The organism is Caballeronia sp. LZ024 (assembly GCF_031451455.1).
GTDB classification, from domain to species: Bacteria; Pseudomonadota; Gammaproteobacteria; order Burkholderiales; family Burkholderiaceae; genus Caballeronia; species Caballeronia telluris.
Genome location: NZ_JARUXL010000001.1, coordinates 1,538,199 through 1,594,797 on the forward strand (window position 1 = coordinate 1,538,199; position 56,599 = coordinate 1,594,797).

54 protein-coding genes and 2 pseudogenes (2 of these 56 only partly in view) are annotated in these 56,599 nt (G+C 64.6%); 29 read left to right on the forward strand and 27 right to left on the reverse strand.

Annotated elements, in window-relative coordinates:
* Positions 1-30: the 3' portion of a hypothetical protein gene (locus tag QCE48_RS07035; protein WP_309785524.1), read on the forward strand. The gene continues 261 nt to the left of window position 1, outside the view; 30 of the gene's 291 nt are visible here — the last part of the coding sequence; the start codon falls outside the window, past its left edge; it ends in the stop codon at positions 28-30.
* On the opposite strand, the gene QCE48_RS07040 is transcribed toward QCE48_RS07035, so the two are convergent.
* Entirely contained in the window at positions 23-1,057 is a 1,035-nt protein-coding gene (locus QCE48_RS07040) for a methyltransferase (protein ID WP_309785523.1), read from the reverse strand. The two genes, QCE48_RS07035 and QCE48_RS07040, sit on opposite strands and share 8 nt — an antisense overlap.
* 258 nt (positions 1,058-1,315) lie before the next feature.
* Here QCE48_RS07040 and QCE48_RS07045 point away from each other — a divergent pair, with 258 nt between their 5' ends.
* Together QCE48_RS07045 and QCE48_RS07050 are read left to right on the forward strand one after the other, a co-directional pair.
* Positions 1,316-2,053 (forward strand): SDR family oxidoreductase, encoded by a 738-nt coding sequence (locus QCE48_RS07045; protein ID WP_309785522.1) that lies wholly within the window; start codon positions 1,316-1,318, stop codon positions 2,051-2,053.
* 89 nt (positions 2,054-2,142) lie between these two features.
* On the forward strand, positions 2,143-2,508 hold the full coding sequence (locus QCE48_RS07050; RefSeq protein ID WP_309785520.1) for a hypothetical protein: 366 nt from the start codon (positions 2,143-2,145) through the stop codon (positions 2,506-2,508).
* Between the two features lie 15 nt (positions 2,509-2,523).
* Here the strand turns inward: QCE48_RS07050 and QCE48_RS07055 are convergent, their stop codons facing one another.
* Complete coding sequence (locus QCE48_RS07055) at positions 2,524-3,966, reverse strand: MFS transporter (protein ID WP_309785519.1); 1,443 nt, start codon at positions 3,964-3,966, stop codon at positions 2,524-2,526.
* Positions 3,967-4,145: 179 nt separating this feature from the next.
* On the opposite strand from QCE48_RS07055, the gene QCE48_RS07060 reads away from it, so the two are divergent.
* The 3 genes from QCE48_RS07060 to gnd all read left to right on the forward strand — a co-directional run bounded on the left by QCE48_RS07060 (position 4,146) and on the right by gnd (position 8,518).
* On the forward strand, positions 4,146-5,198 hold the full coding sequence (locus tag QCE48_RS07060) for an NADP(H)-dependent aldo-keto reductase (RefSeq protein WP_309785518.1): 1,053 nt from the start codon (positions 4,146-4,148) through the stop codon (positions 5,196-5,198).
* 230 nt (positions 5,199-5,428) lie between these two features.
* The gene (gene tkt, locus QCE48_RS07065; RefSeq protein WP_309785517.1) at positions 5,429-7,531 is read left to right on the forward strand and encodes a transketolase; all 2,103 of its coding nucleotides are present in this window, start codon (positions 5,429-5,431) and stop codon (positions 7,529-7,531) included.
* A gap of 6 nt (positions 7,532-7,537) precedes the next feature.
* Entirely contained in the window at positions 7,538-8,518 is a 981-nt protein-coding gene (gnd, locus tag QCE48_RS07070; RefSeq protein ID WP_309785516.1) for a phosphogluconate dehydrogenase (NAD(+)-dependent, decarboxylating), read from the forward strand.
* Positions 8,519-8,579: 61 nt separating this feature from the next.
* Here the strand turns inward: gnd and QCE48_RS07075 are convergent, their stop codons facing one another.
* A complete protein-coding gene (locus QCE48_RS07075; RefSeq protein WP_404982649.1) occupies positions 8,580-9,425 on the reverse strand; it encodes an ABC transporter permease in 846 nt (281 codons plus the stop codon).
* A gap of 20 nt (positions 9,426-9,445) precedes the next feature.
* On the reverse strand, positions 9,446-10,357 hold the full coding sequence (gene nodI / locus QCE48_RS07080) for a nodulation factor ABC transporter ATP-binding protein NodI (protein WP_309785515.1): 912 nt from the start codon (positions 10,355-10,357) through the stop codon (positions 9,446-9,448).
* A gap of 439 nt (positions 10,358-10,796) precedes the next feature.
* On the opposite strand from nodI, the gene QCE48_RS07085 reads away from it, so the two are divergent.
* On the forward strand, positions 10,797-11,306 hold the full coding sequence (locus tag QCE48_RS07085; protein ID WP_309785514.1) for a universal stress protein: 510 nt from the start codon (positions 10,797-10,799) through the stop codon (positions 11,304-11,306).
* A 22-nt stretch (positions 11,307-11,328) separates the two neighbouring features.
* Here the strand turns inward: QCE48_RS07085 and QCE48_RS07090 are convergent, their stop codons facing one another.
* The 3 genes and pseudogenes from QCE48_RS07090 to lexA all read right to left on the reverse strand — a co-directional run bounded on the left by QCE48_RS07090 (position 11,329) and on the right by lexA (position 13,198).
* A complete protein-coding gene (locus QCE48_RS07090; protein ID WP_309785513.1) occupies positions 11,329-11,925 on the reverse strand; it encodes a DUF2939 domain-containing protein in 597 nt (198 codons plus the stop codon).
* Between the two features lie 105 nt (positions 11,926-12,030).
* Entirely contained in the window at positions 12,031-12,357 is a 327-nt protein-coding gene (locus QCE48_RS07095; RefSeq protein ID WP_309785512.1) for a hypothetical protein, read from the reverse strand.
* A 135-nt stretch (positions 12,358-12,492) separates the two neighbouring features.
* A pseudogene (gene lexA / locus QCE48_RS07100) lies at positions 12,493-13,198 on the reverse strand (transcriptional repressor LexA).
* A gap of 213 nt (positions 13,199-13,411) precedes the next feature.
* Between lexA and QCE48_RS07105 the strand changes: the two are divergent.
* From QCE48_RS07105 to QCE48_RS07130, 6 genes are all read left to right on the forward strand, one after another.
* Positions 13,412-14,449, forward strand: coding sequence for a sulfate ABC transporter substrate-binding protein (locus tag QCE48_RS07105; RefSeq protein WP_309785510.1), 1,038 nt, complete (start codon positions 13,412-13,414; stop codon positions 14,447-14,449).
* Between the two features lie 143 nt (positions 14,450-14,592).
* The gene (gene cysT, locus QCE48_RS07110) at positions 14,593-15,483 is read left to right on the forward strand and encodes a sulfate ABC transporter permease subunit CysT (protein WP_309785508.1); all 891 of its coding nucleotides are present in this window, start codon (positions 14,593-14,595) and stop codon (positions 15,481-15,483) included.
* Positions 15,480-16,412: a sulfate ABC transporter permease subunit CysW gene (gene cysW, locus QCE48_RS07115; RefSeq protein ID WP_309785507.1), complete on the forward strand. Its 933-nt coding sequence runs from the start codon at positions 15,480-15,482 to the stop codon at positions 16,410-16,412. The genes cysT and cysW overlap by 4 nt, the downstream gene beginning before the upstream one ends.
* 16 nt (positions 16,413-16,428) lie before the next feature.
* Positions 16,429-17,487 (forward strand): sulfate ABC transporter ATP-binding protein, encoded by a 1,059-nt coding sequence (locus QCE48_RS07120; protein WP_309785506.1) that lies wholly within the window; start codon positions 16,429-16,431, stop codon positions 17,485-17,487.
* Positions 17,488-17,508: 21 nt separating this feature from the next.
* The gene (locus QCE48_RS07125; RefSeq protein WP_309785505.1) at positions 17,509-18,435 is read left to right on the forward strand and encodes a CysB family HTH-type transcriptional regulator; all 927 of its coding nucleotides are present in this window, start codon (positions 17,509-17,511) and stop codon (positions 18,433-18,435) included.
* Positions 18,436-18,465: 30 nt separating this feature from the next.
* Positions 18,466-19,473 carry an asparaginase gene (locus QCE48_RS07130; protein WP_309785504.1) on the forward strand — a complete coding sequence of 336 codons (1,008 nt, stop codon included), beginning with the start codon at positions 18,466-18,468 and terminating at the stop codon, positions 19,471-19,473.
* A gap of 59 nt (positions 19,474-19,532) precedes the next feature.
* Here QCE48_RS07130 and lysM read toward each other — a convergent pair whose 3' ends face one another.
* The 4 genes from lysM to gcl form a co-directional block, all read right to left on the reverse strand.
* A complete protein-coding gene (gene lysM, locus QCE48_RS07135; RefSeq protein WP_087630355.1) occupies positions 19,533-20,027 on the reverse strand; it encodes a peptidoglycan-binding protein LysM in 495 nt (164 codons plus the stop codon).
* A 361-nt stretch (positions 20,028-20,388) separates the two neighbouring features.
* Positions 20,389-21,297, reverse strand: coding sequence for a 2-hydroxy-3-oxopropionate reductase (locus QCE48_RS07140; RefSeq protein WP_309785503.1), 909 nt, complete (start codon positions 21,295-21,297; stop codon positions 20,389-20,391).
* Positions 21,298-21,319: 22 nt separating this feature from the next.
* Positions 21,320-22,132, reverse strand: a complete 813-nt coding sequence (hyi, locus tag QCE48_RS07145; RefSeq protein ID WP_309785502.1) for a hydroxypyruvate isomerase — start codon at positions 22,130-22,132, stop codon at positions 21,320-21,322.
* Positions 22,133-22,208: 76 nt separating this feature from the next.
* A complete protein-coding gene (gene gcl, locus QCE48_RS07150) occupies positions 22,209-23,984 on the reverse strand; it encodes a glyoxylate carboligase (RefSeq protein WP_309785501.1) in 1,776 nt (591 codons plus the stop codon).
* Between the two features lie 164 nt (positions 23,985-24,148).
* On the opposite strand from gcl, the gene QCE48_RS07155 reads away from it, so the two are divergent.
* From QCE48_RS07155 to QCE48_RS07190, 8 genes are all read left to right on the forward strand, one after another.
* The gene (locus QCE48_RS07155) at positions 24,149-25,060 is read left to right on the forward strand and encodes a LysR substrate-binding domain-containing protein (RefSeq protein ID WP_309785500.1); all 912 of its coding nucleotides are present in this window, start codon (positions 24,149-24,151) and stop codon (positions 25,058-25,060) included.
* A gap of 182 nt (positions 25,061-25,242) precedes the next feature.
* Complete coding sequence (rpsF, locus tag QCE48_RS07160) at positions 25,243-25,614, forward strand: 30S ribosomal protein S6 (protein ID WP_014191231.1); 372 nt, start codon at positions 25,243-25,245, stop codon at positions 25,612-25,614.
* Between the two features lie 34 nt (positions 25,615-25,648).
* Entirely contained in the window at positions 25,649-25,948 is a 300-nt protein-coding gene (gene priB / locus QCE48_RS07165; protein WP_309785499.1) for a primosomal replication protein N, read from the forward strand.
* Positions 25,949-25,950: 2 nt separating this feature from the next.
* Complete coding sequence (gene rpsR, locus QCE48_RS07170; protein WP_309785497.1) at positions 25,951-26,226, forward strand: 30S ribosomal protein S18; 276 nt, start codon at positions 25,951-25,953, stop codon at positions 26,224-26,226.
* A gap of 28 nt (positions 26,227-26,254) precedes the next feature.
* Positions 26,255-26,710 (forward strand): 50S ribosomal protein L9, encoded by a 456-nt coding sequence (gene rplI / locus QCE48_RS07175; RefSeq protein WP_087630348.1) that lies wholly within the window; start codon positions 26,255-26,257, stop codon positions 26,708-26,710.
* A gap of 122 nt (positions 26,711-26,832) precedes the next feature.
* Positions 26,833-28,224 carry a replicative DNA helicase gene (locus QCE48_RS07180; protein WP_309785496.1) on the forward strand — a complete coding sequence of 464 codons (1,392 nt, stop codon included), beginning with the start codon at positions 26,833-26,835 and terminating at the stop codon, positions 28,222-28,224.
* A 149-nt stretch (positions 28,225-28,373) separates the two neighbouring features.
* Complete coding sequence (locus QCE48_RS07185; protein WP_087630346.1) at positions 28,374-29,000, forward strand: DUF47 domain-containing protein; 627 nt, start codon at positions 28,374-28,376, stop codon at positions 28,998-29,000.
* 93 nt (positions 29,001-29,093) lie between these two features.
* On the forward strand, positions 29,094-30,104 hold the full coding sequence (locus QCE48_RS07190) for an anion permease (RefSeq protein ID WP_309785495.1): 1,011 nt from the start codon (positions 29,094-29,096) through the stop codon (positions 30,102-30,104).
* Between the two features lie 18 nt (positions 30,105-30,122).
* Here QCE48_RS07190 and QCE48_RS07195 read toward each other — a convergent pair whose 3' ends face one another.
* From QCE48_RS07195 to QCE48_RS07255, 13 genes are all read right to left on the reverse strand, one after another.
* Complete coding sequence (locus QCE48_RS07195) at positions 30,123-30,929, reverse strand: SDR family oxidoreductase (RefSeq protein WP_309785494.1); 807 nt, start codon at positions 30,927-30,929, stop codon at positions 30,123-30,125.
* A gap of 62 nt (positions 30,930-30,991) precedes the next feature.
* A complete protein-coding gene (locus QCE48_RS07200) occupies positions 30,992-32,065 on the reverse strand; it encodes a C40 family peptidase (RefSeq protein WP_309785493.1) in 1,074 nt (357 codons plus the stop codon).
* Positions 32,066-32,242: 177 nt separating this feature from the next.
* On the reverse strand, positions 32,243-34,087 hold the full coding sequence (locus QCE48_RS07205; RefSeq protein WP_309785492.1) for a PhoH family protein: 1,845 nt from the start codon (positions 34,085-34,087) through the stop codon (positions 32,243-32,245).
* Between the two features lie 126 nt (positions 34,088-34,213).
* A complete protein-coding gene (locus QCE48_RS07210; protein WP_309785491.1) occupies positions 34,214-34,393 on the reverse strand; it encodes a hypothetical protein in 180 nt (59 codons plus the stop codon).
* Positions 34,394-34,483: 90 nt separating this feature from the next.
* Positions 34,484-34,945 (reverse strand): peroxiredoxin, encoded by a 462-nt coding sequence (locus tag QCE48_RS07215; protein ID WP_309785489.1) that lies wholly within the window; start codon positions 34,943-34,945, stop codon positions 34,484-34,486.
* 105 nt (positions 34,946-35,050) lie between these two features.
* A complete protein-coding gene (locus tag QCE48_RS07220; RefSeq protein WP_309785488.1) occupies positions 35,051-35,947 on the reverse strand; it encodes a polysaccharide deacetylase family protein in 897 nt (298 codons plus the stop codon).
* 10 nt (positions 35,948-35,957) lie between these two features.
* Positions 35,958-37,001, reverse strand: a complete 1,044-nt coding sequence (locus QCE48_RS07225) for a bifunctional UDP-4-keto-pentose/UDP-xylose synthase (RefSeq protein ID WP_309785487.1) — start codon at positions 36,999-37,001, stop codon at positions 35,958-35,960.
* Positions 36,998-37,984 (reverse strand): formyltransferase, encoded by a 987-nt coding sequence (locus tag QCE48_RS07230; RefSeq protein ID WP_309785486.1) that lies wholly within the window; start codon positions 37,982-37,984, stop codon positions 36,998-37,000. The genes QCE48_RS07225 and QCE48_RS07230 overlap by 4 nt, the downstream gene beginning before the upstream one ends.
* The gene (locus QCE48_RS07235) at positions 37,981-39,018 is read right to left on the reverse strand and encodes a glycosyltransferase (RefSeq protein WP_309785485.1); all 1,038 of its coding nucleotides are present in this window, start codon (positions 39,016-39,018) and stop codon (positions 37,981-37,983) included. Before QCE48_RS07235 ends, QCE48_RS07230 begins: the two co-directional genes overlap by 4 nt.
* Before the next feature lie 30 nt (positions 39,019-39,048).
* Positions 39,049-40,209 carry a DegT/DnrJ/EryC1/StrS aminotransferase family protein gene (locus QCE48_RS07240; protein ID WP_309785484.1) on the reverse strand — a complete coding sequence of 387 codons (1,161 nt, stop codon included), beginning with the start codon at positions 40,207-40,209 and terminating at the stop codon, positions 39,049-39,051.
* Between the two features lie 27 nt (positions 40,210-40,236).
* On the reverse strand, positions 40,237-40,608 hold the full coding sequence (locus tag QCE48_RS07245) for an SMR family transporter (RefSeq protein ID WP_087630334.1): 372 nt from the start codon (positions 40,606-40,608) through the stop codon (positions 40,237-40,239).
* Positions 40,609-40,675: 67 nt separating this feature from the next.
* On the reverse strand, positions 40,676-42,355 hold the full coding sequence (locus QCE48_RS07250; protein ID WP_309785483.1) for a glycosyltransferase family 39 protein: 1,680 nt from the start codon (positions 42,353-42,355) through the stop codon (positions 40,676-40,678).
* 306 nt (positions 42,356-42,661) lie between these two features.
* Complete coding sequence (locus QCE48_RS07255; RefSeq protein ID WP_309785482.1) at positions 42,662-43,036, reverse strand: Mth938-like domain-containing protein; 375 nt, start codon at positions 43,034-43,036, stop codon at positions 42,662-42,664.
* Between the two features lie 537 nt (positions 43,037-43,573).
* On the opposite strand from QCE48_RS07255, the gene QCE48_RS07260 reads away from it, so the two are divergent.
* The 6 genes and pseudogenes from QCE48_RS07260 to QCE48_RS07285 all read left to right on the forward strand — a co-directional run bounded on the left by QCE48_RS07260 (position 43,574) and on the right by QCE48_RS07285 (position 51,550).
* Complete coding sequence (locus QCE48_RS07260) at positions 43,574-44,812, forward strand: pyridoxal phosphate-dependent aminotransferase (protein WP_309785481.1); 1,239 nt, start codon at positions 43,574-43,576, stop codon at positions 44,810-44,812.
* A gap of 23 nt (positions 44,813-44,835) precedes the next feature.
* Positions 44,836-46,158, forward strand: a complete 1,323-nt coding sequence (locus QCE48_RS07265) for a homoserine dehydrogenase (RefSeq protein WP_309785480.1) — start codon at positions 44,836-44,838, stop codon at positions 46,156-46,158.
* A 10-nt stretch (positions 46,159-46,168) separates the two neighbouring features.
* A complete protein-coding gene (gene thrC / locus QCE48_RS07270) occupies positions 46,169-47,617 on the forward strand; it encodes a threonine synthase (protein WP_309785479.1) in 1,449 nt (482 codons plus the stop codon).
* 177 nt (positions 47,618-47,794) lie between these two features.
* A complete protein-coding gene (locus tag QCE48_RS07275) occupies positions 47,795-49,387 on the forward strand; it encodes an ABC-F family ATPase (protein ID WP_309785478.1) in 1,593 nt (530 codons plus the stop codon).
* 91 nt (positions 49,388-49,478) lie between these two features.
* A pseudogene (locus QCE48_RS07280) lies at positions 49,479-50,267 on the forward strand (aldehyde dehydrogenase family protein); the annotation flags it as partial.
* Positions 50,268-50,395: 128 nt separating this feature from the next.
* Positions 50,396-51,550 carry a nitronate monooxygenase family protein gene (locus QCE48_RS07285; RefSeq protein ID WP_309785477.1) on the forward strand — a complete coding sequence of 385 codons (1,155 nt, stop codon included), beginning with the start codon at positions 50,396-50,398 and terminating at the stop codon, positions 51,548-51,550.
* Here QCE48_RS07285 and QCE48_RS07290 read toward each other — a convergent pair whose 3' ends face one another.
* From QCE48_RS07290 to QCE48_RS07300, 3 genes are all read right to left on the reverse strand, one after another.
* Positions 51,551-51,754: a DUF1289 domain-containing protein gene (locus QCE48_RS07290; protein WP_309785476.1), complete on the reverse strand. Its 204-nt coding sequence runs from the start codon at positions 51,752-51,754 to the stop codon at positions 51,551-51,553. It lies immediately after the preceding gene.
* A 53-nt stretch (positions 51,755-51,807) separates the two neighbouring features.
* Entirely contained in the window at positions 51,808-53,076 is a 1,269-nt protein-coding gene (locus tag QCE48_RS07295) for a phospholipase A (RefSeq protein WP_309785475.1), read from the reverse strand.
* A 238-nt stretch (positions 53,077-53,314) separates the two neighbouring features.
* Positions 53,315-54,640: an Nramp family divalent metal transporter gene (locus QCE48_RS07300; RefSeq protein ID WP_309785474.1), complete on the reverse strand. Its 1,326-nt coding sequence runs from the start codon at positions 54,638-54,640 to the stop codon at positions 53,315-53,317.
* A 583-nt stretch (positions 54,641-55,223) separates the two neighbouring features.
* Here QCE48_RS07300 and QCE48_RS07305 point away from each other — a divergent pair.
* On the forward strand, positions 55,224-56,327 hold the full coding sequence (locus QCE48_RS07305) for a polyamine ABC transporter substrate-binding protein (protein ID WP_309785473.1): 1,104 nt from the start codon (positions 55,224-55,226) through the stop codon (positions 56,325-56,327).
* A gap of 155 nt (positions 56,328-56,482) precedes the next feature.
* Positions 56,483-56,599: the 5' portion of a polyamine ABC transporter ATP-binding protein gene (locus tag QCE48_RS07310; RefSeq protein ID WP_309785471.1), read on the forward strand. 1,050 nt of this gene lie beyond the right edge of the window; 117 of the gene's 1,167 nt are visible here — the first part of the coding sequence; it begins with the start codon at positions 56,483-56,485; the stop codon falls past the right edge of the window.

The following is a 56,599-nucleotide window of genomic DNA, read 5'->3' on the forward strand; positions in this document are numbered from 1 at the left end:
CGTCTGAGCGTGCACACCGCGTCTACTTAATGCCGATCACCATCGAATCCGCCCCGACGAGCGGCTCGATGCGCACTTTCGAAAAGCCCGTTTCCTGCATCCATTCGCGGCATTGCGCGCCCGTGTAGTCAAAGCCGCCGGGCGTTTCGATCAGCATGTTCAGGCTCATGAGCAGGCCGAAGGCATTCTGGCGGCGCTCGTCGTCGATGATCGCGTCGTAGACCACGAGGCAGCCGCCCGGCGGCAGCGCCGCGTGACATTTCTTGAGCAGCTCGAGCTTTTGCGGCAGCGCCCAGTCGTGCAGGATGTGCCCCATCACGAGGACGTCGGCGCTCGGGCAGGGATCGTGGAAGAAGTCGCCCGGATGAAAGCGCAGGCGATCCTGCAACCCGTGCGCCGCGACGTATTCGTCGAACACCGGACCGACGGCCGGCAGGTCGAAGCCGCCGCCGGTGAGATGCGGATGCGCGAGCGCGACCTGCACGGGCAGCGCGCCCTGCGCCGCGCCGACGTCGATGAACGTGCGATAGTCGCCCCACGCAAACTTCCGCGCGATCTCGCGCGCGGCACCAAGGCTCACGCCGCTCATCGCCTGAAGAAAGCCGCGCAGCGACGCATCGTCGCGATAGATCGCCTCGAAGAGATTGCCGCCGTGCTTCGATTCGTTTTGCGGCAGGCCTGTCTTCAGCGCTTCGGTGAGCGATCCCCAGAACGGATAGAGCCGCGAGTTCGCCATTTCCAGCAGGCCGCCGACATAGCACGGCTTGGCCTTATCGAGGAAAAGACCGGTGTCGGGCAGGTTGCTGTAGGTCGAACCTTCGCGCGCGAGCAGATTCAGCGCGACGAGCGCATCGAGAAAATCCAGCGCCGATCGCGGATGCAAACCGAGCGTGCCGCACAGTTCGGCCGCGTCGAGCGGACCTTTCGCGAGTTGCGTGAACACGCCGAGCTCGACTGCCGACAGCAAAGTCTTCGATGCCCAGAAGCCCATGCCGATCTGCAGCAGGCGGTCGGGAGAGGGTGCAGCGATATCGTCGCGTGCTTGCGCATTGTCCATAAGTCATTCCTCGCTTAAATGTGATGAAACGTAAGGCGCGAAAAAGGCCGGCGAAAGGCCGCAGCTAACTCTAGGAGGCGCATCACGCGCGTTCAAGGCACTTGTGTGCGCGGCCGCGCAGAGCGTCGCGGTCCGAGCGGAGGGAGACAAAGATGTGCGATAACGTCGAACGTGTTCATCGGAAGCGTTGCACGGCAATGCGTTGCGGGCGGCGCACACTTCTTCTCACACACTGACCCGCGTTCAAAGGAGAACGTCATGAATCGCTTTAATGGAAAAACAGTCCTCGTCACCGGCGGCAATAGCGGCATGGGCCTCGTCACCGCCCAGGCGTTCGCGGCGGAAGGCGCACGCGTCGTCATCACCGGACGCGATGCGGCCACGCTCGCATCGGCCGAGGCTACGCTCGGCGCCGGCGCGATCGCGCTACGCAACGACGCCGGTTCGGTCGCCGCGGCCCGCGAACTGGCGAAGCAGCTTGCCGAAGCCAACGTCAAGCTCGATGCGGTCTTCATCAACGCGGGAATCGCGAAGCTCGCGCCCTTCGCGGACATCACCGAAGCGCTGTGGGACGAGACCTTCGACATCAACGTGAAGGGCGCGTTTTTCCAGATCCAGTCGCTCGTGCCGCTTTTGAACGAAGGGGCGTCGATCGTTCTGAACGGGTCGATCAACGCGCATATCGGCATGCCGGCTTCGTCGGTGTATGCGGCGAGCAAGGGTGCGCTCATCACGTTCGCCAAGACGCTGTCGGCCGAACTGCTGCCGCGCGGCGTGCGCGTGAACGTGGTCAGCCCCGGCCCCGTTCGCACGCCGCTGCACGAAAAGCTCGGCCTCTCCGACGACACCGCCGCGCAACTGCAGGCGCAGATTCCCCTCGGACGCTTCGGGCACAGCAGCGAAGTCGCGGCGACCGTACTGCATCTCGCCGCGCCCGAGTCGGGGTTCATCGTCGGGACGGAGATCATCATCGACGGCGGCATGAGCCAGCTTTGATCGCAGGCACGCGGTAAGCGCTGGCCCGCCGCATCTTCCGGCATGTGACAATCGTCCGGTTGCCTTTCGGTATCCGCGAGCGAGGACACATGGACGAAGACGGCAAGCCGGCCGCCGCGAGCGAACGCCAAGCGCGTTTCAGGCGTTACGAGTCGACGGGCGAGGCCTCGATACGCGCGGAACTCGAAGCGTCGTCGCCCGCGGACGACGAGATCTTCGCCAAGCGCGCGTGGCTCTTTCAGAAGGAGGAAGGGCGCCAGACCGAGCAGCGCCGGGCGATGGTGGCGTCGGCCGAGGCGGCGCACGACGCCGCCCGCGATGCGCGCGATTCCGCGCAGGCGGCGCGCCGGTCCGCGTTCTGGACCATGATCGCGGCGCTCGCCGCGACGGCGGGCGTGCTGCTCAACGCGGCGATTGCGCTCGGCTGGCTCGATTGGCTCCAGCGCGCCGCGTAGCGAACGCGAAAGCTTTCAGCGCTTGCGTGCGCGATGTCCGCTCACGACCGCGCCGGCGTCGCGCGCGAGCCCGAAGAGATCGGCGATTCCCACGAGCCCGATCACCGCGACGATCAGGAACGCCACGCTGAAATCCGCCGGCGTGACCGACTGCGAGTCGTGTCCGTGCAGCCATTGCGCAATCCTGAGCGCAATCGCGCCGGCCGCGACGCCGATCCCCATCGTCATCTGAAAGAGCGTGCTCGACAGTGCCGAGGCGCCGCTCATCTGCGCCTTCGGCACGTCGGCGAAACTGAGCGTGTTGAGCGCGGTGAACTGCAGCGAGCGCGCAAGCCCCGAGAGAAACAGCACGACGATGATCACGCTTTTGGGCGTCGACGGCGAGAGCAGGCTCATCGCCGCGAGCGAGAGGGCGGCGAGCGTGCCGTTCACGATCAGGACCGAGCGAAAGCCGAAGCGGCGCATGACGGGCGTCGTGACGAGCTTCATCGAGAGATTGCCCGCGAATACCGCGAGCGTGAGCAGGCCTGAGGCGAACGCGTCCATCCCGAAGCCGACCTGGAACATCAGCGGCAGCAAGAACGGCACCGCGCTGATCGAGATGCGAAAGAGCGAGCCGCCGCCCATCGCGACGGCGAACGTCTTCACCTTCAGCGCCGACAGCTCGACGACCGGCTCCTTCGCGCGTCGCAGATGCAGCCACGCGGCCGCGCCCGACACGGCGCCCACCGCGACGAGCACGCTCGTCTGCGTCCACGGCGTGTCGTTGCGGCCGATCAGTTCCATCGCGTAGAGCAGCGTCGTGCACGACAGGCCGCAGAGCGCGAAGCCGGGCAGGTCGAAGCGGCGGCCCGCGTTTTCGCGCGTGTTGTCGAGATAGCGCAGCGCGACGAAGAGTCCGATCAGCCCGAGCGGCAGATTCAGATAGAAGATCCAGCGCCACGACGAATAAGTCGTGATGAAGCCGCCGAGCGGCGGACCGATCACCGGCGCGACGAGCCCCGGCCACGTGATGATCGCGATGGCGCGCATCAGGCCGTCCTTGGGCGTCGCGCGCAGGACGGCGAGGCGCCCGACCGGCACCATCATCGCGCCGCCGATGCCCTGCAACACGCGCGCCGCGGCGAACGAATGCAGCGTGCTGGTGGTCGCGCACAGCACGGAGGCGGCGGTGAACACGGCGATCGCGCTGCCGAACACGGTGCGCAAACCGAAGCGGTCGGCGGCCCAGCCGCTGATCGGGATGAAGACGGCGAGCGTCAGCAGATACGACGTGATGCCGAGGCTCATGTCGGCGGGATGCACGCCGAACGAGCGCGCCATCTGCGGCAGCGCGGTGGCGATGATCGTGCCGTCGAGGTTTTCCATGAAGAACGTCGCCGCGACGAGCGCGACGATGAGCGAACCGCTGGAACCGCGAGCGCGCGTGGCGTCGCTCGGACTTTCTGGGGCCTGCATCGGCGTGGGTCTCCATGTCATCGGCGGGCCGCCGTGCGCAAGGCAATCGCAAGAGTCATGCAAGAAACCCGCGCCGCGTGGCCGGCTGCCATTCTAGCGTCGAAGCAAAGCCGGCGTGGCTATGGTAGCGTCGGCGTTTGACCCGTCATTCCGGCAACGAACACAAGGAAAGCAAAGCAATGGAGTATCGGAAACTCGGCGCAAGCGGCATCGACGTGAGCCTGATCGGTCTCGGCACGATGACCTGGGGCGAGCAGAACACGGAAAGCGAAGCGCACGCGCAGATCGACTACGCGCTCGGCGAGGGCGTCAACCTGATCGATGCCGCCGAAATGTATCCCGTGCCGCCGCGTCCCGAGACGCAGGGCCGCACCGAGCAGTACATCGGCACCTGGCTCGGCGCCCATCGCGCCAAGCGCGACAAGATCGTGCTCGCGACGAAAATCGCGGGGCCGGCGCGCCAGCCGCACAATCCGCGTCACATTCGCGGCGCGGGCAACCAGTTCGACCGCGCGAACCTGACCGAAGCCGTCGACGGCAGCCTCAAGCGCCTGCAGACCGACTACATCGACCTGTACCAGCTGCACTGGCCGGACCGCAGCACGATGACCTTCGGGCGCCCGTCGTATCCGTACATCGACGACGAATACACGGTGCCGATCGACGAAACGCTCGCCGCGCTCGGCGATCTCGTGAAGGCCGGCAAGATCCGCCACGTGGGCGTCTCGAACGAGACGCCGTGGGGCGTCGCCCAGTTCCTCAACGCCGCCGAGAAGCACGGGCTGCCGCGCATCGTCAGCATCCAGAATCCGTACAGCCTCGTGAACCGCACGTTCGAGACCGGGCTGTCGGAGTTCACGCACAAGGAGGGTGTCGGGCTGCTCGCGTACTCACCGCTCGCCTTCGGCTGGCTGACCGGCAAGTACGAAGGCGGCGCGCGGCCCGACGGCGCGCGCATCACACTCTTCGAGCGGTTCCAGCGCTATAGCAAGCCGCAGGCGATCGCGGCCATCGACCGCTACAGCGCGCTCGCGCGGCGTCACGGACTCACGCCCGCGCAACTCGCGCTCGCGTTCGTGAACAGCCGGCCGTTCACGACGAGCACGCTGATCGGCGCGACTACGCTCGCCCAGTTGAAGGAGAACATCGACAGCGTCGGTGTGAAACTGTCCGATGAAATCCTCGCCGACATCGACGCGTTGCACGAACAGCAGCCGAATCCGGCACCTTGAGTATCATGGACCGCGCGGCGGCCGGATTGTCGATCCGACCGGCCGCGCGGTCCGCGCAACAGCGCCGCGCAAGACCCGCCTGATCCACCGCAATTCCTTATGCGGCAAGGCGTCCGACGTTTTCCGCTGCAGTGCCGTCTGCGAGGCACTACACTTGCTCGATTGTCCTGGTTGCCCGCTGTGGCGCCTGTCGTGCCTCAGCGCGCGCTCTTTCCAAGGAGTCGTCGCTCATGTCACAACCCTCCGCGAAGTCCCCCGCCGAACTGGATCAGCTTTGCATCAACACGATCCGCACCCTGTCGATGGACGCCGTGCAGAAGGCCAATTCCGGTCACCCGGGCACGCCGATGGCGCTCGCGCCCGTCGCCTACCACCTGTGGCAGAACCACCTGCGCTACGACCCGGACGATCCGACGTGGCCCAATCGCGACCGCTTCGTGCTGTCGGTCGGGCACGCATCGATGCTGCTTTATTCGCTCCTGCATCTCGCGGGCGTGAAGGCGGTCAAGGATGGCAAGCCGACCGGCGCGCCCGCCGTCTCGATCGACGACATCAAGCAGTTTCGCCAGCTCGACAGCAATACGCCGGGCCATCCCGAATACCGCATGACGACGGGCGTCGAGACGACGACCGGGCCGCTCGGCCAGGGACTCGGCAACAGCGTCGGCATGGCGATGGCCGCGCGCTGGCGCGAGGCGCATTTCAACCAGCCGGACAACGCGCTCTTCGACTATCGCGTCTACGCGCTCTGTGGCGACGGCGACATGATGGAAGGCGTGTCGCATGAGGCCGCGTCGCTCGCGGGCCACCTGCGGCTCTCGAACCTGATCTGGATCTACGACAGCAACCGCATCACGATCGAGGGTCACACGGATCTCGCGTACAGCGACGACGTCGAATCGCGTTTCAGAGGCTACAACTGGAACACGATGCACGTCGACGACGCCAACGACGAGGCCGCGCTCGAAGCCGCGATCAACAAGGCGAAGGCGACGACTGACCGGCCGACGCTGATCGTGGTGAAGAGCATCATCGGCTGGGGCGCGCCGAACAAGCAGGATACGGCGTCCGCGCACGGCGAGGCGCTTGGCGAGGAAGAGGTCAAGCTCGCGAAGCGCGCTTACGGCTGGCCGGAAGACGCGCAGTTCCTCGTGCCCGAGGGCGTGAAGGAGCGTTTCGCGGAAGTAATGGGCGCGCGCGGCAAGCAGGCGCGCGGCGAATGGGAGAAGCGCTTCAGCGAGTTCGGCAAGCAGTATCCGGATCTCGCGAAGCAGTTCAGCCTGATGCGCGAGTCGAAGCTGCCCGAAGGCTGGGACGCCGACATCCCCGTCTTCGAGCCGGACGCGAAGGGCATCGCCACGCGCGAATCGTCGGGCAAGGTGCTCAACGCGATCGCGCAGCGCATTCCGTGGATGATCGGCGGCGCGGCGGACCTGTCGCCGTCGACGAAAACCAATCTCAAGTTCGAGGGCGCCGGCAGTTTCGAACACGACAGCTACGGCGGCAGGAACCTGCACTTCGGCATCCGCGAGCACGGCATGGGCGCGGTCGCCAATGGCCTCGCACTCTCGGACATGCGGCCCTACGCCTCCACGTTCCTGATTTTCAGCGACTACATGAAGCCGCCGATCCGCCTCTCCGCGATCATGGAGGTGCCGGTCATCTACGTGTTCACGCACGATTCGATCGGCGTCGGCGAGGACGGCCCGACGCACCAGCCGATCGAGCAGCTCGCGTCGCTGCGCGGCGTGCCGGGACTCACCACGCTGCGTCCCGGCGACGCCAACGAAGTGAGCGAGGCGTGGCGCGTCGCGCTGTCGCAGTCGCATGAGCCGTCCTGCATCGTCCTGACGCGCCAGCCGCTGCCGACCTTCGACCGCAAGAAATACGGGTCGGCTGAAGGCGTGAAGCGCGGCGCCTACGTGCTCGCCGACGCGCCCGCCGGCAAGACGCCCGAAGTGCTGCTGCTCGCCACGGGCAGCGAAGTCTCGCTGTGCGTCGAGGCGTATGAAAAGCTCGCGGGTGAGGGCATCGCGGCGCGCGTGGTGTCGATGCCGTCGTGGGACATCTTCGAGAAACAGGATCAGGCGTACAAGGACTCGGTGCTGCCACCAGACGTGAACGCGCGGGTGGCGGTCGAGCAGGCGGCGACGCTCGGCTGGGATCGCTACACCGGCCGCCTCGGCTCGCAGATCGTGATGCACACGTTCGGGGCGTCGGCGCCGCTGAAGGCGCTGCAGACCAAGTTCGGCTTCACGCCGGGGCGCGTCTACGAGGAAGCGAAGAAGCAGATCGAGCGGGTCAAATCCAGCGGCAAGAACGGCAAGGAGTGAGCCATCATGCAGATCGGCATCGTGGGGCTGGGACGGATGGGCGGCAACATCGGGCGACGGCTGATGCGCGGCGGCCATCGCTGCGTCGTCTACGATCACAATCCCGCGGCGACAGAGGCGCTTGCCGCGGAAGGCGCGACGGGCGCGAGCGATCTCGGCGATCTCGTCGGGAAGCTCGCCGCGCCGCGCGTGATCTGGCTGATGCTGCCAGCGGGCAAGATCACCGAGGATACGCTCGCCGACCTGCACAAGCTGCTCGGCGCGGACGACATCGTGATCGACGGAGGCAACAGCTTCTATAAGGACGACATCCGGCGCGCGGCGCAGTTTCGCGAACTGGGCGTGCATTACGTCGACGTCGGGACGTCCGGCGGTGTGTGGGGTCTGGAGCGCGGCTACTGCATGATGATCGGCGGCGAGGAAGAGGCGGTGCGGCGCATCGATCCGATCCTGTCGGTGCTCGCGCCGCATCGCGGCGACATTCCGCTCACGCCGGGCCGCGAAGGGCGCGATCCGCGAGTCGAGCAGGGGTACATGCACACCGGTCCGGTCGGGTCGGGGCACTTCGTCAAGATGGTCCACAACGGTATCGAGTACGGGCTGATGCAGGCGTATGCCGAGGGGTTTCATATCCTCAAGCACAAGGCGTCGCCGGATTTGCCGCCCGAGCAGCGCTATGACATCGATCTCGCGGATGTCGCCGAGGTGTGGCGGCGCGGCAGCGTGGTGTCGTCTTGGCTGCTCGACCTGACAGCGGGCGCGCTCGCGCAGGACGGCTCGCTCGATCATTTCTCGACCGAGGTCGCGGACAGCGGTGAAGGGCGCTGGACGATCGAAGCGGCCATCGAGGAAGCGGTGCCCGCGCAGGTGCTATCGGCGGCTTTGTATACGCGCTTCAAGTCGCGCGACGCGGAAGCGTTCCCGGAACGCCTGCTCTCCGCGATGCGCTTCGGTTTCGGCGGGCACAAGGAGTTTCCGGTGAAGTGACGGGTTTGGGGCGGACGGAAAAGGAGGCGGGCCGCGTCGGCGTGAGCTGACGCGGCCCGTTTCACTTCATCATCCGTCGCCGAAACAGCACCGCGCACACGAAAAACGGCACGATCGCATACACGAGCAGCACGCCGACATGCAGCGCGACGTCCGTAATCGGCCGCCCGAGCATCGCCGGCCGGATCAGTTCGACCGCATGCGACAGCGGCAGCAGCAGCGTGATGTGCTGCGCGGCCGCGGGCAACTGCGTGACCGGAAAGAACACGCCGGAAAGCAGCAGCATCGGCGTGAGGGCGAGCGTCTGGTAGAACATGAAGAAGTCGTAGTTCGGCGCGAGCGCGGTCACGATCATCGTGCTGCTCGCGAACGCGAGCCCCGTCAGCACGATGATCGGCAGCGCGATCAGCATCGACGGGAAGCTTGCGTAGCCGAACACCGCCGCCACCAGCATGATCGCGACGCCCGAGAGCACCGACTTGCTCGCCGCCCAGACGATCTCGCCGAGCACGATGTCGCCGAGGGTGAGCGGCGTGTGCATGATCGCCTCCCACGTGCGCTGCACGTGCATGCGCGAAAAGCCCGAGTACATCGACTCGAAACTCGCCGACATCATCACGCTCGACGCCACCGTGCCCGCCGCAAGGAACGCGACATACGAGACGCCGTCCACGCGCCCGACCATCAGGCCGAGGCCGAGTCCGAGGCCGAACAGGTAGATCATCGGATCGGCGAGATTGCCGAACATCGACGCAATCGCGAGCTTCTTCCACACCAGATAGTTGCGCCGCCAGACGGCGATCCAGTTGGTCGCGCTGGAAGGCATCGCCTGCGGACGGGCGTTCTCGACCGGGTGTGCGGTCTGATCGCGTTTGGCCGCCGCGCGCGACGGATCGTAAGTGTTCATGTGATCTTCGTTCCAGCCGGTCAATCCACCATCTCGCGCCCGGTCAGGCGCAGGAATACGTCTTCGAGATTCGCTGGCCGGTGCAGATAGCGCACGCCCGCGCGCCCCTTGACGCGCTGATGCACGGCCTGAGGATCGTCGACGTAGCAAAAGAGCGTCTCGCCGCTCACTTCCATGCGCCGGACCAACGGCGCGAGTTCATCGCGCAGCGCAAGCGGATCCGGACCGTAGATCTCGATCACGTCGCAGCCGATCACCGATTCGACCAGTTCGTGCGGCCGGCCCTCGGCGATCTTGCGGCCTTCCTCGATCACGCAAAGCCGGTCGCACAGACGCTCGGCTTCCTCCATGAAGTGCGTCGTGAGCAAGATGGTCTTGCCGCGCGACAGGAGCGAGCGCAGCCGCTCCCAGATCATGTGGCGCGCCTGCGGATCGAGGCCCGTGGTCGGCTCGTCCATCACGAGCACGTCGGGGTCGTTGACGAGCGCGCGCGCCAGCGTCAGCCGGCGCTTCATCCCGCCCGACAGTTCGCCGACCCGCGCGTCCGCCTTGGCTTCGAGCTTGGCGAATTCGAGCAGCGACGGCACGAGCGCCGCGATCTGCGCGTGCTTCATGCCGAAATAGCGGCCGAAAACCAGCAGGTTCTCGCGGACGGTGAAGTCCGGATCGAGGTTGTCGAACTGCGGCACGACGCCCACGCGCCGACGGGCGAAGCGCGCGCGCGCGGGAATCGGTTCGCCGACGAGCTGGATCGCGCCCGCATCGGGCGAAGTGATGCCGAGCAGCATCTTGAGCGTCGTCGTCTTGCCCGCACCGTTCGGGCCGAGCAGGCCAAAGCATTCGCCCGGCTCGACATGAAACGACAGCCCGTCGATGACGGTCTTGTTTCCGTAGTGCTTCCTGACATCGTCGAAGTCGATCGCACGGGGCACCGGGTGCGCGCCGTCGCTTGATCCGTCCGTAGCGTTCGATGAAATCGTTAAGGGTTCCAAAGCTGTCATGGTCCAGAATGGCCCAAATAGGCGGGCGAATTGGCGCTTCGAATGCGTAGTCGGTCTGTGAAGCGTCCACCGGAAAGCCGAGCCGGCTAGTGTAATCCATTGCACCATGACGGCGCTCGATCCCGCGGATGCAACTTGCGCGCCCGCGTCCGGTGCGCGAACGCGGCGCCGGGCGGGCCCGATCGCCGGCCGAAAAGACCAGCGCCTTGGCCGGTGGGACTCGCGCGTTGCTGGCACGATGCGAGCTTGGAAGGCGCGTTCAGTCGCACCCATCGACGCCGCGCGTTAGCGTTTTCCATCGTTGCCGCGGGCGTAGCGACGCACCATCATGCAGACAGCACCGAACCTCATGCGGTCAGGGAGATCCATCATGGCGAGCTATCAGAAAATCCTCTTGTGCTACGACGGCACCCGCGAAGGCCGCAAGGCGTTGCGGCACGGCGCCAACCTCGCGCTCGACCTGAAGGCCGAGACGCACGTGCTCGCGGTGGTCGACATGCGTTCGTCGATCGCGCAGAGCGCGGGCCTGCTCACCGACATGGCCTGCGGCCGGTTCGAGGACGCGGCGCGCGACATCCTGCAGGAAGGCGTCGACTGGCTGACCGAGCGCGGCCTGCAGGCGCAAGGGCATTTCGCGTTCGGACATCCGATCGACGAGATCGCCAACCTCGCGGAGAAGCTGAAGGTGGATCTCGTGGTGGTCGGGCATCGCTGCCGAAGCGGACTCGCGCGCTGGTGGATGGGCGCGGGCAACACGCCGCTGCTCGACCGCGTATCGTGCAGCATCCTCGTGGCGGTGTGCCCGGCGGGTGAATCGGCCGAAGCCGAAGAGGATGCGGCCTACGCGGCCAAGCCGGTCAAGAGCGAAGTCAGCGCGTAGGTGGCGCGCGCCGTTTCTCCCCTCAACCGTTGAGATCCACCGCGACCAGTTTCCAGGTCACGAGCCCGCTGCGATGGAAGATCGCGGAATAGCGGGCATCGCCCGCGCCGTGCCGGTAGCTGACCACGAAGGTGTCGAAGCTTCGATAACCCGCCGTGGTCGCGGGCGGCGCCTTCGGTGCCGCGGGCGCGGGCCCGGAAACGGGCGCGGCCGCGCCGTCCGCACCCGCATGCGCTCCCGGGGGCGCCGGCGGACGTTCGCCCGGATTCCCGCGCGGCGGAATGCCGTTGAGAATCGCGGCGACCCCGTCCGGCGTCGCATACGAATCGACGAGCGGGCCGATCAGCGCCGCGCCGATCATCGCGCCGATGACCGCGAGCGGATTGCCGCTCTTCTGGATGTCGACACGCCGTGTGAGCAATGCCGCCACCTGCTGCTTGAGGCTGTCGCGCAAGGCCGGAAAATCGACGTATTCGTTCACAGTTTGAGCGTCGCGCGCGTCGGCTGCGCGTTTGAGCCGATCCAGCGCGATATACGGCGAGGCGTAGACGAAGCCGAGCGCAGCAACGACAACGAGCGCGACGAGCGTGACAACGACAGTCTTGGTGGTGCGGGTCATACGATTGGACACCTTGCGTAACGTTGCGTCTGTTCATGGACCGCGCGAACGCAGAATTTATCCCCGAAGCGCAATCCCGGACGCGAACGCCACACCAGTACTCGATCAGGCGAAAAGTCCGCCCGCGATGCCGGCGCGTTCTTCATCGATGCAGCGGTCGATCATCCGCGACACTTCGTCGATGTTTCCAATCATGATCACGCGCGACTCGTCGCGATAGACGCGCACCGGCGCCCGGCGCTCGGCTTCGTGATGCACCGACGCGTTCAGCGACACGCGCGCGAACGCCGGCTGGCGCGACGGCAGCGCGGGCATCTCGTCGAAGAGTCCGGGCGCGGTGTCGGCCTGCGGTGCCTTGCAGGAGATCAGCGAACGCAGATACCGCAGACGACCGAACTGGCGGAAAGGCAGCAAACGGGCAAAACGTTCCATGATGTTTCTCCAGGCGATAGGACGCACCGCGGCTCGCCGCGTATGCGACAGCCGTCAGATCGTTGATCGTTTCAAGAATGCCGTACCCGGACGCCCGGGTGGTGTTAACTAAGTAATGCGCTAACAAGCGCCCGCTCAGAATTCGCCCGAGCGGATCAGGCCCACCGCAATGCCTTCGAGCGCGAATTCCGCGCTGCCCGACTTCACGAAGATGTTCTCGTAATCCGGATTTTCGGCGATCAGTTCGACACCGTCGCGATGGCGCTTCCAGCGCTTCACGGTGACATCGTCGCCGAGACGGGCAACCACGATCTGCCCGTCCTTCGCTTCGTTTTTCTTCTGCACCGCGAGCAGGTCGCCGTCGAAGATGCCGGCGTCGCGCATCGAAAGGCCGCGCACTTTCAGCAGATAGTCGGGCTTGCTGGAAAAGAGCGCCGGGTCGAACGAATAGTGCTGGGAAATGTGCTCTTGCGCGAGAATCGGGCTGCCGGCGGCGACGCGGCCTACGAGCGGCAGCGACAATTGCATGATGCTCGGGTGCGGCAACGTAAGCTGATGTGGCGAATCTTCCAGGCCGGAGACGAGCCGGATGCCGCGCGAAGCGCCCGCCGCCAGTTCGATGACGCCCTTGCGCGCAAGCGCCCGCAGATGCTCCTCCGCCGAATTGGCGGAAGAAAAACCGAGCTCGGCGGCAATCTCGGCGCGCGTGGGCGGAAAGCCGGTACGCTCGATGGCGCGCTGGATCAGTTCAAATACCTGCTGCTGCCGCGCGGTTAGTTTGCTTGTTTTGTTCACTGGCTCGGCCCCTCGGCGGACTGTATGGATGGACAGGTGACTGTATTTTTATACAGTATTTCGCGCTTTTCAAGCTTTACTTTAAGTTCGGCCACGGATTGGCCGTTCGGCCGGCTATCGCGTGCGCGGACACGCTGCCAAACTTCGAACAATGTTCGTTAGCACTTTTGCATCTTAAAAAATGAAGAACGATTATTTTTAATAATGAAGCCCGGTCGATAGACTGCCTTCGTCAACTCAATAAGACGGAGAACGGGGAATGCATAGTCGGAATTCGGGTTTGGGCGCGCGCACGCGCGGGCTTTTTGCGGCGCTCGTGCTCGGCGCGGCGGCGGGCATCGGAGCGGTCGGCCAGGCGCACGCGGACACGGCGTTTCTCAACGTGTCCTACGATCCGACGCGCGAGCTGTATCAGGACTTCAATCAGGCGTTCGCGAAGAAGTGGAAGGCGGAGACGGGCGAATCGGTGACGTTCAAGCAGTCGCATGGCGGCTCGGGCGGCCAGGCGCGCGCCGTGCTCGACGGCCTGCAGGCGGACGTCGTCACGCTCGCGCTCGCCTATGACATCGACGCGCTCGCGGGCAAGGGTCTCATCGATCAGAACTGGCAGAAGCGCTTGCCGGACAACGCGTCGCCGTATACGTCGACGATCGTATTTCTCGTGAGGAAGGGCAATCCAAAGCAGATCAAGGACTGGAACGACCTGGCAAAACCTGGTGTTTCGATCGTGACGCCGAATCCGAAGACCTCGGGCGGCGCGCGCTGGAACTATCTCGCGGCCTGGGCCTACGCGCAGCACCAGCCGGGCGGCAACGAGCAGAGCGCGAAGGATTTCGTGACGAAGCTCTACAAAAACGCGGGCGTGCTCGATTCGGGCGCGCGCGGCGCCACGACGAGTTTCGTGCAGCGCGCCCAGGGCGACGTGCTGATCGCGTGGGAAAACGAGGCGTTCCTGTCGCTGAAGGAATTCGGCGCGGACAAGTTCGAGATCGTCGTGCCTTCGGTCAGCATTCTGGCGGAGCCGCCGGTCGCCGTGGTCGATAAGGTCGTCGACAAGCACGGCACGCGCAAGCTGGCCGAAGCTTATCTGAAGTATCTGTACAGCGACGAAGGGCAGGAAATCGCGGCGCGCAATTTCTATCGTCCGCGTTCGGCGAAGGTGCCGGCCGCGCTGACGAAGCAGTTTCCGAAGCTCAAGCTCTACACCGTCGACGATACGTTCGGCGGCTGGACCAAGGCGCAAAAGACCCATTTCGCCGATGGCGGCGTATTCGACTCGATCTATCAGCCGCAGTAAGAAGTAAAAGGGGCGTCGCATGAGCGGCGCCCTTGCCGCATCGAAGACAAGCATCGAAGACAAGCGGCGCACATGACGACCGCGTATAAACAAGCCAAGGCAATGCGCCATACCCCGGCGCGCTGGAACAGGACGATTCAAGGATGACGACTTTCACTTTCCGCAAGCCGAGCGCGCTGCCCGGCTTCGGGCTGACACTCGGCATCACGGTGGCTTATCTGAGCCTCGTGGTGCTGATTCCGCTCGCGGCCACTTTCGCCAAGACCGCCACGCTCGACTGGGCGCAGTTCGTGCGCGCGGTCACCTCGCCGCGCGTGCTGGCTTCCTACCGGCTGACATTTTCGGCGGCGCTCGGCGGTGCGCTCATCAACGCCGTGTTCGGTTTTCTCGTCGCGTGGGTGCTCGTGCGCTACACGTTCCCGTTCAAGCGCGTGGTCGATGCGGTCGTCGATCTGCCGTTCGCGCTGCCGACGTCGGTCGCGGGCATCTCGCTTGCCGCCGTCTACGCGGGCAACGGCTGGATCGGCCAGTATCTCGCGCCGCTCGGCATCAAGGTCGCGTTCACGCCGCTCGGCGTGCTGGTCGCGCTAACCTTCATCGGCCTGCCGTTCGTCGTGCGCACGGTGCAGCCGGTGCTTGAAGACTTCGAGCGCGAGCAGGAAGAGGCGGCCGCGTGTCTCGGCGCGACGCGCTGGCTCACGTTCAGGCGCGTCGTGCTGCCGTCGCTCGTTCCGGCGCTGCTCACGGGCTTCGCGCTCGCGTTCGCACGCGCGCTCGGCGAATACGGCTCGGTGATTTTTATCGCGGGCAACGTGCCGATGAAGTCCGAGATCACGTCGCTCCTCATCATCACCAAGCTCGAACAGTACGACTATGCGGGCGCGACGTCGCTTGCGGTCGTCATGCTGTGCGTCTCCTTCCTGATGCTGCTCCTCATCAACACGCTGCAGTGGTTCCTCCAGCGCCGCACCAGCAAGACGGGCACGGTGCCCGCCATCGCCGGATCGCTGCACGTAGAAGGGAGCAAGCCATGAGCACGCCGAGTCAGAAAGCGGCGCCGGCCATCGCGCCTTCGCGTGTCGTCGAACACAAGCTCGATCCCGTCACCGAATCGCGCGCAGTGCGCTACGCGCTCACGACGATCGCGCTCGTCTTCCTCGCGCTCTTTCTCGTCGTGCCGCTCGCCGCCGTGTTCGTGCAGGCGTTCAGCAAGGGCGTTGATTATTACTTCGAGTCGCTGAAGGACCCGGACGCGTGGTCCGCGATCAAGCTGACGCTCATCACCGCCGCGATCGCCGTGCCGCTGAACGTGGTGTTCGGCCTCGCGGCCTCGTGGGCGATCGCGAAGTTCGAGTTTCGCGGCAAGGCGCTGCTCACGACGCTGATCGACTTGCCGTTCTCGGTGTCGCCGGTCATCTCGGGGCTGATCTACGTGCTGATGTTCGGCGCGCAGGGCTGGTTCGGCCCGTGGCTCGCCGCGCACGACGTGCAGATTATCTTCGCCGTGCCCGGCATCGTGCTCGCGACGATCTTCGTCACGTTCCCGTTCGTCGCGCGCGAGCTGATTCCGCTGATGCAGGCGCAAGGCAACGACGAGGAAGAGGCGGCGCACGTGCTCGGCGCATCGGGCTGGCAGATCTTTCGCCGCGTGACGCTGCCGAACGTGAAGTGGGGTCTGCTCTACGGCGTGATTCTCTGCAATGCACGCGCGATGGGCGAGTTCGGCGCGGTGTCGGTGGTCTCGGGCCACATCCGCGGACAAACCGACACCATGCCGCTGCACGTCGAGATCCTTTACAACGAATACAACTTTTCGGCGGCATTCGCGGTGGCGTCGCTGCTTGCGCTGCTCGCGCTCGTCACGCTCGCGCTGAAGCTTTTGGCCGAGCGCCGCATGTCGCAATCGATCGCGAAGACGCAGGACCTCCCGCACGAGGCGCCTGTCACGTCCATCCAGAACTGAAGGCACGAGGACCATCATGAGCATCATCGTTCGGAATCTGCAAAAACGCTTCGGCGACTTCACCGCGCTCGACAACGTCTCGCTCGACTTTCCGGCGGGCGAACTGGTCGCGCTGCTCGGGCCTTCGGGCTGCGGCAAGACCACGCTCTTGCGCGTGATCGCGGGACTCGAATACGCCGATGCCGGCCAGGTCGTGCTGCACGGCGAGGACGTCGCGGAAGTGGGGGCGCGAGAGCGCCAGGTCGGCTTCGTGTTCCAGCACTACGCGCTCTTTCGTCACATGACGGTGTTCGAAAACGTCGCGTTCGGACTGCGCGTGAAGCCGCGCCGCGAACGGCCGACCGAAGCCGTGATCCGCGAGAAGGTGCATGAACTGCTCAAGCTCGTCCAACTCGACTGGCTCGCCGAGCGCTTTCCGTCCGAACTCTCGGGCGGCCAGCGACAGCGCATCGCGCTCGCGCGCGCGCTCGCGGTCGAGCCGAAAGTGCTGCTGCTCGACGAACCGTTCGGCGCGCTCGATGCCAAGGTACGCAAGGAACTGCGCAGCTGGCTGCGGCGCCTGCACGACGACCTGCACATCTCGACGATCTTCGTGACGCACGATCAGGAAGAGGCGCTCGAAGTGGCGGATCGCATCGTCGTGTTGAATCGCGGGCATGTCGAGCAGGTCGGCAGCCCGCAGGACGTCTACGATCATCCGCAGACTTCGTTCGTCTACGAGTTCCTCGGCGCGGCCAACCGGCTGAAGGGCAACGTCGATGCGAGCGGTTTCGTCGCGCAGGGCGCCGCCCAGCCGATCGCCGCCGAAGCGAACTTCGCCGGTCCCGCGCTCGCCTACGTGCGCCCGCACGACCTCACGCTCTATCCGACGCAGTCGGGCCATCGCGACGGCATCGTCGTCGACGTGCGACGGGTCGTGACGCTCGGCGGCTCGGTGCGCATCGAACTGGAAGGCAGCGAGGGCAACGTGCTCGAAGCGGAGCTCGATCGCGAGAGCTGGCGCGAACTGAACCTGAACATCGGCGATGGCGTGACGGCCGTGCCGCGCGTGCTGCGCGTGTTCCCGGCGCAGTGACATCCAAAAAGAGAGGCTGACATGAACTTCCAGCAACTGCGCTTCGTGCGCGAGGCCGTGCGTCAGAACATGAACCTGACCGAGGTCGCCAATGTGCTGTACACGTCGCAGTCGGGCGTGTCGAAGCAGATCAAGGATCTCGAGGACGAACTCGGCGTCGATATTTTTATCCGGCGCGGCAAGCGGCTGACGGGGCTCACCGAGCCGGGCAAGGCCGTGCATCAATTGATCGAGCGGATGCTGCTGGATGCGGAGAACCTGCGCCGCGTCGCGCGACAGTTCGCGGATCAGGACAACGGGCATCTCGTCGTCGCGACGACGCATACGCAGGCGCGCTACGCGTTGCCGAAGGTGATCCGCCAGTTCACCGAGGTCTTCCCGAAGGTGCATCTCGCGCTGCGCCAGGGCAGCCCGCAGCAGATAGCGCAGATGATCATCAATGGCGAAGCGGATATCGGCATCTCGACCGAGGCGCTCGACCGCTATCCCGACATCGTCACGTTCCCGTGCTATTCGTGGCATCACACGGTAGTGGTGCCGAAGGATCATCCGCTCGTCGGGCGCGAAAACATCACGCTGGAAGAGATCGCGGAATACCCGATCGTCACCTACGACAACGACTTCACGGGCCGCTCGCACGTCGACCAGGCATTCGCCAAGGCGGGCGCGATGCCCGATGTCGTACTGACCGCCATCGACGCCGACGTCATCAAGACCTATGTGGAACTCGGGATGGGCATCGGGATCGTGGCGGCGATGGCCTACGACGCGAAGCGCGATACCGAACTCGTCGCGCTCGACACGCAGCATCTATTCGAAGCCAGCACGACGCGCGTCGGATTGAGGAAGGGCGCTTTTTTGCGTGCGTATGCGTATCGGTTGATCGAGATGTTCGCGCCGCAACTCGACGAAGCCGAGATCGCGAGTCAGTTGCGGGAAGCGGCCTGAAAGCCGCTGGCGCCTGTGTAAAATCGCGCCATGAACACCCCAAACGAATCCTTACCGCGCATCGCGGTTCTTGCCACCGGCGGCACCATCGCGGGGCAGGCCGGCGATGCGTCGAAAACCGCGGGCTACAAGGCGGGCGTCGTCGGCGTCGACAAACTGCTGGAAGCCGTTCCCGCGCTCTCGCAAGTCGCGCGCATTCATGCGGAGCAGGTGGCGAGCATCGACAGCAAGGACATGAGCATCGCCCTGTGGGTGACGCTCGCGGCGCGCATCAACGAACTGCTCGCCACCGACGATTTCGACGGCGTGGTCATCACGCATGGCACCGATACGCTCGAAGAAACCGCCTACCTGCTGCATCTCACCGTCAAAAGCGACAAGCCCGTCGTGCTGACCGCGGCGATGCGCCCGTCGAGCGCGCTCTCGGCCGACGGCCCGCTGAACCTGCTCAACGCCGTGACGGTCGCCGCGCACGCGAGCGCCGCGAAGCAGGGCGTGCTCGTCGCGTTCAACAATCAGATCCATTGCGCGCGCGACGTCACGAAGACGAGCACCTACGCAGTCGATGCGTTCCGCTCGTCTGAAATCGGCGCGCTCGGCTGGGTGCAGGACGGGCGCGTCGAGTTTCAGCGGAAGGCCTTGCGCCGTCATACGTCGCACAGCCAGTTCGATGCGAATGACGCGCTGCCTGCGGTCGAGATCGTCGCGAGCTACGCGGGCGCGTCGCGTGCGGCGATCGACGCATTGGTCGCGACGGGCGTCAAGGGGCTCGTGATCGCGGGAACGGGCAACGGCTCGGTCCACGCGAGCCTGCAGCAGGCGCTCGCCGACGCGACGAAACAGGGCGTCGCGGTGGTGCGCTCGTCGCGCGTCGGCTCGGGGCATGTGATGCGCAACGGCGCGGCCTCCGACGATGCGCTCGGCTCCGTAAGCGCGGGCACGCTCAATCCGTACAAGGCGCGCGTGCTGCTGATGCTCGCGCTCGCGGCCGGCATCACCGATCCGGGCGCGATCCAGGAAGTATTCGATACCTACTGACACGCATAGACGAAAAAAACGCGAACCGAGGTTCGCGTTTTTTTCACCGGAATGCGCTTTCAGGCAGCGGCGGGAATGCGCAGTACCTGTCCCGGGTAGATCTTATCCGGGCTCTTCAGCATCGGCTTGTTCGCCTCGAAGATCAGATCGTTCTTCGCGCCGTTGCCGTAGTACTTCTCGGCGATCTTCCACAGGTTGTCGCCCGACACCACCGTATGGAACTGCGATTCGGGCGCCGGGTTCGGCACCGTCAGCTTGTCGTCGACCTTGTCGACGTGCTGCACGTTGCCCGCCGCGACCAGGATCTTCTCCTTGGTCGCCTGGTCGGCCGCTTCGCCCGACACCGTTACCGTATGCGACGCGCCGTCATATGCGACCTGCAGATTGTCGGCGTTCAAACCCTGCGAGCGGATGTAGGCGGCGATGGCGTCGCCGGCCTTCTGATTGAGCGCCGCGACATCGACGGGAGCGGCCGCAGGGGCTGCCGCAGCCGGCGTGGACACCGCCCCGAACAGCTTTTCGCCTGCATCCTTGATAAAACTGAGAATACCCATTGTTCAACTCCTTAAGTGACGACATGAACCACAGTTGGACCGCTCGCGAAGTCTAGGCAAATTAGTCGCGCGTGCCACCAGATAGTTCTGAGAATCGTCGACGGAAAGAGCGAAAACGAAAAAGGCCGGCCCGGCCGCTGCGAAAGGTGACATGCGTTTGACATGCACCTCATGCAACGTCCGGACCAGCCCGGTCAATACTGATCAGTAGAAGCAAAGAATCCGACGCGGACACCCGACGAAACCGTCTGACCGACCAAGGCTTCCCCGGCGCCGCCGGGTGCCGCTCTCGGACCCCACTTGCCGCTCTCAGCCCAGAGCGGCAGTTGTCCCGCGTGCCCATACGCGGGACGCCCCACGGTCAGGCGGCCTTCGCGGCTTCCGCCGGCTCTTCGGCCACCTTATGATTCGACATGATTTCGAGCGCACGCACCATCGCGGAGTGGTCCCATGCCTTGCCGCCATTCGAGGCGCATACGCTGAACAATTGCTGCGCGCTCGCGGTGTGCGGCAGGGCGAGGCCCATCTTCCGCGCACCATCGAGGGCGAGATTCAGGTCCTTTTGGTGCAGTTCGATCCGGAAGCCCGGGTTGAACGTGCGCTTGGTCATGCGCTCGCCGTGCACTTCGAGGATGCGCGACGACGCAAACCCGCCCATGAGCGCTTTACGCACGCGCTCCGGATCGGCGCCCGAGCGCGACGCGAAAAGCAGCGCCTCGGCGACGGCCTCGATGTTCAGCGCTACGATGATCTGGTTCGCGACCTTGCAGGTCTGGCCCGCGCCGTTGTCGCCGATCAGCGAAACATTCTTGCCCATCAGGTCGAAGAGCGGCTTGGCGATGTCGAACGAACGCTGCGGGCCGCCGACCATGATCGTGAGCGTGGCTTCGCGCGCGCCGACTTCGCCGCCCGATACGGGCGCATCCAGATAGTCGCAGCCAAGCGCGTTGATCTTCTTCGCGAACTCCTGCGTGTCGAGCGGCGAGATCGAGCTCATGTCGATCACGAGCTTGCCCTTCGAGAGACCCTTCGCGACGCCGTCCTCGTTGAAGAGGACCGCCGCGACGTCGGGCGTGTCCGGCACCATCGTGATGACGATGTCGCTCGTCAGCGCGACGGCGGTGGAATCGGGCACCACGCTCGTTTGCGCGCGGATGTCGTCCGGCACCGGGAACTTGCCGTTCACGACCAGCTTGTGCCCGCCCTTCAGAAGGTTGCGCGCCATGTGCGCGCCCATGATGCCGAGTCCGATGAATCCGATTGTTGCCATTCTTCAATATCTCCGTGATGTCTTAAGCAGCAGCGCGCGCGTTGCCCGATGCGGGCCAGCCCGCGATGTCCTGAAGCCAGCCAAGGCCTTCGGTGGTGCTCGTTCGCGGCTTGTATTCGCAGCCGATCCAGCCGTCGTAGCCGACTTCGTCGAGCAGGGCGAAGAGAAACGCGTAGTTGATCTCGCCCGTCCCCGGCTCGTTGCGGCCGGGGTTGTCGGCGAGTTGCACGTGCGCGATCGACGGCAGGTTCTTTCTGATCGTTGCGGCGAGTTCGCCTTCCATGCGCTGCATGTGATAGATGTCGTATTGCAGGAACAGATTGTCCGAACCGACCGCGCGGATCACGTCGAGTCCGTCGGCCGAGCGATTCAGCGCGAAGCCGGGGATGTCGTAGGCATTGCACGGCTCGACGAGCAGCCGGATGCCTTCCTGCTTCAGCGCCGACGCGGCGAACCCGAGGTTCTCGATGATCGTCGCGCGCGCCTGTTCGCGGCTCACGCCGGCCGTCGGAATGCCGACGAGGCAGTTCAGTTGCGGCACCTTCAGCGCCTTCGCATACTCGATCGCGCGTCCGACGCCTTCGCGAAACTCCGCGACGCGGTCCGGCAGGCACGCGATGCCGCGCTCGCCGGCTTCCCAGTTGCCCGCGGGCAGGTTGTGCAGCACGAGCTTCAGGTTGTTGTCGGCGAGACGGCTTTGCAGGTCGCCGATCGAATACGCATACGGGAACAGGAACTCGACCGCTTCGAAGCCCGCTCGCGCCGCCGCCGCGAAGCGGTCGAGGAACGGGACTTCGTTGAACAGCATGGTCAGGTTCGCAGCGAATTTCGGCATGTCTTGTCTTCCTGATGGTCGGTCAGTGGTCGATGCAGCCGGCGCGTTGGAACGGCGCCGGCGCGTGCTTCGGTCTTCAGTCGAGCGGCGTGATCGCCGTCGGTGCGTCTTCCTTCTTCTCCGCGAGTTCCTCGAACTCGTTGATTGCGTCGATCTCGGTGCCCATCGAGATATTGGTCACGCGCTCCAGGATCATCTCGACCACGACCGGCACCTGATGTTCGTTCATCAGCGCCTGCGCCTGCTTGAGCGCCGGGGCGATGTCTTCCGGCTTGAACACGCGGATCGCCTTGCAGCCGAGGCCTTCGGCCACCGCGACGTGATCGACGCCGTAGCCATCGAGTTCAGGCGCGTTGATGTTGTCGAACGCGAGCTGCACGCAGTAGTCCATCTCGAAGCCGCGCTGCGCCTGACGGATCAGCCCGAGATACGAGTTGTTCACGACCACGTGGATGTACGGCAGCTTGAACTGCGCGCCCACGGCCAGTTCCTCGATCATGAACTGGAAGTCGTAGTCGCCCGAGAGCGCGACGATCGGACGCTGCGGATCGGCGGCACGCACGCCGAGCGCCGCCGGAATCGTCCAGCCGAGCGGGCCGGCCTGGCCGCAGTTGATCCAGTTGCGCGCCTTGAACACGTGCAGGAACTGGGCGCCGGCGATCTGCGAAAGACCGATCGTCGTAACGAAGCACGTGTCGCGGCCGAACGCCTGGTTCATCTCTTCATAGACGCGCTGCGGCTTCATCGGCACGTTTTCGAAGTGCGTCTTGCGCAGCATCGTGCTCTTGCGCTGCTGGCAATCGCGCACCCACTCGCCGCGATCCTTCAGCTTGCCCGCAGCCTTCCATTCCTTCGCCACTTCGACGAAGAGTTCGAGCGCGAACTTCGCATCCGACACGATGCCGAGATCCGGGCCGAACACGCGGCCGATCTGCGTCGGTTCGATATCGACGTGCACGAACTTGCGGCCCTTCGTGTACACCTCGACGCTGCCCGTGTGACGGTTCGCCCAGCGGTTGCCGATGCCGAGCACGAAGTCGGAGGCGAGCATCGTCGCGTTGCCGTAGCGGTGCGACGTCTGCAGGCCGCACATGCCGGCCATCAGCGGGTGATCGTCGGGAATCGCGCCCCACGACATCAGCGTCGGGATCACGGGCACGCCGAGCGTTTCCGCGAATTCGACGAGCAGGTCTTCCGCGACCGCGTTCAGCACGCCGCCACCCGAGACGATCAGCGGCTTGTCGGCGTCGTTGAGCATCGTCAGCGCTTTTTCGACCTGCGCGCGCGTCGCTTTCGGCTTGTAGATCGGCAGCGGTTCGTAGGTGTCGATGTCGAATTCGATCTCGGCCATCTGCACGTCGATCGGCAAGTCGACCAGCACCGGACCCGGACGGCCCGAGCGCATCAGGTGGAACGCCTGCTGGAACACGCGCGGCACGAGCGCCGGTTCGCGCACGGTGACGGCCCACTTCGTGACCGGCTTGGCGATCGATTCGATGTCGACGGCCTGGAAGTCTTCCTTATAGAGGCGCGCGCGCGGCGCCTGGCCGGTGATCGCGAGGATCGGGATCGAGTCGGCCTGGGCGGAATAGAGGCCGGTGATCATGTCGGTGCCCGCCGGGCCCGACGTGCCGATACACACGCCGATGTTGCCCGGCGTGGCGCGCGTATAGCCCTCGGCCATGTGCGATGCGCCTTCGACGTGACGAGCCAGCACATGGCTGATGCTGCCCGCCTTGCGCAGCGCCGAGTAGAACGGGTTGATCGCAGCGCCCGGCACGCCGAACGCGGTGTCGATGCCTTCTTTCTCGAGCACGAGTACGGCTGCGTCGACGGCTCTCATCTTGGCCATGGTTGTCTCCTTCCTTAATCTCTTCCGATTGTTTCTGACTGCGGTTGGGCAGGGTTGAGATGAACTGTAGGCCTGCACGAAAGGTTTGATAAGATCAGCTCAGGTCGCTTTCTTCGAAACAAAAAGTATGGAATCGCGCTGACCGGCGTTTCAGGAGACGGACGATGGACCGCTTCAAGCAGATAGAAACCTTCGTGCGCGTCGCGGAGGCGGGCAGCCTCGCGGCGGCGGCGCTGGAGGAGGGCGTGTCGCCGGTGATTCTCGGACGGCGCATCGACGCGCTGGAAAAGCGCCTCGGCGTCAAGCTGATGTACCGCTCGACGCGACGGCTCGTCGTGAGCGAGGACGGCGCCGCGTTCCTCGATCGCTGCCGCCATCTGCTGACGGAATGGGATCAGGCGGAGAACGAACTCGCGGCGGGGCGGCGCGCGGTGAACGGGCATCTGATCGTGTCGGCGCCGGCGGCGTTCGGGCGGATGCACGTCGCGCCGCACGCGCCGGCGTTCATCGCCGACAAGCCCGAGTTGCAGATGTCGTTCAATCTGACCGACCGCGTGGTCGATCTGGTGCGCGAGGGCTACGATCTGTCGATTCGCATCGGCGGGGCGGTCGATCCGAACTTCGTCGCGGTGAAGCTGGCGAACAACCGCCGCGTGGTGTGCGGCACGCCGGCTTACTTCAGGAAGCATGGCAAGCCGAAATCGCTCGACGATTTACCGGCGCACAACTGTCTCGCGTTCAACCTGCAGGGCGGACAGAACCGCGGCTGGTATTTCCGGCGCAACGGCAAGCTCGCGACCGTGCGGGTGTCGGGCAATCTCGACTGCAACGACGGCGAATTGCTGCATCGCTGGATGTCCGAAGGACTCGGGCTCGGCTGGCGCTCGACGTGGGAAATCCAGCGCCAGCTGGCGGCCGGCGAGCTGGAAACCGTCCTCGACGAATACGCGCTGCCCGATTACGACATCCTCGCGGTTTATCCGCAGCAGCGCTACGTGCCCGCGAAAGTGCGCTACTTCATTGATTATCTTAAGGAAATCTACTCACAGCCGGATTACTGGAGCCGCGCGCCGTGAATTCCGGCCGCCTTACGCTCGCCGCCGCGCTAAATACTTGAAAAGAAAGCGGAAGTGAATCGCGAAATGGCGTTCGAGCTTGCGCGCGAGGCTACCGGCGGTTACAATCTTGGGCTTCTCACTTGCCGCACCGGTCCGACGCCCGGGTGGCTTCAATCCACAAGTCAGCACAAGGAGTGAATATGCGTCATTACGAAATCGTATTTATCGTGCACCCCGATCAGAGCGAGCAAGTGCCCGCCATGATCGAGCGCTACAAGGGCACGATCACCTCGCACGGTGGTCAGATCCACCGTATCGAAGACTGGGGCCGTCGCCAACTGGCCTACATGATCGAGAAACTCGCGAAGGCTCACTACGTCTGCATGAACATCGAGTGCGACCAGGCCACGCTCGAAGAACTCGAACACGCGTTCAAGTTCAACGACGCCGTCTTGCGCCACCTGATCGTCAAGATGAAGAAGGCCGAAACCGGCCCGTCGCCGATGATGAAGGAAGTGCAGCGCGAAGAAGCCAAGAAGGCGGCCTCGCAGCCGTCCGAAGCGCAGGCTTAAGACGAATTCAGATTCGTCAGCCACCAGGATTGAAGTGAACCAGTTGCAACTGACAGCGAGCGTCGTGGAACGCGAACCGGTGCGGTACACACCCGCCGGCGTACCGATAGCGAGCTGCACGTTGCATCACCAAACGGAAGTCGTCGAAGCGGGCATTGTCCGCCAGATCGAACTGACGATGCCGGCGGTAGCCGCCGGTGAGGTGAGCGGCAAGCTCGAAAGCTGTCAGATGGGCGTTCAAACGCGCTTCACCGGCTTTCTGGCAAAAAAGAGCCGCAACGCACGAACCCTGGTGTTTCACATCACAGAATTGCAGGACATTGGAAAGGACTGAACATGCCCCGCCCGACTGGTAAGAAATTCGACAAGCGTCGTCAGCAACAAAACCCGCTCTTCAAGCGCAAGAAGTTCTGCCGTTTCACGGCCGCCAACGTCGATTACATCGACTACAAGGACACGGAAACGCTGAAGGACTTCATCGGCGAGAACGGCAAGATCACGCCGGCACGCCTGACGGGTACGAAGGCTCACTATCAGCGTCAGCTCGACACGGCCATCAAGCGCGCGCGTTTCCTCGCGCTCCTGCCGTACACCGACCTGCACAAGGCCTAATCGGACGACGTAAAAAGGAACAAGCCAAATGCAAATCATTCTTTTGGAAAAAGTCGTCAACCTGGGCAACCTGGGCGACATCGTCAAGGTCAAGGACGGTTACGCACGTAACTTCCTGATCCCGGGCAAGAAGGCCCGCCGCGCAACGAAGGACGCCATCGCCGAATTCGAAGTGCGCCGCGCCGAGCTGGAAAAGGTCGCCGCTGAGAAGCTGGCCGCCGCGCAAACGCAAGGCGAAAAGCTGAACGGCTCGACCGTGCAGATCTCGCAAAAGGCCGGCGTCGACGGCCGTCTGTTCGGTTCGGTCACGAACGCGGACATCGCCGACGCGCTGAAGAAGCAAGGCTTCGCCGAAGTCGAAAAGGCGCAGGTTCGCATGCCGGAAGGCCCGCTGAAGCTGGTCGGCGACCACGCGGTGCAAGTCGCGCTGCACACGGACGTCGTCGTCGACGTCACGGTGTCGGTGCTGGGCGAGCACGCCTAAAGGCCGCGAGCGCCAGCACTGGCGCTCGTCGCGAATAGCAGGAAAAAGAAGGGCAGGGACCGCGCGCGGTTCCTGCCTTTTTTGTTGGCCGCAGCCGGCCATTTCACCGATAATTCCACCCCATGAACGCTCCGTCGAAAGATCCGCAACTCGATGCGCTGAAGGTCCCGCCGCATTCGATCGAAGCCGAACAATCCGTGATCGGTGGCCTGCTGCTGGACAACGCCGCCTGGGACCGCATCGCCGATGTCATGTCGCATGGCGATTTCTATCGCTATGACCATCGAATCATTTATGAGCACATCGGCCGGCTGATCGCCTCGACCCGTCCCGCCGACGTGATCACCGTGCACGAAGCGCTCGCGTCGTCCGGCAAGGCGGACGAAGTGGGCGGCCTCGCGTACCTGAACGCGCTCGCGCAGAACACGCCGAGCGCGGCGAACATCCGCCGCTACGCCGAGATCGTGCGCGACCGTGCCGTGTTGCGGCGGCTCGTGTCGGTGGCCGACGAAATTTCCGCCGACGCCTTCAATCCGCAAGGCAAGGAAGTGCGTCAGTTGCTCGACGAAGCCGAGGCGAAAGTGTTCTCGATCGCCGAGGACGGCGCGCGCGGCACACAGGGCTTCCTCGAAATCGGGCCGCTTCTGACGCAGGTCGTCGAGCGCATCGACACGCTGTATCACACGGCCAATCCGAGCGACGTCACCGGCACGCCGACCGGCTTCGTCGACCTCGACCGGATGACCTCGGGCATGCACGGCGGCGAACTCATCATCGTGGCGGGCCGGCCTTCGATGGGTAAAACCGCGTTTTCGATGAACATCGGCGAATACGTGGCCGTCGAGTACGGACTGCCGGTCGCGGTGTTCTCGATGGAAATGCCAGGCACGCAGCTCACGATGCGTATGCTCGGCTCGGTCGGGCGCCTCGACCAGCACCGCATGCGTACCGGGCGTCTCACCGACGAAGACTGGCCGAAGCTCACGCACGCGGTGCAGAAAATGAGCGAGGCGCAGCTTTTCATCGACGAAACCGGCGGCCTCAATCCGATGGAACTGCGTTCGCGCGCGCGGCGTCTTGCGCGACAATGCGGCAAGCTCGGTCTGATCATCATCGACTATTTGCAGCTGATGAGCGGCTCGGGCCACGGCGGCGAAAACCGCGCGACGGAAATCTCGGAAATCTCGCGCTCGCTTAAGAGCCTCGCGAAGGAACTCGACGTGCCCGTGATCGCGCTCTCGCAGCTGAATCGCGGTCTGGAACAGCGGCCGAACAAGCGTCCGATCATGTCGGACCTGCGCGAATCGGGCGCCATCGAGCAGGACGCGGACGTGATCCTCTTCATCTATCGCGATGAAGTCTACAATCCGGACAGCCCGGACAAGGGCACGGCGGAAATCATCATCGGCAAGCAGCGTAACGGTCCGATCGGGCCGGTGCGCCTCACGTTCCACGGCCAGTACACCAAGTTCGACAACTTCGCCGGCGCACAGAATTTCTACGGCAGCGAGTAAAACGGCCGCTCGTTGCGTCAATCGGCCGCCATCGTGCGGTCTTTATGCCATAACTGCGGCAGCCGGCGCGGATGCACCGGCTGTCTCGCAAAGGTACAATATGACGGTTTGACGTCAGCCATCGTATTGACCCATCTATCGGGATTTTCATGTTCGGTCGCTTCATGCCCACCGAGGGCAAATTCTTCGAAATCTTCAACGCGCACGCGAAGTGCATCGTCGACGCGAGCCGCGAGCTCGAACTGCTGATCGACAACCTCGACGACGCGGAGATCCACAAGCAGAACGTTCAGACGAACGAAAAACGCGCGGACAAGCTCACGCACGAAACCATCGACTTGCTGCACAAGACGTTCATCACGCCGCTCGATCGCGACGAGATCCACAAGCTGATCACGACGATGGACGACATCCTCGATCTGATGGAAGACGTCGCCACCGCCATTTTCCTGTACGACGTGCGTCAGGTGACGTCCGAGGCGAGCCAGCTCGCGCACATCTGCACGGCAACCTCGATCCGCGTGCAGAAGGCGGTCGAACTGCTCGCCGACATGAAGCAGGCGAGCGAAATTCTGAAGATCACCGAGGAAATCGACCGCCTGGAATCCGATGCCGACCGCGTGCTGCGCTCGGCGATGTCGAAGCTCTTCCGCGAGGAAGACGACGTAAAGACGCTCATCAAGCTGAAGGCGATCTACGAGCTGCTCGAGACGATCACCGACAAGTGCGAAGACGTCGCGAACATCATCGAAGGCATCGTGCTGGAAAACGCCTGAAGCCGGAATCCGCGCCCCGGCCGCCATGAGTGCGGCACGGGCCGCAAACTGCCGCAAACAGCGTCAAAAAAACGGGTTAAACAACCACCACCGATGCATTCGATTCAACTCGCAATCTGGGCAGTCGCCACGCTCGTTCTCGTCGCACTCGTGTTCGACTTCATGAACGGCTTTCACGACGCCGCCAACTCCATCGCCACGGTCGTCTCGACCGGCGTGCTCAAGCCGCAACAGGCGGTCGCATTCGCCGCCGCATTCAATGTCATCGCTTATTTCATCTTCCACCTGAAGGTGGCGGCCACGGTCGGAAAGGGCACGATCGACCCCAATATCGTCGACCATTACGTGATCTTCGGCGCGCTCGTCGGCGCGATCGGCTGGAACATCGTCACCTGGCATTACGGCATTCCGTCGAGCTCGTCGCATGCGCTGATCGGCGGTCTCGTCGGCGCCGCGCTGGCAAAATCGGGCTGGAGTTCGCTCAACGTCGACGGCCTTTTGAAAACCGTCTCGTTCATCTTTATTTCGCCGCTGCTCGGCTTCGTGCTCGGCTCGTTCTTCATGCTGCTCGTGTCGTGGATGTATTTCCGCACGCCACCGTCGCGCGTCGACCGGCGATTCCGCCGCCTGCAACTCGTCTCGGCGGGTTTGTATTCGCTCGGCCACGGCGGCAACGACGCGCAGAAAACCATCGGCATTATCTGGATGCTGCTGATCGCAACTGGCTACGCGTCGGCGAATTCCGAGGCGCCGCCCGTCTGGGTGATCGGCGGATGCTATCTGTCGATGGGCCTCGGCACGCTCTTCGGCGGCTGGCGGATCGTGCGCACGATGGGGCAAAAGATCACGAAGCTGAAACCGGTCGGCGGCTTCTGCGCGGAAACGGGCGGGGCGATCACGCTGTTCGTCGCCTCCATTCTCGGCATTCCGGTCTCGACGACGCACACGATCACCGGCGCGATCGTCGGCGTCGGCGCGACGCAGAAGTTCAGCGCGGTGCGTTGGGGCGTCGCGGGCAATATCGTGTGGGCCTGGATTCTGACAATTCCGGCTTCGGCCGCGCTCGCGGCCGCCGGCTGGTGGTTCGGCCACCACTTTCTATGATCGTCGCGTTTCCGCCGCTCAGATGAGCGGCGCGGAAACGCCGTCCATCGGGATGATCGCGCCCGACACGTAACTCGCGCGGCGGCTCGCCAGAAAAAGCGCGACGTCGGCGATTTCCTCCGGTTTCGCATAGCGCCCGAGCGGCACGTTCGCCTGACTGCGCTCGAGCGCCTCGTCGCGCGTGATTCCCCGTTGCTGCGCCTCGAGCGCGAGCGCTTCCTCGACGCGTTCGGTCAGCGTCGCACCCGGGTTGATCGCGTTGATGCGGATGCCGAGCTTCGCGTAATGGTGCGCGAGGCCGACCGTCGCGAGCATCAGCGCCGCGTTTGCCGCGCCGCCCGCGATATGGATGTCGCTTGCGATCTTGCCGCCCATCCCGATGATATTGACGATGACGCCCGGTTCCGCCTTCGGATTTGCGCGCGCGCGCTCGGCCATCTGCTTCAGCACGGCCTGCTGCGGATAGACGTAGGAGAAGTATTTGGCGTCCATGGCCGCCTTGAACGCGGCGGCGTCGAGCGTGTCGGGGTCGTAGCGTTTCGCGGCGCCCGCGCTGTTGATGAGGATGTCGATGGGACCGAGCGCGCCGGTTGCTTCCTCGACGATGTCGTCCGCGCTGTGCGCCTCGCGGAGATCGGCGCGGGCGAGATGCACGTGATGGCCCGCGTTGGCGAGTTGCTCGCGGGCGCGGGCGAGGTTGGCCGCATCGCGCGACACGATCGCGACTTTGGCGCCTTCGTTCGCGAATGCGCGCGCGCAAGCAAAACCGATTCCCCTGCTGCCGCCCGTAATCAGGACGACCTTGCCGGCGAGTCCCAGGTCCATGACGTTGCGCTCCTATCTAACCGACATAATCGAACACGATAGCAGAGACGCGCGGACAAGGGTTACTCGCTGCCCGTGGCGAAGCGGGCGATCGGATCGTCGGCGGGAGGCGCGCTCGGACGCGGCGCGGCGAGCGTGCTGGTCGATGCGGGCATCACGCGAGCGGTCGGTTCGGCAGCGGGCAACTGCTGGACCGCGCGCGCTTGCTGGGCCGCCAGACGCGCGTTGGGCGGCGGGGGTTCGAACGCGTCGGCGGCTGCGGCGATCGGGTCGGGCGCGCTCGATGCCGCCACGGCCGCGGGCGATACCGCGCCGGCGGCCCGCGCCTGTCGCTGCGCTGCCGCGAGTGCCGATGGTGGCGGCTCGAACTGATCGGCGGCGCTCGCGCTTAGCGACTGCGCGCGCGGGACGACTGTGGTGCCCGTCGTGAGGACTTGCTTTTGCACCGCGGGCGGCTCGAAGCGATCCGAAGGCGCGGCCGCAGCGCTATTCGCCACGCGCGCCTGCGTCGGCGGCTCCGCCCGATCGACAACCGTCGACGAAGGCCCGGCATTGCCCGGCGATGCGAGATAAGTCGGCGCGTCGAATGGTGTCGGCGCGGACTTCGGCGGGGCGACGCGCCGGATTCCGTCGAAACGCTTCGCCCAGTACGGATTCGTCAGGTAGTCGAGGCGCACGGTGCCGCCCGTCGACGGCGCGTTCACAAATCGCAGCTTGCCGACATAGATGCCCACATGCGAATGCGGCCGTCCGGTCGTGTTGAAGAAGATCAGGTCGCCGGGCGCGACTTCGTCTGGCTCGATCGATTCGCCGCGGCCGCTCATGTCGGCGGTCGTGCGGGGCAAGTTCACCGATGCCGCCCGGTCCACGACATAGCGCACGAGGCCGCTGCAATCGAAGCCGGCTTCCGGCGTATTGCCGCCCCAGCGATACGGCACGCCGACGAGCGACATCGCCTGAATCGAAATCTCCTCGCGCCCGACGCTGTGGTCGACGAAATTCGGGAAACCGGAGGGCGTGGGGAAAGTGCGGGCGGCGGTCGAGCTGGCGGCGGGTTTGCGCGAGACGTTCTGCGGCGCGCTGCCACAGGCGGCGAGCAATAACGTGACGAGCAACGGGAACCAGATTCGACGCATTTTGGAGGGACGAGCGCAAGGCAGTCAGCCGATACTAGCCCGCCGCGCGGGGCTCCAGCAAGTTTTCCTGATGTTTTACATGAGGAATGTGCGCTAAGTGTTGCGCGTCCCGGACGAACGCAAAGAAAACGGCCCGGCGGGAATCCGCCGGGCCGTGCGAAACGTGCGTCGCGCTGCTTACAGAATGTCGGAAGCGTAGTCCGCGAGCCGCGAGCGCTCGCCGCGCGCAAGCGTCACGTGACCGCTGTGCGTCCAGCCCTTGAAGCGGTCGACCACATACGTGAGCCCCGAACTGCCCTCGGTCAGATAGGGCGTGTCGATCTGCGCGATGTTGCCGAGACAGATGATCTTCGTGCCCGGACCGGCGCGCGTGACGAGCGTTTTCATCTGCTTGGGCGTCAGGTTCTGCGCTTCGTCGATGATCACGTATTTGTCGACGAAAGTCCGGCCGCGCATGAAGTTCATGCTCTTCACCTTCAGGCGCGAGCGGATCAGTTCCTGCGTCGCGGCGCGGCCCCATTCGCCGGCGGCGTCGTCGGTCTTTTGCAGCACTTCGAGGTTGTCGTCGAATGCGCCCATCCACGGCTGCATTTTCTCTTCCTCCGTGCCCGGCAGAAATCCGATGTCCTCGCCGACCGGAACCGTCGCGCGCGTCACGATGATCTCGTTATAGCGCTTGTCGTCGAGCACTTGCGCGAGGCCGGCGGCGAGCGCCATCAGCGTCTTGCCGGTGCCGGCCTGTCCGAGCAGCGTGACGAAATCGACTTCCGGGTTCATCAGGAGGTTCAGCGCGAAATTCTGCTCGCGATTGCGCGCCGTGATGCCCCACACGTTGTTTTTGTGATGGCCGTAGTCGCGCAGCGTCTGCAAGAGCGCCGTCTTGCCGTTGAGTTCGCGCACGACCGCATGGAACGACGGCTCGCCGTTCTGCGGCTCCAGATAAACGAATTCGTTGACGAGCATCGACGCGCAAAGCGGCCCCGTCACGCGGTAATACGTCGTGCCGGTCTTGGTGTCCTGCCAGCTTTCCATGCCCTTTGCGTGCTTGGTCCAGAAATCCTGGGGCAGCGCGCGCACGCCGGAATAGAGCAGGTCCTTGTCTTCGAGAACCTGGTCGTTGAAATAATCTTCGGCGGGCAGGCCGAGCGCATGCGCCTTGATGCGCATGTTGATGTCCTTCGACACCAGCACGACCTGGCGGTCCTCGCGCTCCTTCTGCAACGCGCGCACGACGCCGAGAATCTGGTTGTCCGCCTTGCCGACGGGCAGGCCCTCGACCGGCTCGATGTGCGTGAGCGTGGTCTGGAAGTAGAGGCGGCCGAGCGCATCGCGATTGCCCTGCGACGAAAGCGGCAGTCCCGCCGACATCTCGCCGACATGCGCGACGAGCGCATCGAGCGTGCGGCTCACCTGACGCGCGTTGCGCGCGACTTCGGACATGCCCTTCTTGTGATTGTCGAGTTCCTCGAGCGTCATCATCGGCAGATAGACGTCGTGTTCCTCGAAGCGAAAGAGCGAACTCGGATCGTGCATCAGCACGTTGGTGTCGAGCACGAAGAGCTTGCGCATCTCCACTTCCGGCTGGCCGCGCTGACGGCGCTTGTTCTGCGCGCGCGGCTCGGCGGCCGCTGCGGGCGCGGCCGGAGCGGAGGTCTCGCCGCGGGCTTCGCGCGCGACGGGCTTGACGATTTCGTCCTCATCGACGCTCGGTGCCGGTACCGGCTGCAAGAGCGCAGCGGTCTGTTTCGAGCGGCGGCTGCGCGCGGCGGGCGCAGGCGTGTCTGTTTTGGCCGCGGCGGGCGCGCCCTTGGCGCGCGCGATCGTGTCGCTCGCGACGGCGTGCAGCGCGCTCGCTGCGTTCGCTGCGGGCCGGGTGCTGCCGACAGCGGCCGAGCCGTACTCGGCGGCTTCGGGTTCATCGCCTTCCTGCTTCTTCGACTGTTTCGCAGGCCGGGCTTTGGCTTTGTATTCTTCAGACGGCAGGAGGTTGCCGAGCTTGGCGGGGGCGGTAGGCAAAGGCATGGTTTCCCTCGAAAGGAATCGGGTCGTGTATCGTGCGCCGCCTGTCGCATCCTGCTGGTAAGCCGTAGTACGGATCGTGCAGTTTGCGCCCGGAGACGCGCTTCGTTGTCGAAAACGCCGGTTCGCCTAGGTTTCGATCGGCTCCTTGGAGGTTGCTTGAGAAACTGACGTCGCAAGCCGGGCGCCCAAGGCGTGGCGTAATCGCGACGCAAACAAAAAAGCCGCCGTCCCGTTGATCGGAAACAGCGGCTCGACATCGGTCAAGAGGCGCCTCACGCTCTCCTTCGCCACGTAGCCCGGATCCATGCCGACCGCGCTGAAAGGCGCGTGATGGCGGGCGCTACGGCAGGAGGAATGGGGTGGACAGGCGCTCATTGAGAACCAATATAACCGGCCTCAAAGCGCTTGTACAGCGTCCACAATGGCTTCGACGTGCCCGGGCACTTTCACCCCGCGAAACTCGTGGCGCAAGACGCCGTCGGCGTCGATCAGGAAGGTCGAGCGTTCGATGCCGCGCACTTCCTTGCCATACATTTTCTTCATTTTGATGACGCCGAAAAGCGCGCAAATTGCTTCGTCGGTGTCGGAGACGAGCGCATAGGGCAGTTCGAGCTTTGCCTTGAAGTTGTCGTGCGACTTCAGGCTGTCGCGCGAAATGCCGACGACTTCGGCGCCTGCCGCCTGGAACTGCGGATACAGGTCGCGGAACTGCAGGCTTTCCGTCGTGCAGCCGGGCGTGTTGTCCTTCGGATAGAAAAAGAGGACCACCTTTTTGCCGCGCAGGCTGGAAAGCGTAAAGACGCCTGCCGTCGAAGGCGCGGTGAAATCGGGGGCGGGCTGGTCGACTGCAATCGGCACGAACGTTTCTCCTGTTGTTGTGGGTGCCTGAATCCGGATGGATGAGCGGATTCGAGGTCAAGCGGGGCGAGCGGCGCCCGAAAGCGCTACCGCAAAGGCCGACCTTCAGCCCGGCTGGACGATCAGTTCGCCCGCGCGGCCCGGAATCTCGCCCCACGTCACAGGGTACGTGGGCAGTGTCGAGCGGTCCAGCGTCGCGTGATAGTCGCCCATCGTCGCGAAACCGTGTCCCTGCGCGCGCCAGCCGGCGAGCAGTTGCTCGAAGACGGGCGCAAGCTTCTGCCCCTCGAGTTCCGCATGCAGCGTGAAAACCTGATCGTGCGGATTGTTCGCCGTATGACGCAGCAGATGCGCCGCGACATTGCCGACGTCGATGCCGTCGACGCCCAGCACTTCGTCGAGCGTCGGCAGCGTGGTCGGCATCTGGATGTGATGGAGCGTGCGGCCGTCGAGCACGGGGATGTACGGCGTGTGGCCGCGGCCGTCGGAAGCATACTGCATGCCCCACGCGTCGATCTGCTCGAACGCGTGGCCGTTCATCTGCCAGCCGGCCGCGCCGTGCGTGACGGGCGGCGCACCGAAGATCTCGATGAAGCGCGCGTGGCTTTGCCGCATCTGCGCGACGGTCCACGCGCGGTCGCGCTCGCGCACGTTGTCCTGCCAGTAGACGTGGTCCCAGGTATGGATGCCGCATTCGAAGCCGGCTTCGTGGATCGCGCGCATCTCGGCGACGGCGTTGCGGCCGATGTCGGGTCCGGGCAGCAGCACGCCGTACATCAGCGTTTTGAGCCCGTAATGCTCGACGACCGACGTGCGCGACACCTTCTTGAGGAACCCCGGCCGGAACACGCGCCGCAGCGCCCAGCCGGTGTGATCCGGCCCGAGGCTGAAGAGAAACGTGGCGCGGGCGCTGTACTTGTCGAGCAGGCGCGCGAGATTGGGCACGCCTTCACGCGTGCCGCGCAGCGTGTCGACGTCGATCTTCAGGACGATGCGGGCCACGCGGCGCGCCTCAGCCTTCGACCAGCTTGCGGGCGTCGCCGACGTGACCGCGATACGCCTCGAAAATCTTGCGCAGCGCGTCGTCCATCGTGGCGAGCGGCTTCCAGCCGAGTTCCTGCATCGTGTTGTCGATCTTCGGCACGCGGTTCTGCACGTCCTGATAGCCCGCGCCGTAGTACGCGCCCGACGAGGTCTCGACGAGCTGCACGTCCTTCGCGCTCTCTGCGTATTCCGGAATCTCGTTCGCGAGCTTGAGCATCTTGTGCGCGAGTTCGCGCACCGAGAAGTTGTTCGCCGGGTTGCCGATGTTGTAGATCTTGCCCGTCGCGACGCCGTCCTTGTTCTCGATGATCTTCATCAGCGCGCCGATGCCGTCGTCGATGTCGGTGAACGCGCGCTTTTGCGCGCCGCCGTCCACCAAGCTGATGTTCTCGCCGCGCACGATGTGGCCGAGGAACTGCGTGACCACGCGCGACGAACCTTCCTTCGGCGTGTAGATCGAGTCGAGGCCCGGGCCGATCCAGTTGAACGGACGGAAGAGCGTGAAGTTCAGGCCCTCCATGCCGTAGCCCCAGATCACGCGGTCCATCAGCTGCTTCGAGCACGCGTAGATCCAGCGCGGCTTGTTGATCGGGCCATACGACAAGAGCGACTCTTCCGGGTCGAACTGCTCGTCGGTGCACATGCCATAGACTTCGGACGTCGACGGAAACACGAGATGCTTGCCGTACTTCACGGCCGAACGCACGATCGGCAGGTTCGCTTCGAAGTCGAGTTCGAACACGCGCAGCGGCTGCTTCACGTAAGTGGCCGGCGTGGCGATCGCGACGAGCGGCAGGATCACGTCGCACTTCTTGACGTGATACTCGACCCACTCCTTGTTGATCGTGATGTCGCCTTCGAAGAAGTGCATCCGCTCGTGATTCGCGAGGTCGCCGAGGCGGTCGGTTTGCATGTCCATCCCGAAGACTTCCCAGTCGGTCGTTTCGAGGATGCGCTTGGACAGGTGATGGCCGATGAAGCCGTTGACACCCAGGATCAGGACTTTTTTCATGAATGACGAGTGGATTGAGTGATTCGGCCGAATTCGGCGGGACTGACGACGCGTTCGCCGTCGGCTGGGTCCGCGCTGCCGGCTCGCGGCTGTCGCCGCAATTCGCGGATGGCGATGACGCGGCGGTCGCCGCAGACGCCAAACAGCGCATTATCCGCCACGGCAAGCCCCGCGGGCAAATGCGAGAGGGTGCGCACGGTTTCGGCGCTCACGCCCGGCAAACCGCCTTCGGGCACGAGCCGCGCCCTCGCGACGATGAAGCGCTCGCCGCCGAGATCGGTGAACGCGCCGGGATAGGGTGGCGCGACCGCGCGGATCAGGTTGTACACGTTTTGCGCCGGCTGCGTCCAGTCGATGCGGCCGTCCTCGGGCTTCCTGCCGCCGAAGTAGCTGCCGGTGGCGAGGTCGTTCGGCAAATGCGGCGCCTCGCCCGCGATGAGCGCGGGCAGCACGCGCCAGAGCGTCTGCTCGGCGGCGACGGTGGTCTTGTCGAACACCTGGCTCGCGGTGTCGTCGGGGAGGATCGGCACCGGCGTCTGCGCGACGATCGCGCCGGCGTCGGGCTTCGCCGCCATTTCGTGCAGCGTCGCGCCGGTTTCCGTTTCGCCGTTGAGCACCGCCCAGTTGGTCGGCACGCGTCCGCGATATTTCGGCAGCAGCGAGCCGTGCATGTTGTACGCGCCGCGCCGGGCTGTCGCGAGCAGATCGACCGGCAGCATGTGCCGGTAATAGAACGAGAAGATGAAATCGGGCGCGAGCGCGTTCACCGCCTCAAAGACTTCGGGCGCTTTCGGATCGGCGGGCGTGATGACGTCGATGCCGTGCTCCGCCGCCACCGAAGCGACGCTGCCGAACCAGATGTGCTCGGTCGGGCTGTCCTCGTGCGTGACGACGAGCGCGACGTCCACGCCGCGCGCGAGCAGCACCTGCAGGCAGCGCACGCCGACGTTGTGATACGCGAAGACGACGGCGCGCGGTTTCATCGTCCCTGTTCCTCGCGCTGCACGACGCCGATCGTCTGCACGGCTTCCTGCAGCGGCTTGTGAACGCTCGTATGGCCGTCGCGCTGTTCGAGGATCGTTTGCACGAGATAGCGCGGACGCGCGCGCACCTGCTGATAAATGCGCCCGATGTATTCGCCGAGCAGCCCGAGCGCGAAGATGATCACGCCGAGCATGAAGAACGTGATGGCGAAGAGGGTGAACACGCCCTGGACTTCCGCGCCGAACATGAAGCGCCGAATCAACAGCAGCAGAAAGAGCGACGCCGATCCGACCGAGAGAATCACGCCGATGAACGACAGCCACTGCAGCGGCACGACCGAGAAGCCTGTGACGAGGTCGAAGTTCAGGCGGATCAGGCTGTAGAGCGAATACTTCGATTCGCCCGCAAACCGCTCCTCGTGCGCGACACCGACTTCGATCGGGTTCTGCGCGAACGTGTACGCGAGCGCGGGAATAAACGTGTTGATCTCGCCGCAACGGTTGATCGTATCGATGATGTGGCGACTGTATGCGCGCAGCATGCAGCCCTGGTCGGTCATCTTGATGTGCGTGATGCGCTCGCGCAGACGGTTCATCATCCGCGAGGCCTTCTTGCGCCACAGGCTGTCCTGGCGCTGCTGGCGAATCGTGCCGACGTAGTCGTAGCCTTCGCGCATCTTCGTGACGAGCTTGCCGATTTCCTCGGGCGGGTTCTGCAAGTCGGCGTCGAGCGTCACGACGATCTCGCCGCGCGACTGCTCGAAGCCCGCGAGAATCGCCATGTGCTGGCCGTAGTTGCCGTTGAGCAGGATCACGCGGGTCGTGTCGGGACGCACGTGGAACTGCTGCGCGAGAAGCGCCGCCGACTTGTCGCGGCTGCCGTCGTTGATGAAGATGACTTCATACGACGCATCGAGGGCATCGAGCGCGGGATAGAGGCGCTCGAACAGCGCGGCCAGGCCCGCTTCCTCGTTGTAGACCGGGATGACGACCGAAACTTCGGGCGTCGCCGGCAGAAAATCCGTATGACTCATGTTGCGCTGGTTTCCCTAGGGGTCTTGGGTTTAGGTGCCGTGCTTGCCGTACAGCTCGCAGATTTCGTCGACGGCGCGCACCACGCGCGTCACGTCGTCCTGCGTCATGAGCGTGAAGAGCGGCAGCGTGACCGTCGATGCGCCGAGTTGCTCCGCGTGCGGGAACATGCCTTCGTGAAAGCCGCGCGCCCGGTACAGCGTGAACAAATGCAGCGCCGGATAATGCACGCCCGTGCCGATGCCGCGCTCCTTCATCTGCGCCATGAACGCCGCACGCGTGAGCGAAAGGCGTTCGAGCGGCAGCGCGATCTGGAACATGTGCCAGTTGCTATCGGTGAAATTCTGCACCGGAAACTGTACGCCGAGCGCGGCCGCTGTGCTGCCCGCGAACGCATCGAAATAGGCGCGCGCAAGACGCCGGCGCTGTTCCGTGAAGCGCTCCACGTGCTTCAACTGGCCCAGACCGACGCGCGCCGCGACATCGGTCAGGTTGTATTTGCCGCCGAGCAAATCGCAGTCCATGCCGTCGATGCCGGTGCGCGTGATGCCCTGCAGCCGGTACTTCTGCGCGATGACCGCTTCGTCCTCGTTGTTCAGGACGAGCGCGCCGCCTTCGATCGACGTCACGTTCTTGTTCGCGTGGAAGCTGAACGAGACGATGTCGCCGAACGATCCGATGCGTTTGCCGCGCCAGGTCGAACCGAACGCCTGCGCGGCGTCCTCGATCACGCGCAGCTTGTGGGCGCGCGCGATCTCGTAGAGCCGGTCCATGTCGACGGGCAGGCCCGCCAGGTATACCGGCATGATCGCCTTGGTGCGCGGCGTGATGGCTTTTTCCAGCAGGCCGAGGTCCATGTTGCGCGTGAGCGGATCGATATCGACGAAGACCGGCGTCGCGCCGACTTCCAGGATCACGTTGCTGGTGGAGACCCATGTCATCGGCGTGGTGATGACTTCGTCACCCGCGCCGACGCCCGCGATCCGCAAGCCGATTTCCATCGTCGCCGTTCCGGAATTGAACGAACGCACGGGCCGCCCGCCGCAATACGCCGACAATTCGGCTTCGAACTGCTGGTTCTGCGGGCCGGTCGTGATCCAGCCGGAGCGCAGCACGTCGACGACGCCGGCGATCGTCTCCTCGTCGATTTCGGCGCGCACGAAAGGCAAAAAGGGCAGCGGTGTCTGATTCATGGACTGTCTGCTTAAAAATAAAGGTTTTCAGCCGCGCGCCAAGACGGCGACGCCGATGAGAATGATCCCGATCCCGATGAGCCGTTGCACCGACAGCACCTCGCCGAACAAATACCACGCCGCGAACGCGTTGACGACGTAGCCGAGCGAGAGCATCGGGTAGGCCACCGACACATCCACGCGCGACAGGCCGATGATCCACACGGCCACGCTGAACACGTAGCACGTGAGCCCGCCGATGATCGGCCATTGCGTCGCGATCTTGAAGCCGACGGGCACGATGTTGGCGCGGCTGAATTCGAAATGCCCGACGGCGTTGACGCCTGCTTTGAGCAGCAACTGCGCGCCGGCGTTCAACAATACGCCGATGATGATGCAAATGAAGGATATCGGGTTCATCGTGGAGGGTTGACGGCTCGGGGACTGAACTTGGATTTTCGGAACGGGCGTGCGAATTGTTGCATGACTAGGGCGCCGGGACAGGCTTTTGCACGATCACGCGCCGGTCGTCCTGCGCGATCACCTGCATCGGCACGTGCCGGGCGAGCAGTTCCTCGTAGCGTGCGGGCGGCATCAGCGCGAGCGCGTAGCGGCCGGCGTCCCAGCGTTTGACCCATTCGTCGATCGTCGGCACCCACTTCTGCGGTTCGGTGGCGACGCCAAAGCCCAGTTCGTCGGCTTCCTGCACCATGATCATCGTGTGGCCGAGGTAGAACGGCATCGTGTGATCGAGCTTCGCGATCGAGTAGAACGGCGTGTCGGGCGGCAGTTTCGCCATCGCCGCCTTGACCGCCGGCACGAGCCGCACGCCCGAGCTTTCGCGGCCGAACACGTCGTGGCCGGTGCCCGCGATCGTCCCGAGCATGAGCCACGCCGTGCCGAGCGCGACCGCGGCGGCGATCGTGCTGCGGCGATTCAGCCAGATCGCGATGAGCGTCACGGCGAACGCGACCGCAAGGCCCGCGTACACCCAGACCTGAAACGCGCGGTAGAGCGCGTTCGGCGTATGCGCGCTGCCCGCGCGGCAGAGGAAGACAGCGCCGAACGCCGCGGCGATCAGGAACACCGCATAGCCGATCAGATGCCGATGCCACTGCACCCGCGTGACGAGCGGCAGGTAGATGCCGAGCACGAGCGCGATTGAGGGCGCGATCGGCAGCGTGTACGAGAGCAGCTTCGAGTGCGACGCGCTGAAGAACAGGAAGATGAAGAGCGTCCAGATCAGGAGGAGCGGCACGGGCGCGAAGCCGTTCGGCTGGCGCGGCAGCTTGAGCGCATGGCGCGTGCTCTGGTAGACGATCGAGAGCCACGGCAGAAAGCCGACGATCAGCACGGGCACGAAGTAATAGAGCGGACCGGGCCGGTTCTGCTCGGGCGTCAGATAGCGCTTGAACTGCTGGACGATGAAGAAGAAGTTGAAGAATTCCGGATTCTTCATCTGCACGAGGACGAACCAGGGCGCCGCCACGATCAGGAACACGATCAGCCCGCTGCCGATGTAGAGCCGCTTCCAGAGCGCCCAGTCGCGCGTGATGAGCGAATAGAGCACGAGCACCGCGCCCGGCAGGATCACGCCGACCAGACCCTTCGAGAGCAGCGCCGCCGCCATCGCGCCCCAGCAGAGCCACATCCAGAGACGCACATGGCGGGTCGGCAGGCCCGGGCGCTGCGCCAGCAGCAGCGCGCACAGCGTCAGCTCCATCCAGAACGACAGCGCCATGTCGAGCGTGTTGAAATGGGCCATCAGGTTCCAGTACGGCGAGCTCGCGAGGATCACCGCCGTGCAGAATCCCGTCACGCCGTTGAAGACGCGCGCGCCCGTATAGCCGATCAGCAGTACGCCGGCGAAACCCGTGAGCGCCGTATAGAGCCGCGCCTGCCATTCGCCGATGCCGAACCACGCGAACGTGAGCGCGTTCGCCCAGGTTTGCAGCGGCGGCTTTTCGAAATACTTGTAGCCGTTGTAGCGCGGCGTGATCCAGTCGCCGGTGACGAACATTTCGCGCGCCATCTCGGCGTAGCGGCCCTCGTCGCTCGGCACGAGATGGCGCAGGCCGAGCGGCACGAACCAGATCACGGCGAGCGCGACAATCAGTAGAAGCAGCGAGAGGCGGGTGAGCGGTAGCCGCGAAGGCGTATCGTTCATGAGTTTCGACCTGTCCGATGCCGCGAACGCGCGGCGCTAACAAACAAAAAAGGGCATGAGTATCGCTTGGCGAACCTTAAGCGACGCTTAGGGACGCCCAGCCACAGAGGCTTCGTGCGGCACGGGCCGCGAAGGTTCATCGGCGTTCGTCGTCGGGCAACAGGCCGTATGCGCGACGCGACAAGGCGCGATCCAGCGGCACTTCGCGCGACGGCCGCGAGTTTACCGCACTGCGGCCCCGATTTCGCCTGTGCGGACGATAAACGCGGCGCCCCGGGCATCGGCGAGCAGGGCGTCTGCCGGCGCTCAGGCCTCGATCAGCAGGGCCGCGGCCACGCGCCGGCCTTCCGACATCAGGATGTTGTAGGTGCGGCAGGCGGCGCCGAAGTCCATCGTTTCCACGCCGATGCGGTGTTTCGCGAGCGCGGCCGTCAGACGCGGATGCGGAAAGCGCAGCCGCGAACCGCTGCCGAAGATCACCACTTCCGGCGCGGCTTCGACGAGCGCCTGGAAGTGTTCGGGCGCGAGCGCCTCGAAGGAAGACACGGGCCACGGGATGACCGGCGCCTCCGGCATCACGATGATGCTGCCCTCGTGTCGGTTCAGATTGATTGCGACGTAGCCGTCGCCGTAGCTCGTGATCGTGTTCAGCGCGCCGCTGGATTCCTGGTGTAGTTTCAAGACGATAATTCCGACAGGCGAGGATGACGGGAAGAGAAGACGGTCGTTCGCGCGGCGGCCGAAGCTCCAGGCGCGGGCGCCGGAGCGTGCGATCGGCCTTCGATTGGTGCATTGCGGAACTCGGTCATATTCCGCTAAATTATAACTTTTCAGCCGGCGGGACCGCTCGACCGGCACGCATTGCACTCGCCGCGCCGCCACAAGCCGCCATCGACACGCAATCCGCCCGGCTCCGCCGTCCGACATCCTCGGCCGGTTGCGCCCCAAGTGGGGCCAGGCGCCACGCGCAAGTCTTGTTCGCCCGATTACCGGGGCCGCCAGCGTTCCCCTATGTTTCCGGCATCGTCGGTCCGCGTCCGCCGGTGCTCGCGCCGCCCGGACCGTAAACGGCCCGAAAACGGTCGCGGGGCAGGCCGCCGTCGCTTAAAATTCCTCGCGATGCCGCCGCGTCGTCCGCCGCCGCCGCGCCGATAATCGCCGAAAACCGCCGCCGGACGAACGCCGATCAGTCCGCTTGACCATCCAGAGCCGCCAGCCGTGAAACCGATCCTCAAATCCAACAAGTTGCAGAACGTCTGTTACGACATCCGCGGACCCGTGCTCGAGCACGCGAAGCGCCTCGAAGAGGAAGGCCACCGGATCATCAAGCTCAACATCGGCAATCTGGCCGCGTTCGGCTTCGACGCGCCCGACGAGATCATCCAGGACATGATCCGCAACTTGCCGAACTCGTCGGGCTATTCGGACTCGAAGGGCGTCTTCGCCGCGCGCAAGGCGATCATGCACTACACGCAGCAAAAGGGCGTGACGGGCGTCGAACTGGACGACATCTTCATCGGCAACGGCGCGTCGGAACTCATCGTGATGGCGATGCAGGGGCTTCTGAACGACGGCGACGAAGTGCTGCTCCCCGCGCCGGACTATCCGCTCTGGACGGCGGCCGTGAGCCTGTCGTCGGGCACGCCGCGCCATTACATCTGCGACGAGGGCGCGGGCTGGATGCCCGATCTGAACGACATCCGCGCAAAGATCACGCCGAACACGCGGGCGCTCGTCGTCATCAACCCGAACAATCCGACGGGCGCGCTCTATTCCGACGAACTGTTGCTCGAACTGATCGGGATTGCGCGGGAGCACGGCCTCATCATCTTCGCCGACGAGGTCTACGACAAGATCGTCTACGACGGCCGGACGCACACGTCGATGGCCGCGCTCTCGGAAGACGTGCTGACCGTCACGTTCAACAGTCTTTCGAAGAGCTATCGCTCGTGCGGCTATCGCGCGGGCTGGATGTTCATCTCGGGCCTGATCGAAGAGAACCGGCGCCGCGCGAACGATTACATCGAAGGGCTCGGCATCCTTGCGTCGATGCGTCTGTGCGCCAACGTGCCCGGCCAGTACGCGATCCAGACGGCGCTCGGCGGCTATCAGAGCATCAACGAGCTGATCATCCCGGGCGGGCGGCTTTTCAAGCAGCGCGAACTCGCGTACGACATGCTCACGTCGATTCCGGGCGTATCCTGCGTAAAGCCGCAGGCGGCGCTCTACATGTTCCCGAAACTCGACCCGAAGATGTACCCGATCGAGGACGACCAGCAGTTCATCACCGACCTGCTGCTCGAAGAACGCACGCTGCTCGTGCAGGGCACGGGCTTCAACTGGCCGACGCCGGATCACTTCCGCGTCGTGTTCCTGCCGAACGTCGACGACCTCGCGGATTCGATCCAGCGCATCGCGCGCTTCCTCGACGGTTATCGCAAACGTCATTCCGCTTAACCCTTCTATAAGAATCACGCTGCATGGAACCGATCAAAGTTGGACTCTTGGGCTTCGGCACGGTCGGCAGCGGCACCTTTACGGTACTGCGCCGCAACCAGGAAGAAATCAAACGCCGCGCGGGCCGCGGCATCGAAGTGTCGCGCGTCGCCGTGCGCACGCCGGCCAAGGCGCAAGCCGCGGCGGCGGCCGGCATCGCGGTGACGGACGACTTCAATGCCGTCGTCGACGATCCTTCCATCGACATCGTCTGCGAAATGATCGGCGGCACGGGGCTCGCGCGCGAGCTCATCCTGCGCGCGATCGCGAACGGCAAGCACGTCGTGACGGCCAACAAGGCGCTCCTCGCCGTGCACGGCAGCGAGATCTTCGAGGCGGCGCGCGCGAAGGGCGTGATGGTCGCGTTCGAGGCGGCGGTCGCGGGCGGCATTCCGATCATCAAGGCGCTGCGCGAAGGGCTGACGGCGAACCGCATCCAGTACATCGCGGGCATCATCAACGGCACGACGAACTACATCCTCTCGGAGATGCGCGACCGCGGGCTCGACTTCGCGACTGCGCTGAAAGCGGCGCAGGAACTGGGCTACGCGGAAGCCGACCCGACCTTCGACATCGAAGGCGTCGACGCCGCGCACAAGGTCACGATCATGAGCGCGATCGCGTTCGGCGTGCCGGTGCAGTTCGAGCGCGCCTACGTGGAAGGCATCAGCAAGCTGTCGGCCATCGACATCCGCTATGCCGAAGAACTGGGTTATCGGATCAAGCTGCTCGGCATCGCGCGGCGCACGGAGAAGGGCATCGAATTGCGCACGCATCCGACGCTGATTCCGGAAAAGCGCCTGCTCGCGAATGTGGAAGGCGCGATGAACGCGGTCGTCGTGCATGGCGATGCAGTCGGCACGACGCTCTACTACGGCAAGGGCGCGGGCGCGGAGCCTACGGCTTCGGCGGTCGTCGCCGATCTCGTGGACGTCACGCGCCTGCATACGGCCGATCCGGAACATCGCGTGCCGCATCTCGCGTTCCAGCCGGACAGCCTCTCGAACACGCCGATCCTCTCCATCGACGACGTCACGAGCGGTTATTACCTGCGTCTGCGCGTGGCCGATGTGACGGGCGTGCTCGCCAACATCACGCGCATTCTCGCGGACAAGGCCATCTCCATCGACGCGTTGCTGCAGAAGGAATCGGAGCACGTGGACGGCGTCGACAAGGGCGAGACCGACATCATCCTGATCACGCACGAGACGGTCGAAAAGAACCTGAATGCGGCGATCGCCGAGATCGAGGCGCTGTCCACGGTCGTGTCGAAAGTGACGAAGCTGCGCATGGAAGCGCTGAACTAGGACTGGACTCATGAACTACATCTCGACGCGCGGCGCCGGCCTCGGCGAGCGCCACACGTTTTCCGACATCCTGCTCGGCGGTCTCGCGAAGGACGGCGGGCTGTATCTGCCTGCCGAGTATCCGCGCGTGAGCGCCGACGAACTCGCGCGCTGGCGCACGCTTTCATACGCGGATCTCGCGTTCGAAGTGCTCTCCAAATTCGCCGACGACATCCCCGCCGGCGAGCTGCGCTCGCTCACGAGCAAGACCTACACGGCGCAGGTCTACAGCAATGTCCGCGACGAGGAAGCCGCCACGCAGATCACGCCGCTCAAGACGCTCGGCGTCGAGAACGGCGCGCCGCTGTCGCTCCTGGAACTGTCGAACGGACCGACGCTCGCCTTCAAGGACATGGCGATGCAACTCCTCGGCAACCTGTTCGAATACACGCTGGCGAAACACGGCGAGACGCTGAACATCCTCGGCGCGACTTCGGGCGACACCGGCAGCGCCGCCGAATACGCGATGCGCGGCAAGGCCGGCGTGCGCGTCTTCATGCTCTCGCCGCACAAGAAGATGAGCGCATTTCAGACCGCGCAGATGTTCTCGCTGCAGGACCCGAACATCTTCAATCTGGCCGTCGAGGGCAACTTCGATCACTGCCAGGACATCGTGAAGGCCGTCTCCAACGATCACGCGTTCAAGGCGCAGCACAAGATCGGCACGGTCAACTCGATCAACTGGGCGCGCGTCGTCGCGCAGGTCGTGTACTACTTCAAGGGCTATTTCGCGGCCACGAAAAGCAACGACGAGCGCGTGTCGTTCACGGTGCCGTCGGGCAACTTCGGCAACGTCTGCGCGGGCCACATCGCGCGGATGATGGGCCTGCCGATCGAAAAGCTCGTCGTCGCGACCAACGAGAACGACGTGCTCGACGAGTTCTTTCGCACCGGCATCTATCGTGTGCGCGGCGCGAGCGAGACGTATCACACGACGAGCCCGAGCATGGACATCTCGAAGGCGTCGAATTTCGAGCGCTTCGTCTTCGATCTGCTCGGACGCGATCCGGCGCGCGTGCTGCAATTGTTCCGCGACGTCGAGGAAAAGGGCGGTTTCGACCTCGCGGCAAGCGGCGACTTCGCGCGTGTGAAGGAATTCGGCTTCGTGTCGGGGCGCAGCAGCCACGCGGACCGCGTCGACGCGATCCGCGACGTGTTCCAGCGCTACGACACGATGATCGACACCCACACGGCCGATGGCCTGAAAGTGGCGCGCGAGCATTTGCAGCCGGGCGTGCCGATGGTCGTGCTGGAAACCGCGCAGCCGATCAAGTTCGGCGAGACGATCCGCGAGGCGCTGCTGCGCGAGCCGGAGCGGCCTGCCGCGTTCGCCGGACTCGAAAAACTGCCACAAAAGTTCGATATCGTTCCTGCCGACGCGAGCGTCGTGAAGGCGTATATCGCCGAGCGCACGAGCTGAATCGGGGCTGGATCGGCTGGCGAAACGGGGCGCGGCGCATCGGCCGCGCCCCGTTTTTTGCTGTCGCAGGATCGACATAGGAAGCGAATTCGCCGCTATCGGACGCCGCCGCAAAACCGCTTGAAAATCTGCTAAACTATCCGGTTTTTCGCCGTACATCATTCAAAAGGACGCGCTGTGCTGTCTACTGCCAATATCACCATGCAATTCGGGCCGAAGCCCCTCTTCGAGAACATTTCGGTCAAGTTCGGGGAAGGAAATCGCTACGGCCTGATCGGGGCGAACGGCTGCGGCAAGTCGACCTTCATGAAAATTCTGGGCGGCGACCTGGAACCGAGCTCCGGCAACGTGATGCTCGAACCGAACGTGCGCCTCGGCAAGTTGCGCCAGGACCAGTTCGCGTATGAGGACATGCGCGTGCTCGACGTCGTGATGATGGGCCACACCGAAATGTGGGCCGCGATGACCGAGCGCGACGCGATCTACGCGAACCCCGACGCCACCGACGACGACTACATGCGCGCCGCCGAACTCGAAGCAAAATTCGCCGAGTACGACGGCTACACGGCCGAAGCGCGCGCGGGCGAACTGCTGCTCGGCATCGGCATCGCGATCGGCGACCACAACGGCCCGATGAGCAACGTCGCGCCCGGCTGGAAGCTGCGCGTGCTGCTCGCGCAGGCGCTCTTCTCGAAGCCCGACGTGCTGTTGCTCGACGAGCCGACTAACAACCTCGACATCAACTCGATTCGCTGGCTCGAAGACGTGCTGAACCAGTACAACTCGACGATGATCATCATCTCTCACGATCGGCACTTCCTGAACCAGGTCTGCACGCACATGGCGGACATGGACTACGGCACGCTGAAGGTGTATCCGGGCAACTACGACGACTACATGCTCGCGAGCACGCAGGCGAGGGAACGCCAGCAGGCTGCGAACCAGAAGGCGAAGGACCGCATCGCCGACTTGCAGGACTTTGTGCGCCGCTTCTCGGCGAACAAGTCGAAGGCGCGTCAGGCAACGAGCCGCGCGAAGCAGATCGACAAGATCAAGATCGAGGATTTCAAGCCGTCGTCGCGGCAGAATCCGTTCATCCGCTTCGACTTCGAGAAGAAGCTGCACAACATCGCAGTGGTCGCCGAAGACATCACGAAGAAGTACGAGCGGACCATCTTCGAGCGCTTCAACATCAGCGTGCAGCCGGGCGAGCGCGTCGCGATCATCGGCGAAAACGGCGCGGGCAAGACCACGCTGCTCAAGTCGCTGAAAGGTGCGATCCAGCTCGACGGCGGCAAGATCAAGTGGGCGGAGAACGCGAGCGTCGGCTATATGCCGCAAGATACCTACGAAGAGTTCCCGAAGGACGAGACGCTCACCGACTGGGTCGATCAATACCGTCAGGACGGCGACGACGACCAAATGGTGCGCGGTACGCTCGGCCGGCTGCTTTTCAACGCGGACGACATCAGGAAGTCGGTGAAGGTGCTCTCGGGCGGCGAGAAGGGCCGCATGATCTGGGGCAAGCTGATGCTCGGGCGCCACAACGTGCTCCTGATGGACGAGCCGACCAACCACATGGACATGGAGTCGATCGAGTCGCTGCAGATCGCGCTCGAAAAGTACGAAGGCACGCTGATCTTCGTGTCGCACGATCGCGAGTTCGTGAGCGGCCTCGCGAACCGCATCATCGAAGTGCGCACGAACGGCACGCTGAACGACTTCGGCGGCACGTACGAGGAGTTCTTGACGAGCCAGGGCATTCAGTAACGCCAGCTCGGCGCTTGATCGCCAGCAACGGCCCGCTTCCCACGAAGCGAGCCGTTTTGCTTTTCGGAAGCCTCGTAGAATGTCCTGATCCGTCGACATGGTGTCGTTCACCGGTTCGACGCGCGCAGGCAAGCGCGTCTCGGAACTGGCATCCGCGACCGTCAAGCGCGTCGCGCTGGAACTCGGCGGCAAGTCGGCGGCGATCGTCCTCGACGACGCCGATTTCCCCGCTGCGATTACAGGCGCCGTGAGCGCGTGCTTCCTGAACTCCGGCCAGACGTGTTCGGCGCACACGCGTCTCATCGTCCCGGAATCGCGCTAAGAGGAGGCGCGCGCACTTGCGGCGCGTGCCGCCGAAGCATTCGTCCCCGGTGACCCGAAGAGCGAAGCGACGAAGTTCGGCCCGCTGGCGTCGTCGGCGCAGGAGGCGCGCGTGCAGGACTACATCCGGCGCGGCGTCGAAGAAGGCGCCGAACTCGTCACGGGCGGTCCCGGCAAGCCCGACGGCTTCGATCGCGGCTTTTACGTGAAGCCGACGGTCTTCGGCCGCGTTCATCCGAAGGCGACGATCGCGCAGGAGGAAATCTTCGGCCCCGTGCTCTCGATCCTCACCTACAAGGACGACGACGAAGCGGTGCGCATCGCGAACGACTCGCTCTACGGCCTCGGCGGCGCGGTCTGGTCCGGCGACGACGAACGCGCGCTGGGTGTCGCGCGGCGCATCCGCACCGGACAGGCCGACATCAACGGCGGCGCGTGGAACATGGCGGCGCCGTTCGGCGGCTTCAAGCAGTCGGGGCATGGCCGCGAGAACGGCAGGTATGGGCTCGAGGAATATCTCGAATACAAATCGATGCAGTTCCGCTCAGGTTCTCGCTGATCCATCGGCGCGAACCGGTCATCGCGGCCAGCGCGGCGCGATGACCGATTTCTTGATTTTTCTCAATTTCGCGCGCGGTCCCTTCGATCAGACTCCCCCAATCTGAATTTATCGAAGGACATTCATCCATGACCACGCTTCCCATGCTGACCATCCGCGGCCGCGCGCTGTTGCCCATCGTGCAGGGCGGAATGGGCGTCGGCGTTTCGGCGCATCGCCTGGCGGGCGCCGTCGCCAGGGAAGGCGCGCTTGGCACGATCGCGAGCATCGACCTGCGCCATCATCACCCGGACCTGCTGGAACGCTGCAAGGCGGACCCGGCCCGCGCGACGCTCGAAGCGGCCAATCAGGAAGCGCTCGCGCGCGAAATCGGCGCGGCGAAACGCCTGAGCGAGGGGCGCGGGATGATCGCCGTCAACGTGATGCGCGCGGTCAGTTCCTACGCCGATTCGGTGCGCACCGCGTGCGAGAGCGGCGCCGACGCGATCGTGATGGGCGCGGGCCTGCCGCTCGACCTGCCGGACCTCACGGAAGGCGTCGATATCGCGCTGATTCCGATTCTGTCGGACAGTCGCGGCATCGCGCTCGTGCTGAAGAAGTGGATGAAGAAGAACCGCCTGCCCGATGCGATCGTGATCGAGCATCCCGCGCACGCGGGCGGCCATCTCGGCGTCGCGCATCTCGCCGACATGCAGGATGCGCGCTTCGACTTCGCCCGCGTGATCGCGGAAACGATGCAGACGTTCGATACGCTCGGCATCGAACGCACGCGCATTCCGCTGATCGTCGCGGGCGGCGTGAACAGCCACGAAGGCGTGCGCGCGTGTTTCGCGGCGGGCGCGGCGGGCGTGCAGCTCGGCACGCCGTTCGCCGTCACGGACGAGGGCGATGCGCACCCGAACTTCAAGCGCATCCTGGCCGAGGCCTCGCCGGAGGACATCGTCGATTTCGTCAGCGTGACCGGGCTGCCGGCGCGCGCGGTGAAGACGCCGTGGCTCGTGCGTTATCTGAAGAACGAGGAGCGCATCCGCACGAAGATCGGTGCGCGCAAGCAGATCTGTCCGACCGGGCTCGACTGTCTGGCGGTGTGCGGCCTGCGCGACGGCATCGAGAAATTCGGTCACTTCTGCATCGATACGCGGCTGTCGGCCGCGTTGCGCGGCGATGTCGCGAACGGCCTGTTCTTTCGCGGTCGCGAGGCCTTGCCGTTCGGTTCGGCGATCCGCAGCGTGCGCGAACTACTCGATCTGCTGCTCGGCGCGACGCGCCCGGCCGCGGCCTGATCAGAGGCGGTCGCGGCGGAACCGCATCGCGGTGCCTTCGTCCGTGATGCGCACCCAGATCGCGCGCTTTTCCTCGTCCGAGAGAAAAACCCAGTTCGACACTTCGCCCGCCGTGCGGCCGCAGCCCTTGCAGACGTCGTCGAAAAGCGTGGAGCAGACGCCGATGCAGGGGCTGTCGGGCAAGTCGTGAAGATTCGATGACATAGGAAACCTGTTGGCGCCCGTCTTCTTGGCAAAGCCGGGCGCGTCGAAAAAAATCAGCGCGCGATACTGTAGCCGATCCGCGCGATCCAGTGATTGCGCTGGTTGTAATCGAGGATGTCCTCGCCGTAGCCGTTGAAGTAGCCCACCCACAGATAGCCGCCCCACGCGCTGCCGATCAGCTTCGCGAGCGGATACGTCAGCTGCGAATCGATGCTGCCGTACCAGTGCTTGGTGCCTTTGCGCAGCGTGGTGGCGAGCTGCCAGCCGTCGGGGCTGCCGTACTTCACGAGGAAATCGACGTAGCCGCGATAGTCGGCGATGTCCTCGTTGCCTTTCTTCGTCAGGTAGTAATAAAACTTCGGCGAGAGCGTCAGGTGATTCGAATTCAGGTCGCCGAATTCCCACGTCGGGCGCACGAACGCGATGTTGATCGCGCGCGAATCGTCGCCGCTCTTGCCGTTCGATTCGTGGCCGAAGCCCGCCGCGATGCCCATGCGCGTGAACAGCGGACTCTTCCAGCCCGTGTCCTGCACGTAGTAAAACAGTTGCGGCTGATAGCTCGTGTCGCGAAACGGCGCGGAATCGGCCGACAAGTCCCAGATCGACGTCTGCGTGTACCCGAAATAGAGGTTGTCCAGCAGGCTGCGCGAACGCGGATCGTCGGGCAGCATCAGCCGGTACTTGAAGCTGAACTGGAATTTCGCGGAATTGTCGCCGTTCACGCCGTCGCCGAAATACATCGGATCGAAGGTCGACAGGCGCCCGCTCAGCATGCGATCGGTGGTCGTGGTCGGCACGGCGGTCGCGTTCGCCGCCGCCGAGGCGCTCGCCAGCTGGCCGGGCGTCGCCGCCTGCGTTTCGGCGCGCTCGGCGGCGACAACCTGCGCCTGGTTCTCGCCGCGGTTCAATGTCACGAGCATCGGCGACGAATCGAAGCCGACCGGATCGATCTTGACGGTGCCGCGTGCCGTGTCGGGCCACGGCGCCGAAAAGCGCACCCGCCGATACTGCCCGGCGCGCAGTTGCAGGCGGTCCGGCACGGCGGCCTCGCGGATGAGCGCGAGCGGCTGTGGCGGCAGGTCGCCATTGGTGAGCGTCACGGTCAGTTGTTTCGGTACTTCGACGGTGAGCGGCTTGCCGTCGTCGGCGGTGTACATCAGCGTCAGTTCCAGCGGCTGCTGCGCGGCCGCTTCGCGCACCGGCTGCAATACCGCAACGGTCGCATGGGCCAGGCTCGCGCAACCGAGCGCGGCCGCGAACGCTGCGAGCAACCCGACGCGCCGGATGGACTGCTTTCTGAAATGCAAAAGGCCTCGAGCCATGAAACGTTCGTCCTATTGATGGGATGCGGGCGCGGTCGTCGAACCGTTGAACTCACCAGATTCAACCGCTTTGCGGGGCATGCGAACGTGCGGGCGCGCCGTGTCCAGTTTCTGCTCAGGCAGTGAAAGCGCTGGGGGACGCGCTGCCGCCGCATCTTCGCGGCGATCCGAAAAAGAAGAACGTAATTGTAAACATGCTTAAGACATCGGCGCGCAGCGCTCAATAAGTCGCGAGCGTTCAGCCGACCACCAGTTGCCAGAGCAGCGCGCCGTTCAACACGACGATGATGCCCGCGCAACCCCACGCGAGCGCGAGCGGCACGCGCGCGACGCGCCAGCGGCCCATCAGCCCCGCATCCGAGGCGAAACGCACGAGCGGGATCACGGCAAGCGGAAGCTGCAGCGTGAGCACCACCTGACTCGCCACCAGCAACTGATTCGATCCATGTTCGCCGAACGCGCTCACCGCGACGAGCGCGGGCCCGATCGCGAGTCCGCGCGTGAGGAGCGCCCGCGCCCAGCGCGCGATCGACAGCCGCAGGAAGCCTTCCATCACCGCCTGGCCCGCGAGCGTGCCGGTGACCGTCGCGTTGAGCCCGCAGGCGAGCAGTGCCGCGGCGAAGAAGATGCTCGCCCACTGGTTGCCGACGAGCGGCGCGATCAACCGGTGCGCATCGGCGAGATCCTCGACGTCGACGTGGCCGCTCGCATGAAACACCGCGGCCGCCACGATCAGAAGCGATGCATTCACCGTAAAAGCCAGCGCAAGCGACGCAAAGGTGTCGATATTGACGCCGTAGAGCGCCGCCGCGACCGACCGGTCGTCGCCGTCCGGCGCGTGGTGTTTCACGAGCGCGGAGTGCAGATAGAGGTTGTGCGGCATCACGGTCGCCCCGAGAATGCCGGCCGCGAGCCAGACCATGCCGGCGTCGCGCAGGAGTTCCCTCGGCGGCGCGAGGCCGGCGAGCGCGTCGTGCCAGGCCGGCTTGGCGAGCGCCAGTTCCACGACGAAGCAAAAGCCGATGAAGAAAATGAGCGCGGTGACGAACATCTGCAGCGGACGGCGGCCGCGGCTTTGCAGCGCGAGCATCGCGAAGGTGGCGACGGCCGACATCAGGACGCCCGCCGTCAGCGAAACGCCGAGCAGTAACTGGAGCGCGACCGCGCTGCCGACGACTTCGGCAACATCGCACGCGATGATCGCGATTTCGCAGGTGATCCAGAGAAACAGCGTCGTGCGGCGGCTGAAGTGTTCGCGGCACAGGCGCGCAAGATCGCGCCCGGTGACGACGCCCACCCGCGACGCCACCCATTGCAGCAGCATTCCCATCAGGCTCGCGAGCAGCACCACGCCGAGGAGCCGATAGCCGTACCTCGCGCCGCTGCCGAGGGCCGTCGCCCAGTTGCCGGGGTCCATGTAGCCGACCGCGACGAGCGCGCCCGCGCCGACGAACGAAAACCACCTTCCGCGCGGGGCGTGCGGGCGGCGACCTTCACGCGGTTCGCGGTCGGACGAAGGTCGCTCGGCGGGGCACGGCGTCAGGGCGGACGGATTGGTGTTCATCGCGGATTTTGGCCTGGAATGGCTGCAACGGATTGCTCTGCGTCGTCAAAAGTGGGCAGCAGCGCTCTCGGAGCCATTGCTTTTGCCGCCCGCGTCGGGCAGCGCGGAAAAGCGCGCTGCCCGTCCTGCGCGCGCCCGAGCTGCGGCGCGCATCCGAAATGGCTCAGCAACGACTGTTCCGCCTGGCTATTCGATCCTGTCGCGGCCCGGCTGGCTTCAAAGGCATGACTCGCCAGAGGGCTCGCGAATTCCAGAGACGGATATTCGCATTACGCAGCGAGCGGGTATCCGGATTCATTGATGCGAGTGTGGTTTTTGCGTGTGTCGCGCGCGGGGTTTAGCGGCTAAAATTGCGCCGCTTCTCGCGGGGCCCGATTGCACGCCGTCGAAACGCCTGCGACACGCGCCCGCTCGTGCGCTGTGAATTTCGCGCGACAGGCGGCGATTGTTTTTTGTCCCACCGCTGTTTAATGGTAGTTTTCGGGTTTTTAAAGGGAGCCGCGGATCAGCCGGATCGACAGGATCAGGAGGCGGCGATCCGCGCGGCATGAGGCGGTCGAAAGTCGAACGACGGAGAATCGAGATGAAACAAAAATTGGCGGTCCTGGCCGGACTGGTCGCTTGCGCCGCAGCGCTGGCGCCGGTGGCGGCATCGGCGAAGGACACGCAGCTCAACGTGTACAACTGGTCGGATTACATCGCCAAGGACACGATCCCGAATTTCACGAAACAAAGCGGCGTCCAGGTCAAATACGACAACTACGACAGCGACGACACCCTTCAGGCCAAGCTCCTCACGGGCAATTCAGGCTATGACATCGTCGTGCCGACCAGCAACTACGCGGGCAAGCAGATTGCCGCGGGCATCTTCGCGCCGCTCGACAAGTCGAAGCTGCCGAATCTCAAGTATCTCGATCCCGACTTGATGAAGCTCGTCGAGGGCGCCGATCCGGGCAACAAGTACACGGTGCCCTGGGCCTACGGCACGACCGGCCTTGGCTACAACGTGACGAAGGCGCAGCAGCTGCTCGGCAGCGGCGTCGCGCTCGACAGCTGGGACATCCTCTTCAAGCCCGAGAACATCTCGAAGCTGAAGGCCTGCGGCGTCTCGGTACTCGACGCGCCCGACCAGATGTTCGCCGCCGCGCTGCATTACATCGGCAAAGACCCGATGAGCACGAATCCGGCCGACTATCGCGCCGCGCTCGCGATGCTCAAGAAGATCCGCCCGTACATCCGGCAGTTCAATTCGTCCGGCTACATCAACGACCTGGTCGGCGGCGACATCTGCTTCGCGTATGGCTGGTCGGGCGATGTCGTGATCGCGAAACATCGCGCGGTCGACGCGAAGAAGTCGTTCAAGATCGAGTATTACATCCCGAAGGGCGGGGCACCGGTCTGGTTCGACGTGATGGCGATTCCGAAGGACGCGAAGAACAAGGACGCCGCGCTCGAATGGATCAACTACATCGAGACGCCGCAGGTTCACGCCGCGATCACGAACACGGTCTACTACCCGAGCGCGAATGCCGAAGCGCGCAAGTACGTCGACAAGGACGTGGCGAACGATCCGGCCGTCTATCCGCCGCAAGACGTGGTGAAGACGCTGTTCCTGCTCAAGCCGCTGCCGCCGGAGATCCAGCGTCTGCAGACGCGGCTCTGGACCGAATTCAAGTCCGGCCGGTAGACTGGATGGCGCCTGAACCGTCATAAGTCAGTGTCAAACACGAAGCCCCTGGTCCGCCGGGGGCTTTGTTCGTCGCCGGGACGATGGATTGCTGCGCGTCCCCCGGCGGAAAACGTCAGCGTAGAACGAATATCGCAGGAGTCGAGCAGGCAATCATGAGTGAGCAGTCGAGCGCAGTGCAGGCAGCGCCTAATTCCGGCAAGCCGCAGCCGGCCAGTCCAGCCGTCGCCGGCGCGGACAATTTTGTGCAGATCGTCGATGTCGTGAAGAAA

Bases quoted from the DNA above. Each gene is read 5' to 3' on its own strand.
- QCE48_RS07085 (WP_309785514.1), top strand. From the start codon at position 10,797: ATGGCGAGCTATCAGAAAATCCTCTTGTGCTACGACGGCACCCGCGAA.
- thrC (WP_309785479.1), top strand. From the start codon at position 46,169: ATGAACTACATCTCGACGCGCGGCGCCGGCCTCGGCGAGCGCCACACG.
- gnd (WP_309785516.1), top strand. From the start codon at position 7,538: ATGCAGATCGGCATCGTGGGGCTGGGACGGATGGGCGGCAACATCGGG.
- tkt (WP_309785517.1), top strand. From the start codon at position 5,429: ATGTCACAACCCTCCGCGAAGTCCCCCGCCGAACTGGATCAGCTTTGC.
- QCE48_RS07305 (WP_309785473.1), top strand. From the start codon at position 55,224: ATGAAACAAAAATTGGCGGTCCTGGCCGGACTGGTCGCTTGCGCCGCA.
- QCE48_RS07090 (WP_309785513.1), bottom strand. From the start codon at position 11,925: ATGACCCGCACCACCAAGACTGTCGTTGTCACGCTCGTCGCGCTCGTT.
- QCE48_RS07290 (WP_309785476.1), bottom strand. From the start codon at position 51,754: ATGTCATCGAATCTTCACGACTTGCCCGACAGCCCCTGCATCGGCGTC.
- QCE48_RS07185 (WP_087630346.1), top strand. From the start codon at position 28,374: ATGTTCGGTCGCTTCATGCCCACCGAGGGCAAATTCTTCGAAATCTTC.
- QCE48_RS07095 (WP_309785512.1), bottom strand. From the start codon at position 12,357: ATGGAACGTTTTGCCCGTTTGCTGCCTTTCCGCCAGTTCGGTCGTCTG.
- QCE48_RS07155 (WP_309785500.1), top strand. From the start codon at position 24,149: ATGGACCGCTTCAAGCAGATAGAAACCTTCGTGCGCGTCGCGGAGGCG.
- QCE48_RS07250 (WP_309785483.1), bottom strand. From the start codon at position 42,355: ATGAACGATACGCCTTCGCGGCTACCGCTCACCCGCCTCTCGCTGCTT.
- hyi (WP_309785502.1), bottom strand. From the start codon at position 22,132: ATGCCGAAATTCGCTGCGAACCTGACCATGCTGTTCAACGAAGTCCCG.
- QCE48_RS07230 (WP_309785486.1), bottom strand. From the start codon at position 37,984: ATGAAACCGCGCGCCGTCGTCTTCGCGTATCACAACGTCGGCGTGCGC.
- QCE48_RS07225 (WP_309785487.1), bottom strand. From the start codon at position 37,001: ATGAAAAAAGTCCTGATCCTGGGTGTCAACGGCTTCATCGGCCATCAC.
- QCE48_RS07205 (WP_309785492.1), bottom strand. From the start codon at position 34,087: ATGCCTTTGCCTACCGCCCCCGCCAAGCTCGGCAACCTCCTGCCGTCT.
- rpsR (WP_309785497.1), top strand. From the start codon at position 25,951: ATGCCCCGCCCGACTGGTAAGAAATTCGACAAGCGTCGTCAGCAACAA.
- QCE48_RS07190 (WP_309785495.1), top strand. From the start codon at position 29,094: ATGCATTCGATTCAACTCGCAATCTGGGCAGTCGCCACGCTCGTTCTC.
- QCE48_RS07055 (WP_309785519.1), bottom strand. From the start codon at position 3,966: ATGCAGGCCCCAGAAAGTCCGAGCGACGCCACGCGCGCTCGCGGTTCC.
- QCE48_RS07300 (WP_309785474.1), bottom strand. From the start codon at position 54,640: ATGAACACCAATCCGTCCGCCCTGACGCCGTGCCCCGCCGAGCGACCT.
- QCE48_RS07195 (WP_309785494.1), bottom strand. From the start codon at position 30,929: ATGGACCTGGGACTCGCCGGCAAGGTCGTCCTGATTACGGGCGGCAGC.
- QCE48_RS07045 (WP_309785522.1), top strand. From the start codon at position 1,316: ATGAATCGCTTTAATGGAAAAACAGTCCTCGTCACCGGCGGCAATAGC.
- QCE48_RS07240 (WP_309785484.1), bottom strand. From the start codon at position 40,209: ATGAATCAGACACCGCTGCCCTTTTTGCCTTTCGTGCGCGCCGAAATC.
- QCE48_RS07120 (WP_309785506.1), top strand. From the start codon at position 16,429: ATGAGCATCATCGTTCGGAATCTGCAAAAACGCTTCGGCGACTTCACC.
- QCE48_RS07180 (WP_309785496.1), top strand. From the start codon at position 26,833: ATGAACGCTCCGTCGAAAGATCCGCAACTCGATGCGCTGAAGGTCCCG.
- QCE48_RS07265 (WP_309785480.1), top strand. From the start codon at position 44,836: ATGGAACCGATCAAAGTTGGACTCTTGGGCTTCGGCACGGTCGGCAGC.
- rpsF (WP_014191231.1), top strand. From the start codon at position 25,243: ATGCGTCATTACGAAATCGTATTTATCGTGCACCCCGATCAGAGCGAG.
- QCE48_RS07060 (WP_309785518.1), top strand. From the start codon at position 4,146: ATGGAGTATCGGAAACTCGGCGCAAGCGGCATCGACGTGAGCCTGATC.
- QCE48_RS07200 (WP_309785493.1), bottom strand. From the start codon at position 32,065: ATGCGTCGAATCTGGTTCCCGTTGCTCGTCACGTTATTGCTCGCCGCC.
- QCE48_RS07105 (WP_309785510.1), top strand. From the start codon at position 13,412: ATGCATAGTCGGAATTCGGGTTTGGGCGCGCGCACGCGCGGGCTTTTT.
- lysM (WP_087630355.1), bottom strand. From the start codon at position 20,027: ATGGGTATTCTCAGTTTTATCAAGGATGCAGGCGAAAAGCTGTTCGGG.
- QCE48_RS07210 (WP_309785491.1), bottom strand. From the start codon at position 34,393: ATGGATCCGGGCTACGTGGCGAAGGAGAGCGTGAGGCGCCTCTTGACC.
- QCE48_RS07295 (WP_309785475.1), bottom strand. From the start codon at position 53,076: ATGGCTCGAGGCCTTTTGCATTTCAGAAAGCAGTCCATCCGGCGCGTC.
- QCE48_RS07050 (WP_309785520.1), top strand. From the start codon at position 2,143: ATGGACGAAGACGGCAAGCCGGCCGCCGCGAGCGAACGCCAAGCGCGT.
- cysT (WP_309785508.1), top strand. From the start codon at position 14,593: ATGACGACTTTCACTTTCCGCAAGCCGAGCGCGCTGCCCGGCTTCGGG.
- QCE48_RS07125 (WP_309785505.1), top strand. From the start codon at position 17,509: ATGAACTTCCAGCAACTGCGCTTCGTGCGCGAGGCCGTGCGTCAGAAC.
- QCE48_RS07075 (WP_404982649.1), bottom strand. From the start codon at position 9,425: ATGAACACTTACGATCCGTCGCGCGCGGCGGCCAAACGCGATCAGACC.
- rplI (WP_087630348.1), top strand. From the start codon at position 26,255: ATGCAAATCATTCTTTTGGAAAAAGTCGTCAACCTGGGCAACCTGGGC.
- QCE48_RS07235 (WP_309785485.1), bottom strand. From the start codon at position 39,018: ATGAGTCATACGGATTTTCTGCCGGCGACGCCCGAAGTTTCGGTCGTC.
- cysW (WP_309785507.1), top strand. From the start codon at position 15,480: ATGAGCACGCCGAGTCAGAAAGCGGCGCCGGCCATCGCGCCTTCGCGT.
- QCE48_RS07245 (WP_087630334.1), bottom strand. From the start codon at position 40,608: ATGAACCCGATATCCTTCATTTGCATCATCATCGGCGTATTGTTGAAC.
- QCE48_RS07285 (WP_309785477.1), top strand. From the start codon at position 50,396: ATGACCACGCTTCCCATGCTGACCATCCGCGGCCGCGCGCTGTTGCCC.
- gcl (WP_309785501.1), bottom strand. From the start codon at position 23,984: ATGGCCAAGATGAGAGCCGTCGACGCAGCCGTACTCGTGCTCGAGAAA.
- QCE48_RS07130 (WP_309785504.1), top strand. From the start codon at position 18,466: ATGAACACCCCAAACGAATCCTTACCGCGCATCGCGGTTCTTGCCACC.
- QCE48_RS07140 (WP_309785503.1), bottom strand. From the start codon at position 21,297: ATGGCAACAATCGGATTCATCGGACTCGGCATCATGGGCGCGCACATG.
- QCE48_RS07040 (WP_309785523.1), bottom strand. From the start codon at position 1,057: ATGGACAATGCGCAAGCACGCGACGATATCGCTGCACCCTCTCCCGAC.